Origin of the sequence: Kitasatospora sp. NPDC087271 (assembly GCF_044744605.1) — a bacterium.
GTDB lineage: Bacteria > Actinomycetota > Actinomycetes > Streptomycetales > Streptomycetaceae > Kitasatospora.
In genome coordinates, this window is the sequence record NZ_JBIUYQ010000030.1 from 1 (window position 1) to 56,334 (window position 56,334).

48 protein-coding genes and 1 pseudogene (1 of these 49 only partly in view) are annotated in these 56,334 nt (G+C 74.7%); 27 read left to right on the top strand and 22 right to left on the bottom strand.

Annotated elements, in window-relative coordinates:
* From ACIO9K_RS32995 to ACIO9K_RS33010, 4 genes and pseudogenes are all read left to right on the top strand, one after another.
* A pseudogene (locus ACIO9K_RS32995) lies at window positions 1-240 on the top strand (electron transfer flavoprotein subunit beta); the annotation flags it as partial.
* Between the two features lie 45 nt (window positions 241-285).
* Entirely contained in the window at window positions 286-1,248 is a 963-nt protein-coding gene (locus ACIO9K_RS33000; RefSeq protein ID WP_400335308.1) for an electron transfer flavoprotein subunit alpha/FixB family protein, read from the top strand.
* Between the two features lie 180 nt (window positions 1,249-1,428).
* The gene (locus tag ACIO9K_RS33005) at window positions 1,429-2,847 is read left to right on the top strand and encodes an acyl-CoA synthetase (RefSeq protein WP_400335311.1); all 1,419 of its coding nucleotides are present in this window, start codon (window positions 1,429-1,431) and stop codon (window positions 2,845-2,847) included.
* A 311-nt stretch (window positions 2,848-3,158) separates the two neighbouring features.
* Complete coding sequence (locus tag ACIO9K_RS33010) at window positions 3,159-4,082, top strand: C40 family peptidase (protein WP_400335313.1); 924 nt, start codon at window positions 3,159-3,161, stop codon at window positions 4,080-4,082.
* A 105-nt stretch (window positions 4,083-4,187) separates the two neighbouring features.
* On the opposite strand, the gene ACIO9K_RS33015 is transcribed toward ACIO9K_RS33010, so the two are convergent.
* Window positions 4,188-5,090, bottom strand: coding sequence for a PfkB family carbohydrate kinase (locus ACIO9K_RS33015; protein WP_400335316.1), 903 nt, complete (start codon window positions 5,088-5,090; stop codon window positions 4,188-4,190).
* Between the two features lie 465 nt (window positions 5,091-5,555).
* Here ACIO9K_RS33015 and ACIO9K_RS33020 point away from each other — a divergent pair, with 465 nt between their 5' ends.
* Together ACIO9K_RS33020 and ACIO9K_RS33025 are read left to right on the top strand one after the other, a co-directional pair.
* On the top strand, window positions 5,556-6,623 hold the full coding sequence (locus ACIO9K_RS33020) for an NUDIX domain-containing protein (protein ID WP_363588746.1): 1,068 nt from the start codon (window positions 5,556-5,558) through the stop codon (window positions 6,621-6,623).
* Between the two features lie 164 nt (window positions 6,624-6,787).
* Window positions 6,788-7,627 carry a DUF4184 family protein gene (locus tag ACIO9K_RS33025; protein WP_400335319.1) on the top strand — a complete coding sequence of 280 codons (840 nt, stop codon included), beginning with the start codon at window positions 6,788-6,790 and terminating at the stop codon, window positions 7,625-7,627.
* Here ACIO9K_RS33025 and ACIO9K_RS33030 read toward each other — a convergent pair.
* Entirely contained in the window at window positions 7,603-8,967 is a 1,365-nt protein-coding gene (locus tag ACIO9K_RS33030) for a dipeptidase (protein WP_400335321.1), read from the bottom strand. The genes ACIO9K_RS33025 and ACIO9K_RS33030 overlap by 25 nt on opposite strands.
* Before the next feature lie 403 nt (window positions 8,968-9,370).
* Between ACIO9K_RS33030 and ACIO9K_RS33035 the strand changes: the two genes are divergently transcribed.
* Window positions 9,371-10,672: a geranylgeranyl reductase family protein gene (locus tag ACIO9K_RS33035; RefSeq protein WP_400335323.1), complete on the top strand. Its 1,302-nt coding sequence runs from the start codon at window positions 9,371-9,373 to the stop codon at window positions 10,670-10,672.
* Between the two features lie 154 nt (window positions 10,673-10,826).
* Here the strand turns inward: ACIO9K_RS33035 and ACIO9K_RS33040 are convergent, their stop codons facing one another.
* Both ACIO9K_RS33040 and ACIO9K_RS33045 read right to left on the bottom strand, forming a co-directional pair.
* Window positions 10,827-13,130: a glycosyl hydrolase family 18 protein gene (locus tag ACIO9K_RS33040; protein ID WP_400335325.1), complete on the bottom strand. Its 2,304-nt coding sequence runs from the start codon at window positions 13,128-13,130 to the stop codon at window positions 10,827-10,829.
* A gap of 210 nt (window positions 13,131-13,340) precedes the next feature.
* Complete coding sequence (locus tag ACIO9K_RS33045) at window positions 13,341-14,327, bottom strand: ArsR/SmtB family transcription factor (protein ID WP_400335327.1); 987 nt, start codon at window positions 14,325-14,327, stop codon at window positions 13,341-13,343.
* A gap of 305 nt (window positions 14,328-14,632) precedes the next feature.
* On the opposite strand from ACIO9K_RS33045, the gene ACIO9K_RS33050 reads away from it, so the two are divergent.
* Window positions 14,633-15,934, top strand: a complete 1,302-nt coding sequence (locus tag ACIO9K_RS33050) for an MFS transporter (RefSeq protein ID WP_400335329.1) — start codon at window positions 14,633-14,635, stop codon at window positions 15,932-15,934.
* Window positions 15,935-16,103: 169 nt separating this feature from the next.
* Window positions 16,104-16,877, top strand: coding sequence for an enoyl-CoA hydratase family protein (locus tag ACIO9K_RS33055; protein WP_063350153.1), 774 nt, complete (start codon window positions 16,104-16,106; stop codon window positions 16,875-16,877).
* A gap of 99 nt (window positions 16,878-16,976) precedes the next feature.
* Here the strand turns inward: ACIO9K_RS33055 and ACIO9K_RS33060 are convergent, their stop codons facing one another.
* On the bottom strand, window positions 16,977-17,738 hold the full coding sequence (locus ACIO9K_RS33060; protein ID WP_400335331.1) for a maleylpyruvate isomerase family mycothiol-dependent enzyme: 762 nt from the start codon (window positions 17,736-17,738) through the stop codon (window positions 16,977-16,979).
* Between the two features lie 168 nt (window positions 17,739-17,906).
* On the opposite strand from ACIO9K_RS33060, the gene ACIO9K_RS33065 reads away from it, so the two are divergent.
* Entirely contained in the window at window positions 17,907-18,662 is a 756-nt protein-coding gene (locus ACIO9K_RS33065) for a DapH/DapD/GlmU-related protein (protein WP_363588732.1), read from the top strand.
* Between the two features lie 51 nt (window positions 18,663-18,713).
* Here the strand turns inward: ACIO9K_RS33065 and ACIO9K_RS33070 are convergent, their stop codons facing one another.
* Window positions 18,714-20,144, bottom strand: a complete 1,431-nt coding sequence (locus ACIO9K_RS33070; protein WP_400335334.1) for a PucR family transcriptional regulator — start codon at window positions 20,142-20,144, stop codon at window positions 18,714-18,716.
* A 150-nt stretch (window positions 20,145-20,294) separates the two neighbouring features.
* On the opposite strand from ACIO9K_RS33070, the gene ACIO9K_RS33075 reads away from it, so the two are divergent.
* Window positions 20,295-21,245 (top strand): esterase/lipase family protein, encoded by a 951-nt coding sequence (locus ACIO9K_RS33075; RefSeq protein WP_400335336.1) that lies wholly within the window; start codon window positions 20,295-20,297, stop codon window positions 21,243-21,245.
* Between the two features lie 96 nt (window positions 21,246-21,341).
* On the opposite strand, the gene ACIO9K_RS33080 is transcribed toward ACIO9K_RS33075, so the two are convergent.
* Both ACIO9K_RS33080 and ACIO9K_RS33085 read right to left on the bottom strand, forming a co-directional pair.
* Window positions 21,342-21,923, bottom strand: a complete 582-nt coding sequence (locus ACIO9K_RS33080; protein WP_400335338.1) for a HutD family protein — start codon at window positions 21,921-21,923, stop codon at window positions 21,342-21,344.
* A gap of 108 nt (window positions 21,924-22,031) precedes the next feature.
* Entirely contained in the window at window positions 22,032-23,303 is a 1,272-nt protein-coding gene (locus ACIO9K_RS33085) for an MFS transporter (protein WP_400335340.1), read from the bottom strand.
* Between the two features lie 17 nt (window positions 23,304-23,320).
* Between ACIO9K_RS33085 and ACIO9K_RS33090 the strand changes: the two genes are divergently transcribed.
* A complete protein-coding gene (locus ACIO9K_RS33090; RefSeq protein WP_371521142.1) occupies window positions 23,321-24,598 on the top strand; it encodes an ROK family protein in 1,278 nt (425 codons plus the stop codon).
* Window positions 24,599-24,739: 141 nt separating this feature from the next.
* Window positions 24,740-25,939, top strand: a complete 1,200-nt coding sequence (locus ACIO9K_RS33095) for a PLP-dependent cysteine synthase family protein (protein WP_400335342.1) — start codon at window positions 24,740-24,742, stop codon at window positions 25,937-25,939.
* A 51-nt stretch (window positions 25,940-25,990) separates the two neighbouring features.
* Here ACIO9K_RS33095 and ACIO9K_RS33100 read toward each other — a convergent pair whose 3' ends face one another.
* From ACIO9K_RS33100 to ACIO9K_RS33120, 5 genes are all read right to left on the bottom strand, one after another.
* Window positions 25,991-28,444: a right-handed parallel beta-helix repeat-containing protein gene (locus ACIO9K_RS33100; protein WP_400335344.1), complete on the bottom strand. Its 2,454-nt coding sequence runs from the start codon at window positions 28,442-28,444 to the stop codon at window positions 25,991-25,993.
* Between the two features lie 243 nt (window positions 28,445-28,687).
* Window positions 28,688-29,566 (bottom strand): MOSC domain-containing protein, encoded by an 879-nt coding sequence (locus ACIO9K_RS33105; protein WP_400335346.1) that lies wholly within the window; start codon window positions 29,564-29,566, stop codon window positions 28,688-28,690.
* Window positions 29,567-29,765: 199 nt separating this feature from the next.
* Window positions 29,766-30,557 (bottom strand): DUF6643 family protein, encoded by a 792-nt coding sequence (locus tag ACIO9K_RS33110; protein WP_400335348.1) that lies wholly within the window; start codon window positions 30,555-30,557, stop codon window positions 29,766-29,768.
* 345 nt (window positions 30,558-30,902) lie between these two features.
* Window positions 30,903-31,352: a large conductance mechanosensitive channel protein MscL gene (gene mscL, locus ACIO9K_RS33115; RefSeq protein ID WP_363586878.1), complete on the bottom strand. Its 450-nt coding sequence runs from the start codon at window positions 31,350-31,352 to the stop codon at window positions 30,903-30,905.
* Between the two features lie 206 nt (window positions 31,353-31,558).
* On the bottom strand, window positions 31,559-32,689 hold the full coding sequence (locus ACIO9K_RS33120; RefSeq protein WP_363586877.1) for a glycosyltransferase family 4 protein: 1,131 nt from the start codon (window positions 32,687-32,689) through the stop codon (window positions 31,559-31,561).
* Between the two features lie 323 nt (window positions 32,690-33,012).
* On the opposite strand from ACIO9K_RS33120, the gene ACIO9K_RS33125 reads away from it, so the two are divergent.
* Complete coding sequence (locus ACIO9K_RS33125) at window positions 33,013-34,263, top strand: glycosyltransferase family 4 protein (protein WP_400335350.1); 1,251 nt, start codon at window positions 33,013-33,015, stop codon at window positions 34,261-34,263.
* A 168-nt stretch (window positions 34,264-34,431) separates the two neighbouring features.
* A complete protein-coding gene (locus tag ACIO9K_RS33130; protein WP_363586875.1) occupies window positions 34,432-35,106 on the top strand; it encodes a thiol:disulfide interchange protein DsbA/DsbL in 675 nt (224 codons plus the stop codon).
* Between the two features lie 54 nt (window positions 35,107-35,160).
* Here ACIO9K_RS33130 and ACIO9K_RS33135 read toward each other — a convergent pair whose 3' ends face one another.
* Together ACIO9K_RS33135 and ACIO9K_RS33140 are read right to left on the bottom strand one after the other, a co-directional pair.
* Window positions 35,161-35,907, bottom strand: a complete 747-nt coding sequence (locus ACIO9K_RS33135; protein WP_400335353.1) for an SAM-dependent methyltransferase — start codon at window positions 35,905-35,907, stop codon at window positions 35,161-35,163.
* A 57-nt stretch (window positions 35,908-35,964) separates the two neighbouring features.
* Entirely contained in the window at window positions 35,965-37,113 is a 1,149-nt protein-coding gene (locus ACIO9K_RS33140) for a glycosyltransferase (protein WP_363624801.1), read from the bottom strand.
* A 57-nt stretch (window positions 37,114-37,170) separates the two neighbouring features.
* Here ACIO9K_RS33140 and ACIO9K_RS33145 point away from each other — a divergent pair, with 57 nt between their 5' ends.
* Entirely contained in the window at window positions 37,171-37,956 is a 786-nt protein-coding gene (locus ACIO9K_RS33145) for a glutamate racemase (RefSeq protein ID WP_400335355.1), read from the top strand.
* A gap of 340 nt (window positions 37,957-38,296) precedes the next feature.
* Here ACIO9K_RS33145 and ACIO9K_RS33150 read toward each other — a convergent pair whose 3' ends face one another.
* The gene (locus tag ACIO9K_RS33150) at window positions 38,297-39,322 is read right to left on the bottom strand and encodes a polysaccharide deacetylase family protein (RefSeq protein WP_363624803.1); all 1,026 of its coding nucleotides are present in this window, start codon (window positions 39,320-39,322) and stop codon (window positions 38,297-38,299) included.
* Window positions 39,323-39,695: 373 nt separating this feature from the next.
* Between ACIO9K_RS33150 and ACIO9K_RS33155 the strand changes: the two genes are divergently transcribed.
* From ACIO9K_RS33155 to ACIO9K_RS33165, 3 genes are all read left to right on the top strand, one after another.
* Window positions 39,696-39,968: a hypothetical protein gene (locus ACIO9K_RS33155; protein WP_350884215.1), complete on the top strand. Its 273-nt coding sequence runs from the start codon at window positions 39,696-39,698 to the stop codon at window positions 39,966-39,968.
* Between the two features lie 323 nt (window positions 39,969-40,291).
* On the top strand, window positions 40,292-40,801 hold the full coding sequence (locus tag ACIO9K_RS33160) for a sugar transferase (protein WP_400335358.1): 510 nt from the start codon (window positions 40,292-40,294) through the stop codon (window positions 40,799-40,801).
* Between the two features lie 73 nt (window positions 40,802-40,874).
* Window positions 40,875-41,363 carry an NUDIX domain-containing protein gene (locus tag ACIO9K_RS33165; RefSeq protein ID WP_363624807.1) on the top strand — a complete coding sequence of 163 codons (489 nt, stop codon included), beginning with the start codon at window positions 40,875-40,877 and terminating at the stop codon, window positions 41,361-41,363.
* A 119-nt stretch (window positions 41,364-41,482) separates the two neighbouring features.
* Here ACIO9K_RS33165 and ACIO9K_RS33170 read toward each other — a convergent pair whose 3' ends face one another.
* Window positions 41,483-41,890, bottom strand: a complete 408-nt coding sequence (locus ACIO9K_RS33170) for a PTS fructose transporter subunit IIA (protein ID WP_363586889.1) — start codon at window positions 41,888-41,890, stop codon at window positions 41,483-41,485.
* A 467-nt stretch (window positions 41,891-42,357) separates the two neighbouring features.
* On the opposite strand from ACIO9K_RS33170, the gene ACIO9K_RS33175 reads away from it, so the two are divergent.
* From ACIO9K_RS33175 to ACIO9K_RS33185, 3 genes are all read left to right on the top strand, one after another.
* On the top strand, window positions 42,358-42,597 hold the full coding sequence (locus ACIO9K_RS33175; RefSeq protein WP_350884291.1) for a DUF397 domain-containing protein: 240 nt from the start codon (window positions 42,358-42,360) through the stop codon (window positions 42,595-42,597).
* 718 nt (window positions 42,598-43,315) lie between these two features.
* Entirely contained in the window at window positions 43,316-43,810 is a 495-nt protein-coding gene (locus ACIO9K_RS33180; protein WP_063350170.1) for a hypothetical protein, read from the top strand.
* A 318-nt stretch (window positions 43,811-44,128) separates the two neighbouring features.
* Entirely contained in the window at window positions 44,129-45,400 is a 1,272-nt protein-coding gene (locus tag ACIO9K_RS33185; protein WP_363624809.1) for an acyl-CoA dehydrogenase family protein, read from the top strand.
* 36 nt (window positions 45,401-45,436) lie between these two features.
* Here ACIO9K_RS33185 and ACIO9K_RS33190 read toward each other — a convergent pair whose 3' ends face one another.
* Window positions 45,437-46,654: a phosphotransferase gene (locus tag ACIO9K_RS33190; protein ID WP_363586867.1), complete on the bottom strand. Its 1,218-nt coding sequence runs from the start codon at window positions 46,652-46,654 to the stop codon at window positions 45,437-45,439.
* A gap of 473 nt (window positions 46,655-47,127) precedes the next feature.
* Between ACIO9K_RS33190 and ACIO9K_RS33195 the strand changes: the two genes are divergently transcribed.
* Window positions 47,128-48,609 (top strand): hypothetical protein, encoded by a 1,482-nt coding sequence (locus ACIO9K_RS33195; protein WP_363624811.1) that lies wholly within the window; start codon window positions 47,128-47,130, stop codon window positions 48,607-48,609.
* A 105-nt stretch (window positions 48,610-48,714) separates the two neighbouring features.
* Here ACIO9K_RS33195 and ACIO9K_RS33200 read toward each other — a convergent pair whose 3' ends face one another.
* A complete protein-coding gene (locus ACIO9K_RS33200; protein WP_363586865.1) occupies window positions 48,715-49,245 on the bottom strand; it encodes a hypothetical protein in 531 nt (176 codons plus the stop codon).
* 286 nt (window positions 49,246-49,531) lie between these two features.
* Between ACIO9K_RS33200 and ACIO9K_RS33205 the strand changes: the two genes are divergently transcribed.
* Window positions 49,532-51,043, top strand: a complete 1,512-nt coding sequence (locus tag ACIO9K_RS33205; RefSeq protein ID WP_363624812.1) for a HEAT repeat domain-containing protein — start codon at window positions 49,532-49,534, stop codon at window positions 51,041-51,043.
* A 125-nt stretch (window positions 51,044-51,168) separates the two neighbouring features.
* On the opposite strand, the gene ACIO9K_RS33210 is transcribed toward ACIO9K_RS33205, so the two are convergent.
* From ACIO9K_RS33210 to ACIO9K_RS33220, 3 genes are all read right to left on the bottom strand, one after another.
* A complete protein-coding gene (locus ACIO9K_RS33210) occupies window positions 51,169-52,011 on the bottom strand; it encodes an undecaprenyl-diphosphate phosphatase (protein ID WP_063351584.1) in 843 nt (280 codons plus the stop codon).
* A gap of 274 nt (window positions 52,012-52,285) precedes the next feature.
* Window positions 52,286-52,999: a class I SAM-dependent methyltransferase gene (locus tag ACIO9K_RS33215; RefSeq protein WP_363624814.1), complete on the bottom strand. Its 714-nt coding sequence runs from the start codon at window positions 52,997-52,999 to the stop codon at window positions 52,286-52,288.
* A 131-nt stretch (window positions 53,000-53,130) separates the two neighbouring features.
* Complete coding sequence (locus ACIO9K_RS33220; RefSeq protein WP_363624816.1) at window positions 53,131-53,667, bottom strand: PadR family transcriptional regulator; 537 nt, start codon at window positions 53,665-53,667, stop codon at window positions 53,131-53,133.
* 130 nt (window positions 53,668-53,797) lie between these two features.
* Here ACIO9K_RS33220 and ACIO9K_RS33225 point away from each other — a divergent pair, with 130 nt between their 5' ends.
* The 3 genes from ACIO9K_RS33225 to rox all read left to right on the top strand — a co-directional run.
* Window positions 53,798-54,562 carry an alpha/beta hydrolase gene (locus ACIO9K_RS33225; RefSeq protein WP_363624845.1) on the top strand — a complete coding sequence of 255 codons (765 nt, stop codon included), beginning with the start codon at window positions 53,798-53,800 and terminating at the stop codon, window positions 54,560-54,562.
* A gap of 29 nt (window positions 54,563-54,591) precedes the next feature.
* Window positions 54,592-55,533, top strand: coding sequence for an aminoglycoside phosphotransferase family protein (locus ACIO9K_RS33230; protein WP_363624818.1), 942 nt, complete (start codon window positions 54,592-54,594; stop codon window positions 55,531-55,533).
* Between the two features lie 220 nt (window positions 55,534-55,753).
* Window positions 55,754-56,334, top strand: partial view of a rifampin monooxygenase gene (gene rox / locus ACIO9K_RS33235; RefSeq protein ID WP_400335363.1) — the beginning only. Its footprint extends 847 nt past the window's final position; the window shows 581 of its 1,428 coding nt (coding positions 1-581); it begins with the start codon at window positions 55,754-55,756; the stop codon falls past the right edge of the window.

Below are 56,334 nucleotides of genomic sequence, written 5' to 3' on the forward strand. Positions count from 1 at the left end.
TCGGGTGAGGCCCGGTACCCGTCGTTCAAGGGGATCATGGCGGCGAAGAAGAAGCCGGTCCAGTCGCTGGACCTGGACGATCTGGGCATCGGGGCCGACGAGGTCGGTCTGGCGGGTGCGTGGACGGCGGTGGAGTCGGTGGCGGCGCGTCCGGCGCGGACCGCGGGCACGGTCGTCAAGGACGAGGGTGAGGGCGGTAGGCAGCTCGCCGGCTTCCTCGCCGACCAGAAGTTCATCTAGTCCCCCCCGTTCGCGCATCCAACGATCGATCAGGAGCAACGAATCATGGCTGAGATCCTGGTTCTGGTGGACCACGCCGACGGTGTGGTCCGCAAGCCGGCCCTCGAACTGCTGACCCTGGCCCGCCGGATCGGCGAGCCGTCCGCGGTCGTGCTGGGCGCCGGTGCCGCCGCCGCCGACCTCGCGGCCAAGGCCGCCGAGTACGGCGCGGCCAAGGTGTACGTCGCCGACGGCGCGGAGTTCACCGACCAGCTGGTCGTCCCGAAGGTGGACGCCCTCACCCAGATCGCCAAGGCCAACGACGCCGCCGCCGTCCTGGTCACCTCCTCCGGTGAGGGCAAGGAGGTCGCCGCCCGCGTCGCGCTGCGGCTGGGTTCCGGCATCATCACCGACGCCATCGACCTGGAGGCCGGTGACGGCGGCCCGGTCGCCACCCAGTCGGTGTTCGCCGCGTCCTTCCAGGTGAAGTCGAAGGTGACGAAGGGCGTGCCGGTCATCACCGTCAAGCCGAACGCGGTGGCCCCCGAGGCCGTTGCGGGCGCGGGCGCGGTGGAGAACGTGGCGGTGGAGTTCACCGGCAACGCGGCCAAGGTCACCTCGCGCACCCCGCGGGTGTCGACCGGTCGTCCGGAGCTGACCGAGGCCGCGATCGTGGTCTCGGGCGGCCGTGGCGTCGGCGAGGCGGCCGGCTTCGGCGTCGTCGAGGAGCTCGCGGACGTGCTGGGCGCGGCCGTCGGCGCCTCGCGTGCCGCCGTCGACGCGGGCTGGTACCCGCACAGCAACCAGGTCGGCCAGACCGGCAAGCAGGTCTCGCCGCAGCTGTACATCGCGGCCGGCATCTCCGGCGCCATCCAGCACCGGGCGGGCATGCAGACCTCGAAGACCATCGTGGCCGTCAACAAGGACCCGGAGGCCCCGATCTTCGAGCTGGTCGACTACGGCGTGGTCGGCGACCTGTTCGCCGTGCTGCCGCAGCTGACCGCCGAGGTGAAGGCCCGCAAGGGCTGATCCGCGCACACGGCAGTGGGAGGGCGTGGCACCGGGTACCCGGTGCCACGCCCTCCGGCGTTTCCGGCACAGGTCGGTACAAGCCAGGTGGGCGGCGGCTGGTGACCGCTGCCCACGGACGGTCCGGGTGCGGCCCGTAGAGTCGGCGCGACAGCGTGAGACGAGGGCGAGGACGGAAGCATGGCACTGCTGACCGCACTTCAGGGCGACTACGGGGACGCGGCGGACGCGCTGCGGATCGACGGGCGGGCGCTGTCCCGCGAGGAGCTGCTGGGCGCGGCGACCGCCGTCGCCGACCGGGTGGCCGGTGCGCCCGCGCTCGCCGTGCTCGCCCGGCCCGCCGTCGAGACGGTCGTCGCCGTGGTCGGCGGCCTGCTGGCGGGCGTGCCCGTGGTGCCGCTGCCGCCCGACTCCGGACCCAAGGAGCGAGAGCACATCCTGCGCGACTCGGGTGCGGTGCTGCTCGCGCACGCCGTGGGCGACGCCGTGCCGGGTGAGGTGGAGGGGTTGCCGGTCGACCCGGCGGACCGCGCCGCCACCACGTTCGCCGAGCCCGCGCCGGACGCCACCGGCTTCGTCCTCTACACCTCCGGCACCACCGGGGCGCCCAAGGGAGCCGTGATCCGGCGCCAGGCGATCGCCGCCGACCTGGACGCGCTCGCCGCGGCCTGGCAGTGGACCGCCGAGGACACCCTCGTCCACGGCCTGCCGCTGTTCCACGTCCACGGACTGATCCTCGGCGTCCTCGGCGCCCTGCGGACCGGCAGCCGGCTCGTGCACACCGGGCGGCCCACCCCGGAGGGGTACGCGGCCGCGAGCGGCAGCCTGTACTTCGGGGTGCCGACCGTCTGGTCCCGGGTGGCGGCCGACCCCGGGGCCGCGGGTCGGCTGGCCTCGGCCCGGCTGCTGGTCTCCGGCAGCGCGCCGCTGCCGGTACCGGTGTTCGAGAAGCTGGCTGCGCTCACCGGGCACGCCCCGATCGAGCGCTACGGGATGACCGAGTCGCTGATCACCGTCAGCACCCGGGCGGACGGCGAGCGCCGGCCCGGCAGCGTCGGCCTGCCGCTGGACGGGGTGCGCACCCGGCTGGTCGGCGAGGACGGCGCGCCGGTGCCCTCCGACGGGGAGAGCGTCGGAGAGTTGCAGGTCGCCGGGCCGACCCTGTTCAGCGGGTACCTCAACCGGCCCGACGCGGATGCCGAGGCCTGGACGGCTGACGGCTGGTTCCGCACCGGGGACGTCGCCGTGATCGGTGAGGACGGCTTCCACCGGATCGTCGGTCGCGCCTCCGTCGACCTGATCAAGAGCGGCGGCTACCGGATCGGCGCCGGCGAGGTGGAGGCCGCGCTGCGCGACCACCCCGCGGTCGCCGACGCGGCGGTGGTCGGTGCGCCGGATGAGGACCTCGGGCAGGCCGTCGTCGCGTACGTCATCCCGGACGGCGCCGTGACGGGGGAACAGCTGACGGCCTTCGTGGCGGAGCGGCTGTCCGCGCACAAGCGGCCGCGCCGGGTCGTGCTGGTGCCCGAACTGCCCAGGAACGCGCTGGGAAAGGTGCTGAAGAAGCAGCTGCTGGCGGAGTCGGACCAGCAGGGGTGAGGGGGCGTCGGGCGAGCGGCCCGATGACTGGCCTTCACCCTGATGCCCCGTCGGTGCTCACCGGCCGTGAACCCTTCCATTGGCTCACTCCACTGCGCGCCGTGAGCGGACGCGTGCCTACCGTGACACGCAGGCAGAACTGAATCCCTGGGCGGCATGCCGCGGCTCCCGGTCGCACGACCGGAGGCCGTGGCATGCCGGGCGGGGTCTGCCGAGCCGTACGTGCCGTCTCACCGGGACGTACGTGTCCGTAGCCGATTCCGCAGCCGCCCCCGTGGCGGCAGTTCGCAGCAGTGAGGGAAGACAGCAGGATGACCACCGTCAACACCGGCGCGCCGGGTGCCGCCGACGAACCGACCGGGCAGCACGCTGCCGCCACCGTCGACCAGCGGGCGGCCGCCGTCCGCCCCGCCCGCCCCGTCCGTCCCTCGCGGGCCGCGCGGGTGCGCCGGGGGATAGGCATGGCGGCCGTGATCGTGGCCGGTGCGGGTGTGATCGGCGTCGGCCCCGGCGTCAGCCCCGCCGCCGCCGAGTCGGCACCGGCGCACGCCGGGTGGGACGGCTCGCGGTACTGGTTCAAGAACAGTCAGGGGCAGTGGCGCTGGACCACGCACTACGACGTGTACGTGGCGCGGACGGGGGGCGGATCCTCCTCCGCGGCGAAGGCCCCGTCGACGGGTACGAAGTCGAGCGGGGGGATCAAGCAGGGCTGGGACGGGTCGCGGTACTGGTTCAAGAACAGCAAGGGGGAGTGGCGCTGGACCACGCACTACGACGTGTACGTGGCGCGGACGGGGGACGGGTCCCCGTCGTCGTCCGGCTCGTCCGGATCGTCCTCGTCGGGCCCGGCCGCCGGCGCGGTGGCGGGGGACCAGGGCGTCGAGTCCGCCGTGCAGTTCGCGCTGAGCCAACTGGGCAAGCCGTTCCGGACCGCGGGCAACGGGCCGGACGGGTACGACTGCTCGGGCCTCGTGCAGCAGGCCTTCCGACGCGGCGGGGTGAACCTGCCGCGGGTGGCCAACGACCAGTACGCGGCGACCACGCCCATCAGCGCCGGCCAGCTGCGCCGGGGCGACCTGCTGTTCTGGTCCCCCAACGGCACCAAACGGGGCATCCAGCACGTGGCGATCTACCTGGGCAACAACCAGTACGTCGAGGCGGCGCGGCCGGGCACGCTGATCCGGATCTCGGGGATCAGCAGCGGCTACTACCCGTCGTACATGGGGCGGCCGTAGGCCGAGTGCTGCTAGGCACGTGAGCCGGGGCGTTCGGGAGTTGTGGCCCGGGCGCCCCCAGTGGGGGTGAGCCCGGCCCGCCCGGGCCCGCCGGGAAACGGCTGGTCAGAGGTCGGTCGGGCGGGGGAGGGCGCCACGGGCGCCCAGGGCGGTGACGGCGAAGGCGCCGGCGGCCACGGCGGTGGCGGCCGCGGCGAGGAGGGAGGCGCCGCGGGCGAGTCCGGCGGCGAGGGCGCCGCAGAAGACGTCGCCGGCACCGGTGGTGTCGACGACCTGGACGGCGGGGGCGGGCAGTCGGGCCGACCGTCCCTCGGCGGCGACCAGCGCGCCCTCGCCGCCGAGGGTGAGTACGACGCCGTCGGCGCGGCGGGCGAGGGCCCGGGCGGCCTCCTCGACGGTGGGGGCACCGGTCAGCTGGCGGGCCTCGACGGCGTTGGCGACGACCAGGGGGCGGCGCCCGGTCGGACCGGTGTCGGGGAGCGAGCCGGCCGGGGCGGCGTTGTGCACCCAGTGGGTGCCGTCGGCCGGCAGGGCGGCGGCGGTCGCTCGGATGCACTCCTCGGGGACCTCGCCGCTGGTGAGGAGCACGTCGACGGGGAGCAGGTGCAGGCGGGCGAGTGCGGCGGTGACCTCGGCGGCGGTCAGGTGGGCGTTGGCGCCGGGGACGACGACGATGCTGTTCTCGCCGGCGGGGTCGACCATGACGATCGCCTGCCCGGTCGGCGCGTCGGGGTGGGTGAGCACGGAGCCCGTCTCGACTTCCGCGCCGCGCAGGTCGGTGAGCGCGGCTTCGCCGTCGGCGTCGTGCCCGACCTTCGCGACCAGGTGGACGGCGGCGCCCATGCGCGCGGCCGCCACCGCCTGGTTCGCGCCCTTGCCGCCGAACCCCTGGGTGGCGGCGGTGGCGAGGACGGTCTCGCCGGGGGCGGGGAGGACGGGGCAGCGGAGGATGCGGTCGGTGTTGATCGAGCCGATGACGATGACGCGGCCGACTGGGAGCAGCTTCATCGTTCCTCTGTACGTGCTGGGGTGCGCGCGGCGCAAGCAGGCGCCGGGGGGCGCGCGAGGGGCGCGGGGAAGAATATGTCGACCGGTCTACTGAATTATGCAGACCGGTCTAGATATTGCCGGGGGAAATCTGTCGGTCGGTCTACATAGTCGGGTGGAGGGGGTGATGAGAGGTGATCTGGGGTGATGATGGCGCACAGGAAGTCGGGCGGGCCGACTTCCTGTGCGCGCAGGGTGTGAGCAGGGTGCAACTTTGATGTAGACCGGTCTACATATTTCTCCCGGAAGGCGGCTGGCCTGGGCACATGCCCCTGTCAAGGGGCGGAGTGGGGCGCAACGGCGGGCGCGGTGGGGAGGTATGGGGAGCGGCGTGGCGCGGGTACCACCACGGGTGGCGCTGGTTCGGCCGACGGGGGCGCTGCCCGGTGCGAACGGCATCGGGGCAAGTCGAGGGCAGGGGACGTTGTGATCGTCTGGGTCAATGGCACATTCGGGGCGGGCAAGACGAGTGCCTGCCGCGAGCTGGTGGAACTGCTGCCCGGGAGCGTGCTCTTCGATCCCGAGCTGGTGGGCTTCGGCCTGCGCCGGATGCTCCCGGCCGACCGGCTGGCGACGGTGTCCGACTTCCAGGACCTGGCGGCCTGGCGCCGGCTCGTCCCCGAGACGGCGGCCGCGCTGCTCAGTGAGGTCGCGGGCCCGCTGGTGGTCCCGATGACCCTGCTCAGGGAGGACTACCGGGACGAGATCTTCGGCGACCTCGCCTCCCACGGCATAGCGGTGCACCACTTCGTCCTGGACCCAGAAGAAACGATCCTGCGTCACCGCATCGCCCACCGCGACGAGTGCCCGGGAGATCCGGAGGCCAGCGAGCGGGTCCGCACGTGGTGCTTCGAGCACGTGGCCCGCTACCGGGCCGCCCGGCGCTGGCTGGTCGAGGACGCCCGGATGCTCGACACCAGCGAGCTCACCCCCCGCGAGACCGCCCACCGGATCGCCGAACTGGTCCGCGTCGGCGCCGCCCGCTGCCCGATCGTCCAGACCCCCGACCCGACCGGGGACACCGTGGCCTCCGCCGTCCTGTTCTTCGACGAACAGGACCGCGTCCTGCTGGTCGACCCCGTCTACAAACCCGACTGGGACTTCCCCGGAGGCGTGGTCGAACGCGGCGAGGCCCCCACCGACGCGGCCCTGCGCGAGACCGCCGAGGAACTGGGCCTGCGGCTCGACCCGACCGGGCTGCGCCTGCTCGCCGTCGACTGGGAGCCGCGCACCGGCCCGCGCCGCGGCGGCCTGCGCCTGATGTACGACGGCGGCCAACTGGACGCCGCCTCCCGCCAGAACCTGCTGCTCCAGGCCGAGGAACTGCGCGACTGGCGCTTCGTCACCCTGGACGAGGCCGCCGACCTGCTGCCCCCGAGCCGCTACCGCCGCCTCGCCGCCGCCCTGGACGCCCGCCGCAGCGGCGAGTTGCGCTACCTGGAGGCGGGCCGCCGGGTCGCGCTCGGCCTGGCCAGCACGGCGGACGCGGCGTAGCCGCCTGGGGTGCCTGACGAGCCCGGGTGCCGGGCCGTCCAGAGGCGGTGGCCGCTGTCCAGAGGCGCTGGCCGTTGGCCCAGGTCGTTGGCTGTTGGCCCAGGTCGTTGGCCGTTGGCCCAGGCCGTTGGCCGATGGCTCGGCAGGGGCGGGAGGATGGGGGCATGCCGTTCACACTGAGCCACCCCGCCGCCGTCCTGCCCCTGCTGCGCGCCGCCGGGGAGCGCGGGCCGCTGGTCGCCTCGGCGCTGGTCGCCGGATCGATGGCGCCCGACGTCCCGTTCTTCGCCGAGTCGCTGCTGCCCGGGGCGTACGGCCACGGCGGTCTGACGCACCGCTGGTGGGCCGTGCCGACGCTGGACGTGGCGATCGCGGGCGCGCTGGTAGCCGGCTGGCACGGTCTGCTGCGCGCGCCGCTGGTGGCGCTGCTGCCCGACCGGTGGGCGGGCGCGGCCGAGGCACTGACGGTCCGGCGGCCCGCCGGAGCCGGGGCGGGTGCGGGGGCGGCGTGGTTCGCGGCGTCGGCGGCGATTGGTGCGGCCACCCACGTCGGCTGGGACGCGTTCACCCACGAAGGCCGGCTGGGTGTCCGGTTGCTGCCGGTGCTGGACCGGGAGGTGGCCGCGGTTCCGCTCTACTCGGCGCTGCAGTACGGCAGTTCCGCGCTGGCCCTGGCCGCGATGGCGGGCTGGGCGGTGCGGGCGGCGCGGGGCGTGGAGCCGGTCCGCCCGGCCGTGGCACTCGCTCCCCGGGCGCGCCGCGCCGCCGTCGCGGCCCTGGGCGCGGCGACGGCGGTCGGGGTGCTGCACCGGCTGGTCCCGCTGCGGCGGAACCTGATTCCGGAGTTCTGCTTCGGCGCCGGGGCCGGGCTCGCGGTGGGGGCGGTCGGTTACGCGGTGGTGGCGGGTGCCGCCCGCAGGTTTCGGGGCGGGCGGCCGGTGCCGGAGACCGCCGACGGCGGCCCCCGGACCAACGTGCGTCAGGCCGAGCGCAGTTCGGCGTAGCGGCGGAGGAACAGGGCCTCGGAGAGGGCCATCCGCTCCAGCTCCTGCGGGTCGACGCTCTCGTTGACCGCGTGGATCTGGGTGGTCGGCTCCTCGACGCCGATCAGCACGATCTCGGCCTTCGGGTAGAGCGAGCGCAGCGTGTTGCAGAGCGGGATCGAGCCGCCCTCGCCGGAGGCGACCATCTCGGTGCCGAAGGCCTCGGCCATGGCCTCGCCCATCGCCTCGTACGCCGGGCCGGTGGTGTCGGCGTTGAACGGGGCGCCGGTGCCCTGGCGTTCGACGGTCAGACGGGCGCCGAGCGGGACCTGCGCCTCCAGGTGGGCGACCAGCGCGTCCTGGGCGGCGGTCGGGTCGCTGCCCGGCGGGACGCGCAGGCTGACCAGGGCCTTGGCGGCGGCCTGGACGGAGGAGGTGGCGCCGATCACCGGTGGGGCGTCGATGCCGAGGACGGTGATCGCGGGGCGGGCCCACAGGCGGTCGGCGATGGTGCCGGTGCCGGTCAGGGCGACGCCGTCGAGCACCTTGGCGTCGGAGCGGAACTGATCCTCCGGGTACTGGACACCGCTCCAGGTCTGGCCGCCGGTCAGTCCGGCCACCGCGACGTCGCCGTGCTCGTCGTGCAGCGAGGCGAGCATCCGGACCAGCGACTGCAGCGCGTCCGGGGCGGCGCCGCCGAAGGCGCCGGAGTGCAGGTTGCCGGCCAGGGTGGTGACCGCGACCTCGACGACCGTCATACCGCGCAGCGAGGCGGTCACGGTGGGCAGGCCGGGGGCGAAGTTGCCGGTGTCGCCGATGATGATGGCGTCGGCGGCGAGCAGTTCGGGGTGGGCCTCGGCGTAGCGCTCCAGGCCGCCGGTGCCCTGCTCCTCCGAGCCCTCGACGATGATCTTCAGACCGACCGGGTAGCCGTCGCCGTACACCTGCCGCAGGGCTCGCAGGGCGGTCAGGTGCATCAGGATGTTGCCCTTGCAGTCGGCGGCGCCGCGCCCGTACCAGCGGCCGTCACGCTCGGTCAGCTCGAAGGCGGGGCTGAGCCAGGCGCTCTCGTCGAGCGGGGGCTGGACGTCGTAGTGCGAGTAGAGCAGCACGGTCGGCGCGCCCTGGGGGCCGGGCAGTTCGGCGTAGACGGACTGGGTGCCGTCCGGGGTGTCCAGCAGCTGGACGTTGGTCAGGCCCTCGGCGGCGAAGGCGTCGGCGACCCAGCGGGCGGCCTTCTCGCACTCCTCGACCGGGAACTGGCGCGGGTCGGCGACCGAGGGGAAGGCGACCAGTTCGGCGAGGTCGGTGCGGGCACGGTCCATCAGGGACCGGACGGCGTCGGCCAGCGGCTGTGACATCGGGGCTCCGAGGGGAAGGCTTCGCCCGAGGGGTGGTGCGGGCGGAGGGGGCGGTTTGGGTACCGCCGATCATAGGCGGACTCGAACAGTCCGATCGGGTGGTTCTGCCCGGCGATCCCGCCCGGCGCACCGTCTGGTGGACCGGCCCGATGGATCGGCCCGGGTTCGATCTGAGTTCGGTCCGGGTTCGATCCGGGTTCGGTCTGGCGTTCGGGGCGGCGCGGCCAGCGGCGGGCTCGGCGGACGCATAGGATTGCTCGACGTGACTGACTCCGGAAGCTCCGATTCCCGCAGCCCACTCGACACCGAGGTCTCGCCGCTCGACGCCGAGGTACCCGGACGGCCGTCAGGCCGGTCGTCAGGTCAGCCGTCAGGAGAGGCGTCCGAGGGGGCGCCCGAGACGGTGTCCGAGACCGGGACGGTGCCCGAGGCCGGGACCGAGACGGTGTTCGAAGCCGCGACCGAGGCTGGGGCCGAGACCGAAGCCGAAGCCGAGACCGCGCCGAGGGTCGGTCGGTCGGCGCCCGAGCCGCTCGACGGCGTCTGGGACGTCGTGGTGGTCGGCGCCGGACCGGCCGGAGCCTCGGCCGCGCACGCCGCCGCCGTCCAGGGCCGGCGGGTGCTGCTCCTCGACAAGGCCGAGCACCCCCGTTACAAGACCTGTGGCGGCGGCATCATCGGCCCGTCCCGGGACAGCCTGCCGCCCGACTTCCGGCTGCCGTTGCAGGACCGCGTGCACGCCGTCACCTTCGCCTACGACGGGCGGTTCACCCGGACGCGTCGGTCCCGGCGGATGCTGTTCGGCCTGGTCAACCGGGACGAGTTCGACCTGCGCCTGGTGCAGGCGGCCAAGCAGGCCGGGGCGGTGCTGGTCACCGGAGTGACCGTCACCGGCGTCGAGCAGCGTGGCGGCGAGCACCGGACGGCGCTGGTGACGGCCGCCGACGGGCGCACCTTCGAGGCGCGCGCGGTGGTCGGCGCGGACGGCAGCGCGAGTCGGATCGCCCGGCACGTCGGCGTCACCTTCGACCAGATCGACCTCGGCCTGGAGGCGGAGATCCCCGTCCCGCCGCAGGTCGCCGCGGACTGGTCGGGCCGGATCCACCTCGACTGGGGCCCGCTGCCGGGCAGTTACGGCTGGGTGTTCCCGAAGACCGAGTCGAGCAGTCTGACCGTCGGCGTCATTTCGGCGCGCGGCGACGGCGAGCGGACCAAGCAGTATCTCGCCGACTACATCCGGCGGTTGGGGCTGTCCGGCTTCACCCCGAGCGTGGAGTCCGGGCACCTGACCCGCTGCCGGGCCGAGGACTCGCCGCTCTCCCGCGGCCGGGTGCTGGTCGCCGGGGACGCGGCCGGACTGCTGGAGCCGTGGACCCGGGAGGGCATCTCCTACGCGCTGCGCTCGGGCCGGCTGGCCGGCGAGTGGGCGGTGAAGGTCGCGGAGGCGGGCAAGGCGGCGGACGTGCGGCGCGAGGCGCTGAACTACGCGTTCGCCATCAAGGCCGGGCTGGGCGTGGAGATGCGCGCCGGCAAGCAGCTGCTGGGCGCCTTCGAGCGGCGCCCGTACCTGTTCCACGCGGCGGTCTGCCTGGTGGCGCCGGCCTGGCGGGCCTTCGCCCGGACCACCCAGGGGCACACCTCCTTCGCGCAGGTGCTCCGGCAGTACCGGGCGGCCAGGAAGCTGGCGGCGATGGCGTCCCGGTGACGGGAGGCGCATTCGGCCCTGGAGGCCCGTCAGGCCCGTCAGGTACGTGAGGCACCTGAGGCGCTTGAGGCACCTGAGGTGCGGGCCGGCGCTCCGTCGTTCTCGGAGCGCCGGCCCTTGCTGCCCTACCGGCCCAACGGGCCATGCCCTCCGGCTATTTGAGCCCGGAGTCGAGTGCGTTGATGAGCGTGCCGGAGGGGGTGTCGCCGGACATCTCCCAGATCATGCCGCCGAGCAGGTTCTTCGACTTGAGGTAGGCCGTCTTCTGGGCGATCGACCAGGCGTCGTCGAAGGTCCACCACTGGCCGCCGGCTCCGGTGTAGCCGTACGTCGCAACGGACTTGGGGTCGTGGTACACGGTCAGGTTGGGGACGCCGGTGATGAGGTTGTTGTAGCCGCGGGTGCCGGCCTCCTCGCTGAACTGGCCCGGGGCCGCGCCGTTCGCGGACTGCCACACGCCGGAGGCGCCGCCGTCCGCCACGCCCTGCCAGCCGCGCCCGTAGAACGGGAAGCCGATGGTGAGCTTGCGCGGGTTGACCCCGGCGCCGAGGTAGGTCTGGACCGCCGCGTCCACGCTGAAGTGGAAGTTGTACGGGTCGTTCGGGTCGGCGTAGAGGTTGGCCTGGGGGCCGGTGCGGTTGGGCTCCCAGGAGTTGTCGCTGCCGGAGCCGTGGAAGTCGTAGCCCTGGACGTTGGCGATGTCCAGCGAGCTGAAGATCTTCGTGAGGTCCCAGCCCGCGGCGACCTTCGCCGGGTCGGCCGGGGTGAAGGCGGTGAGCAGCTTGTGGGAGCCGCCCAACGCGTCGAGCTGCTTGCGGAATTCGGCCAGCAGCAGGGTCAGGTTGCCCTTGTCGTTGGCGCTCCAGTGGTTGCCCGCGTGGCCGTCGGCGGAGCCGGGCCACTCCCAGTCGAGGTCGATGCCGTCGAAGATCCCGGCCGCCACACCGTCGCCGCCGGCGCCGTTGTAGACCGGCAGGTTGCCCTTGATCCACACGTCGAGGCAGGACTTGACGAACTTCTGGCGGGACGCGTCGGTGGCGGCGACGTCCGAGAAGTACTTGGAGTACGTCCAGCCGCCGAGTGAGACGACCACCTTCAGGTTCGGGTACTTGGCCTTCAACTTCTTCAACTGGTTGAGGTTGCCGCGGAGTTTGCCCCAGCCGTCGTCGGCCACGCCGTCCACCGACTGGTCGGCGCTCATCGGGCGGGCGTAGTCGGCGTCGGCGTCACCGGCGCCGGTGCCCTGGTCCGGGTCCTGCGGGTTGGCGGTGGTGCCCTTGGTGACGCCCGCCAGGCAGGTCAGGTTGACCGGATCGATGTTCTCGAAGGCGTAGTTGACGACGTCGAGCTTGGCCGCGCTGCCGGAGGTGTCGAGGTTCTTGACGAAGTACTGGCGGCCGTAGATGCCCCACTGGACGAAGTAGCCGACCCGGGCGTACTTTCCGGCGCCGACCAGGTCCGAGGTGGTGGCGGTGAGCGGGGCGGAGGCGGGAGAGGCGTTGTCGGCGGGGTCGCGGGCCTTCACGGTGAACGTGTAGGTGGTGGACGGGGACAGGCCGCCGACCGTCGCGGTGAGGGTGCTGCCGCTGACCGTCGCCACCAGCGTGCCGCCCTGGTAGACGTCGTACGCGGCGACCCGGACGTTGTCGGTCGCGGCGTTCCACGCGAGCGTGACGTCCGACGAACTGATCGCCGTGGTCCGGAGGTCGGTCGGCGCGGTGGGCGGGACCGGGTCGGTCGACGGGTCGAAGGTGGCGGCGGTGACGGGCGCGCTGAGCGGTCCGGTGTTGCCGCGGCTGTCCTTGGCCCGGACGGACAGCGTGTAGGTGGTGGCCGGGGTGAGCCCGGTGAGCAGGACGCTGGTGGTGGTGCTGGAGCCGACCACGACGGCGCCGTTGAGCACGTCGTAGGAGGCGACCGGGAAGTCCCCGCCGGTGGCGACCTGCCAGGTCAGGGCGAGCGTGTGCGCGGTGGACTCGGTGACCGCCGGGGTGCCCGGCGCGGACGGCGGGACGTCGGCGGCGCCGTCGCACTTGTCGCCGTTGATGCGGCAGTTGGTGGGGGTGGCGACCGGGCCGTTGCCGACGAACCAGAAGCTGTACGGCTCGGTGGTGCTGTGGGCGTTGACGGTGGCGTTGTAGAACGCGTTGGTCGCGGTGACGTGTCGGCCGTTGACGGTGGCGGTGCCGTTGTAGCTGTTGCCGATGGTGACGCCGGCCGGCAGGTCGAACTCCAGGGTCCAGCCGGTCACGGCGGTGGCGTTGTCGTTGTGGACGATGTAGGTGCCCTGCCACCAGGAGCCGTTGTCGGCGGTGGTGAAGGAGGCGGTGAGTTTTCCGGCGGCGTTCGCCGGGGCGGCCAGCGCGGTGAGCGCGGCGAGGGGCAGGAGCAGGACGGAGAGCAGTGCCAGCAGTCTGCTGCGCACGCGCGGGCGCCTGGCCCGGGATCGAGCGGACATGGTTCTCCCTGTGGCTGTGGGGGTTGGACAGGGTGACGTAGAACCGCGGTGCTTGGTGCGTGTGCGATGGGTGCCCGCGCCGTGGGGAGGCGGGGCATGGGCACTGTAGGAGGACTGGACCAATGCGTCAACAGGTCTGTACCACTTGGGAGTTGAGTGATCAGTCGCGGTGGTGCGGGCCGGTCGGGGGGATGGCGGGGGCGAACTCCGTCACCTGTTCGCCCCCGTCAGCTCGTCCCCGAGCGGGCTGCGCAGGTACAGCACCGAGCGGCCGTGCCGGGCCCGGGTGACCAGGCCGGTGGCGGCGAGGACGGACAGGTGCTGGCTGACCGCGCCGGGGGTGACGCCCAGCCGGTAGGCGAGGTCGGTGGTGGAGGCGGGTTCGGTGAGCAGGGCCAGCGGCCGGGCCTTCGGCGCGCCGACCAGCGCCTCCAGAGCGCGCGGCGGCACCGGCGTCCCCGGGCCGGCCATGCCCGCCTGGCCGCGCGCCGGGTAACTGATCTGCGGCGCACGCTCGTTGCTGATCATCGTGATCGCGCCGCGGGCGAAGAAGGTCGGGATGAGGACGAGGCCGCGGCCGTCCACGGCGGTCTCCGCGTCCCAGTCCGTCCACCGGCGGTTGATCGACAGGACGCCGTCCTCCCAGTGCAGCCGGTGGTCCAGGTCGGCGAAGAGCGCCGCCGCGCCGTGCCGGGAGAGCAACCGGGCCCGGTAGACCAGGTCGGCGTCCAGGACCGCACGGGCCTGCGGCCACCAGGACGGCGCGAGGCAGACCTCCCAGTACTCCTCCAGCGCGTCGGCGATCCGCTGCAACAGCCGTGCCGGGTCGGCCAGTCCGGCGGCGAGCGCGGCGGGCAGGGGCCGCCCGTGCGGCAGGAAGACCTGCTCCAGTTCGGGGCGCAGTCGCTCCGGCGGCAGCGCGCGGACGGTGGCCAGCTCGGTGCGGAAGTCGGCGGCGGGCGAGGCCGGGCGGGGCGTCAGGAAGTCGGGGATCCAGCGGTTCCCGGCGATGAGTGACAGCAGCAGCGTGGAGTCCAGCCGTTCGAAGGCGGGCCGGAGCCGTTCGAAGGCCGGGGTCTGGAGCTGGTAGACGCCGGGGTGGGTCCACATGCGCAGGCTGAGCGAGGCCTCCTGGATCGGGGAGACGGCGAACCAGGTGGTGGCGAGGTCGGCCAGGCCGAGCGTGAAGCGGTGCACGGGGGCGGTCTCCTGCGACGCGGCGCATGGGCGCCGGGGCTGGGGCGCGTGGGGCGCGTGGTTTTAGCCAGAGCCTAAAGGAGTACCGGACCCGGGCCGCCAGGCGGTGTGATCAGCACATGACCACCACCTTGCCGGCGGAGACGTCCGGACCCGGCCCCGCCATGCCCGGAGGCGCCGCCATCACGGCAACCACCGCAAGCACCGCAACGATCGCAAGCATCGCAACCACCGCAAGCATCGCAACCACCGCAAGTACCGCAACGACCGGAAGCACCGCAACGACCGCGGACCCCGGAGACGTCGTGGACCCCGGAGACCCCGCAGGCCCGCAGGCCGGCGGCGGGCTCGTCAGCGCCGTGCGACGGCGGCTGCACCCCGACCCGATGGTCCGGCGGCTGGCCGGGCTCACCCTGGTCAACACGATGGGCAGCGGCCTGTCCCTGTCCGTCGCGGTGCTGTTCTTCACCCGGGTGCTCGGTCTGAGCGCCGGCCAGCTGGGGCTCGGGCTGACCGCCGCCGGCCTGTGCGGGGTCGTCGCGAGCGTGCCGGCCGGGCGGGCCGCCGACCGTTGGGGCGCCCGGCCGGTGCTGGTCGTGCTGGTCGCGGCGCAGGCGGTCGGCACCGCCGGGTACACGCTCGTGCACAGCTATCCGGCCTTCGTGGTGCTGGCCTGCGGGGTCTCGGCCGCCGACCGCGGGTCCGCAGCCGTACGGAACGCGCTCTACGCCGAGGTGCTGCCGCCCGACCGCCGGGTGGCGGGCCGGGCCTACCTGCGGGTGGTGACCAACGTGGGCCTCTGCCTGGGGACGGCCGTCGGCGCGATCGCGCTCCAGGTGGACACCAGGCCGGCCTATCTGACGGCGATTCTGGCCGACGCCGCCTCCTTCGTGGTCGTCGCCGTGCTGTTCCACCGTCTCCCCGTCCTCGCGCATGCGGCCCCGGTCGCGCCGCCCGTGGGACCGGAGGCCGACGGTGCCGGGCGGGGCAAGCGGCGCAATCCGGCGCTGCGGGACGGCCCGTTCCTGGTCGTGACGGTGCTGAACGCGGTCCTCGCCCTGCAGTTCGCCGTCCTGGAGGTCGGCGTGCCGCTGTGGATCATCCATGACACCGAGGCGCCCCGGATCACCGTCGCGGGCACCCTGATCGTCAACACCCTGCTGGTGATCGCCCTCCAGGTGCGGGCCACCCGGGGGACGGAGGACCGGTCGACGGCCGCCCGGCTCTGCGGCCGCGGGGGGCTGCTGCTCGCCGCCTCGTGCCTGGTCATCGGCCTCGCGCACGGCCTGCCCGCGATCGTCGCCGCCGTGGTGGTGCTCGGCGGCATCGCGCTGCAGTCGCTGGGCGAGGTGTTCGGCCAGGCCGGCGGCTGGGCGCTCAGCTACGACCTCGCGGGAGAGCGTGACCACGGCGCCTATCAGGGCGTGTACAACGCGGGTTCGGCGGCGGCGATGATGGCCGGTCCGGCGTTGGTCAGCACCGCCGTGATCGGGTTCGGTCTGGCCGGTTGGGTCGTCCTGGGCGCGGTGCTGGCGGCGGCGGGCCTGGCGATGGGCCCCGCCGTCCGGTGGGCCGGGCGACGGGGAGGGTACGCCGGGGGCCGGTGACGCGGCCGCTCCGGGACGGGCGCGAGGGCCTCGATCCCGATCGGCACCTCGGGCAGGATTGGCTCTGGCCGAGGGGCGGGTGGGCGTGCCAGAGTCGTCCGGGCGCGGCCCGGGCACCCGGGCGGCACCGCAGTCCGACCCACCCTCAGCCGGAAGGCAGGCCCCGCCGATGACCAGCGCAGAGCCCCTCGTCCGCGTCACCACCGCCGACGCCGTCACCACGATCACCCTCGACTCGCCGCACAACCGCAACGCACTCTCCACCCGGCTGATGGCCGAACTGCACGCCGGTCTGGCGGTCGCCGCGGCCGACCCGGAGGTCCGGGCCGTAGTGCTCGGGCACACCGGCAAGGTGTTCTGCGCGGGTGCGGACCTGTCCGAGGCGACCGGCGCGGACCCGACGGTCGGCCCGCGCGGCCTGGTCGAGCTGCAGCGGGCGATCGTCGACTGCACCAAGCCGGTGATCGCCGTGATCGACGGGCACGCCCGGGCCGGCGGCCTCGGCCTGATCGGCGCGGCGGACCTCGCCCTCGCCGGGCCGGCCGCGACCTTCGCGTTCACCGAGGTCCGGCTCGGCCTCGCGCCCGCCGTGATCTCGCTGCCGCTGCGCCCCAAGCTGGACCCGCGCGCCGCCTCCCGCTACTACCTCACCGGCGAGGTCTTCGACGCCGCCGAGGCCGCCCGGATCGGCCTGATCACCCGCGCCACCGAGTCCGCCGAGGACACCGGGGTCGCGTTGAAGGGCCTGCTGGACGCGCTGCGCCAGGGCTCCCCGCAGGGGCTGGCGGAGTCCAAGCGGCTGGCCAACGCCGAGGTGGTGCGGTCCTTCGAGCGGGACGCGGAGGGGCTGGTGGAGCTGTCGGCGCGGCTGTTCGGGTCGGCGGAGGCGCAGGAGGGGATGCGGGCGTTCCTGGAGAAGCGGCCCGCGCGCTGGGTGCGCTGACCCCGGGCCGCTCCACCCCTGGCCACTGCGCACCCCGGGCCACTCCACCCCTGGCCGCTCCCAGCGCGCGGCGCGCCGCGAGCTACGTGCGGCGCGGCCTCAGCCGATGACCGCGCTGGTCCGCCAGAGTTCGAGCAGCGCCTCGTCGCCGTCGAGTTCGACCTGCGCGGGCCCGACCGGGAGCCGGTTCCACAGCAGCAGGTACAGGTCGTGGGCGGGGCCGGTGAGGGTGAGGTCGGCCGGTTCGGCGGCGCCGCCCGTGCCGACGGCCGGCGGCTCCTGGGTGATGGTCAGCTGCCAGGAGCCGGGGCCGTCGGTGGTCCGGACCCCGATGGTGCGGGTCCGTTCGCTGCGCAGCCGGGAGCGGCTGCTGGCCACGAAGCCGCTCAGCAGTTCGTCGATGCCGTCGAGGGCGAGGGCGGTGTCCACCCGGGGGCCCTCGGTGCCGGCCGCCGCGTCGGCGTCGGCGCGGTGGACGGCGGTCTCGTGCGCCTGGCGGCGGGCCCAGAACCCGAGCGGGCTGGGCGACGGCAGGAAGGTCCAGCACTCGACGTCGGCCGGGGCCCGGGTGAGCGTGTCCACCAGGGCGGCGTGGCCTTCGCGGAACCAGTCCAGCAGTGCCGCGTCGGACGGCGCCGGCCCGGTCACGGCCCGGCTGCCGTCCTCGTCGAGGGGCGCGCGCAGGCCTTGGGAGGGGTAGGCGGCGGCCCAGCGGTGGACGTTCCCGACGTGCCTCAGCAGGTCGTTCAGGCTCCAGTCCGGGCAGGTCGGTACGGGGGCGGCGAGGTCGGTCCGGGCGGCCGCCTCGGCGAGCAGGCTGCCCTCGCGGCGCAGGGCGTCAATGTGTTCGGTGATCTCCATGGGAGGGAGTGTGGCACCGGAGCCCGCCGTCGGTCGCGGTTTTCGGACCCGCCCGGGCGGAGGGCCAGGCCTGGCCGTGGGAGGCCGCAGGCCAGGGCGGGTGCGGGACCGGTGTGATGTTGACCGCCCGGCCGCCGGTCGGACCCTACGGGCCGGTAACGTGAGCTCATGCCGATAACCCGTTCGCTGCTCTCCGCGGTCCGAGCCGGTGGCCGCCGTGCCGCCGGCCGCCTCGTCCACCGGGGCTGGCGCTGGGTACAGCGGACCGGCGCGGTCACCCGGCAGAGCCCGGGCCCGTACCGGTTCGGCGAGTTGGGCGACGGTACGACACTGGCGTTCCCGCTCGGCGCGGTCTTCAACGAGCAGTGGATCACCATCGGGCCGTTCTCGATCATCGGCGAGCGGGTCACCATCAGCGCCGGTTTCCTGCCCGGCCTCGACCTCGGGCCCGAGCCGATCGTGCGGATCGGCGGCGGCTGCGTGATCGGCCGGGACAGCCACATCGTGGGCCACCAGTCGATCGTCCTCGGCGACGACGTGTGGACCGGGCCCGGCGTCTACATCTCCGACCAGGCACACGAGTACCGGTCCACCGACCTGCCGATCGGCAAGCAGTGGCCGCGCAACGAACCGGTGGAGATCGGCGCCGGGAGCTGGATCGGCACCGGCGCGGTGATCCTGCCGGGGGCCCGGATCGGCCGCAACGTGGTGGTCGCGGCGGGCGCGGTGGTGCGCGGCGAGGTGCCCGACCACAGCGTGGTGGCCGGAGCGCCGGCCAAGGTGGTCCGCCGGTGGACGGCCGAGGAGGGCTGGCAGCCGCCGCTGCGCCACGACGCGCCCCAGCCGGTGCCGGACGGCGTGACGGCGGAGCAACTGCGGGCCCTGGTGGGGTGGGACCTGCGGTTGCCGGGGGAGCGGGACTGATGCACCCGCGCCGCCGTCCCGGTGGCGCGGGTGTCGTCGGCCGGACACGCCCTAGCGGACTGCGGGGGCCTGTTCGGCGGCGCGGGCGGCGATGGCGGCGGTGATCCGCAGGACGTCGGCGGGGCGGGCGGGGTCGAGGCCGGTGAGGGCGGCGATCCGGCGCAGCCGGTAGTCGACGGTGTTCGGGTGCAGGTGCAGGGCGCCCGCGGTGTGTCGCCGGTTGAGCCCGCCGGCCAGGTGGGTGCGCAGGGTGGTGAGCAACTCGCCGCCGTCGGCCAGCGGTTCGAGCAGTGCGGCGAGCCGGGAGCGGGCCTGGCTGGGGCGGGTGAGCTGGTATTCGAGCAGGACGTCGTCGAGCCGGTACAGGCCGGGTGGACGGTCGAACGCGCGGGCCACGTCCAGGACTTCGTACGCGAGCGCGGCCGCGCTCGGCACTTCGCCAGGTGCGGCGGCCGCCGCTGCGGCCAGGACGGGGACGCCCCCGGCCCGGGCGGCCGCGGCGACGGTGGCGGCCAGGTGCTGCCACGGGAGCTCGGCGGGCGTGCCGGGTCGCCCGGGCGCTCGCTCCGGCCGGGCCTGCGGGGGCGAGCCGAGCGGGACGAGCGCGAGGCCGCCCGAGGGGGTGAGCGCGGTGATCGCCGACTGCCGCGTCCGGTGGTCGAGTTCGGCGACGAGCCGGCGGAGCTTGCGGCGGCCGGCGATGCCCGGGTCGACGCCGGGGGCGTGCTCGTCGGGGTGGTCGGCGACGGACAGGCACAGGACGGCGTACCGGGGCGGTAGCCGGAGTCCGGCCCGGGCGGCGGCCTCGTCCGCCGGGGCGCCGGCGAGCAGCGCGGTGAGCAGCGACTGCCGGGCGGCTGCGTGCCGGTCGCCGGCCGGGCGGCGTTCGTCGAGGTAGCCGGCGCCGGCGGCGGTGGTGGCCTGGCGGAGCTGGTCGAGCAGCAGCCGGTTGAGGACGAGCAGGTCGGCGGCGTCGCCGTCGCGGGCGTGCCGGGTGACGAACTCCCAGCAGACCTCCAGCCCGAGGTGGTGGGCGAGCAGGACGGCGTCCAGCGGCAGGCCCTCCTCGGCGCGGCGGGCGGCGGCCTCCCGGACGGCGGCGAACTCCTCGTCGGGGGAGGGGAGTCCGGTGCGGACGGCGTGGGCCAGGGCGCGGATCCGGCGCTCGGTGTCGCGGGTGAGTTCGCCGGTGAGCTGTTCGCGGGGCAGGCGGTGGTACACGGGCACGCGGTCCAGCAGCGCGGCGACCACGCTCTCGGCCAACTCGCGTACACCGCCCAGGAGTCGCTGGTCGGCGGGCCGGCCGCCGATCACCGGGACGCGCCAGCCGGGCGTCCGGTCGGCGGTGTGGTCGGGCGCGTGGACGGGTGTGCGGTCGGGCATGCGGCCGGGGGTGGCGGTGGGCGCGGAGTGCGGCTCGGAGCGGGGTGTGGCGTCGGGTGAGCGGCCGGGCGAGGCGGCGGGTGCGTTGTGACCGGTCACAGAGAACACCGTCCAGGTCTGGGGAACGCCCAAGGGCCGGGCCGGAGGGGCGACCGCATGATGGAGCCACTCGGGTTACCTGTTGGTAACAAACTTCCGCCGTGGAGGCAACAGTTGAGAACCCCACTTCTCCGCTTCTCCGCAACTCCCGTGCGCCACAGGCTCGGCGGGGCCATCGGCGCTACCGTCCTGGCGGGCGCGCTGCTGGCCGGCGCGTCGGCCGCCCCGGCGAGCGCCGCGACGTCCCCCTCCGTCGTGCCCGCCGCCGCCCGCTCCATCACCCCCGCCGCCGTCTCCGCCGAACTGCCGCCCGACGGTGACTCGGTGGCCTCGCCGCCCGGCGCCAACGACTGGAACTGCCGCCCGAGCGCCGCGCACCCCGATCCGGTGGTCCTCGTGCACGGCACCTTCGCCAACCGCTACGAGAACTGGCTCGCCCTCTCCCCGCTGCTGAAGGGCCTCGGGTACTGCGTCTTCGCGCTCGACTACGGCACCATCCCGGGCGTCACCTCCAGCGGCAGCGGCCTGCTGCTGCCGATCGGCGGCCTGGGCCCGGTGCCCGAGTCGGCCGCCCAACTCGGGCGGTTCGTCGACCTGGTGCTGAAGGCGACCGGCGCGGCCAAGGTCGACATCGTCGGGCACTCGCAGGGCGGCATGCTGCCGAACTACTACCTGAAGTTCCTCGGCGGCGCCGCGAAGGTCGGCCGGCTGGTCGGCCTGGCGCCGTCCAACCACGGCACGACGCTCGACGGGATCACCAAGCTCGTGCCGTACTTCCCCGGCGTCGCGGACCTGATCTACACCGTCTGCCAGGCCTGCCGCGACCAGGCGGTGGGCTCCGACTTCAACCGCACGATGGCCTCCCGCCCGGACACCGTGCCGGGCGTGACCTACACGGTGATCTCGACCGTGTACGACGAGGTCGTCACCCCGTGGCGGACCCAGTTCCTGACCGGCCCGGCCGTCGACAACGAGGTGCTGCAGAACCACTGCCCGATCACGCTCGCCGAGCACGTGGCGATCGCGTTCTCGCCGACGGCGCTGCACCTGGTGACCAACGCCTTGGATCCGGCGCACGCCACACCCGTGTTCTGCGGTTGAGCCACACCCGTCGGAACGCCGCGGCCCGGGAGGGAGACCTCCCGGGCCGCGGCGTTCCGGTGTCCGGGCGCTCACGCGCGCCCCGCTTCCCCGGCGTCAGCGCGACGGGCGGAGCGTGACCACGGCGGTGACGCCGCCGGTCCGGACCCGCACCTCGCGCGGGCCGGCCCCCTCCAGCAGGGCGGCGTCGTAGCGCTCCAGCACCGCGTCGCCGTCGACGGCGGTCGAACCGGTGAGGCAGACCAGCAGGACGGTCGCCCCCGGCGGGACGTCCACGGCGGCCGGTGCGGTCAGCACGCCCACGGCGGCGTCGATCCGGCCGCGACGGGTCATCACGTTGAAGTCGACCACCGGGCCGGCTGACAGTCGACAGTCCGTCACGGCGTCACCGGAGAAGGCGAAGGGGCGGAAGGGTTCGTCGACCAGGTGCTCGGCGCCGTCGACGGTGAGCGTCATGCCGGGGCCCTCGACCAGGGTGATCACCCGGTCGACGCCGGGGAACGGCGAGAACGGCCCGGCCGACGCGACGTCCGCGAGGCTGACCCGCCAGTCGAAGGCGTCCAGCCCGGCCCCGGCCGGGAAACCGGCGACCTCCCTGGTCACCCCGCCCCCGTTGAGCCACGCCGTGGCCGGGCGCTCGTCCGCCCGCAGTACCTGGATCCGTCCGCTGCTCGTCATGGCCCGCATCCTGCCACCACGTCCGCGCGCGGCCGCGTCGGGAGCCGCCCGGGGCCGTCGGCGGTGGGGTCGGTCGGACCGGCCGTGCCGACGACCCGGGCGCTCCCGTCAGCGCCGACGGACGGCCAGCGGCAGGAGCGCCCCCGCCGTGGCCGCCACCGCGACGGTGGTCAGGGCCATCGGCAGCCCCGCCGCGTCGGCGAGGAAGCCGATCACCACCGGGCCGATCAGCATGCCGCCGTACCCGAGCGTCGAGGCGAACGCGACGCCCTGCGGGCCGCCCGCCGCACCGGTCCGGGCGATCGCGAGGGGGAAGAGGTTGGCGAGGCCGAGGCCGGCCAGGACGAACCCGCAGACGGCCAGCGGCACCACCGGGGCGAGGGCGGCGACCAGCATGCCGGCCGCCGCGGTCAGGCCGCCGAGCAGCATCAGCCGGGTCTGGCCGAGCCGGATGGACAGCCAGGTGCCGCCGACCCGTCCGCTGGTCATGGCGAAGGCGTACGCGGCGTACCCGGCGGCGGCCGTCCCGGGGCTGGCGTGGACGTCGTCGGTGAGGTGGAGGGTGGTCCAGTCGGCGATCGCGCCCTCGCCGTACGCGGTGCACAGCGCGGTGAGGCCGAGCAGCAGGACGAGCAGCCGCAGGTGCGGGGCGGCGCGGCCGGCCGTGGTGCGGGTGCCGTGGTCGCTCGTGGTGTCGCCGGTGGTGCCGCCGTCGTCCGTGCGGCCGGGCGCGACCAGCGGCGCGGCCGGGCTGTGCAGCAGGACGACGCCCGCGGCGGCGGTGACGGCGAGGCCGAGCAGACCGCCGAGCGCGAGCGCCCAGGCGGTGCTCAGCGCACCGGCGAGGAGCCCGCCGAGGCCCGCGCCGAGCAGACCGCCGAGGCTGTACCCGGCGTGGAAGCTCGGCATGACGGGCCGTCGCAGTTGCGCCACCAGGTCGACGGCGGCGCTGTTCATCGCGACGTTGGCGCCGCCGTACCCGGCGCCGAAGAGCAGCAGTACGCCGCCGAGCGCGGCGACCGAGTGGGCGTGTGCGGGCAGCGGGACGGCGAGGCTGAGCAGGGCGAGCGAGCCGACGGTTACCGGGCGCGAGCCGTACCGCAGGCACAGCCGTCCGACGAGCGGCATGGTGAGGACGGCGCCGATCGACAGGCAGAGCAGGGCCAGCCCGAGGGCGCTGTGCGAGGCGTTGACCTGGCTGCGGATGTCCGGGATGCGGACCACCCAGGCGGCGAAGAGGAAGCCGTCGACGGCGAAGAACGCGGTGAGCGCGAGCCGTGCCGAGCCCCAGGGGCTGTCCGTTCCGGGGGGTGTGCTGCGAGACTGGGGGGAGGTCTGGTCGGGTCGAGGACGCGGGCGGATTTTGTTTCGAAGCGGCACAAAGTCACAATAGGGGCGTGCAGCTCTCACCTTCAAGTCCGCGACCAGGTTCCGGAACCGACCTCGAAGCGCAGCGCGACGCCCACCGCCGCGCGGCCCCCGATCGCGGTCGGACGCTGCTCGGCCCCGCGCTCTCGCTCATCCACACCGGACAGACGCCCACCCGCTCGGCGCTCACCCGCGCGCTGGACGTCACCCGGGCCACCGCCGGGGCCGTCACGGCCGAACTGGAGGCGCTCGGGCTGATCACCGTCGACTCGCGCCCGGCCGGCGGCGGACGCGGACGCCCCTCGCACCGGCTGGCGATCGACCCGCAAGGCCCGGTCGTGGTCGCCGGGCAGATCCACGCCGACGGGCTGAGCGTCACCCTGGCCGGCCTCGGCGGGCTGCTCGACCCGCCCGTCCACCTGCCGCTGCCCGCCGCCACCGACCCGGTCCGGATGCTGCGCGCCGTCGCCGAGGCGGGCGCCGAACTCGCCCGCGCGACCAGCCGGCGCTGCCTCGCCGCCGCGCTCGCCCTGCCCAACCCGGTCACCGAACCCGACGGCGCCGCGCTCGCCGCCCTGCACTTCGCCTGGCCCAGCGGCACCCCGGTCGCCGACCTGTACGACGTCGAGGTGGGCCGTGCCGACCACGGCCCCGGCGCCCGTCGGCCGCTGCCCACCGCCCTCGCCAACGACGCCAACCTCGCCGCGCTCGCCGAGTACCGGCACGGTGCCGGGCGCGGCGCCCGGCACCTGCTCCTCGTCACCTCCGGCCATCGCGGCGTCGGCGGCGCGCTGGTGATCGACGGCCACCTGCACACCGGCAGCGCCGGGCTGGCCCTGGAGGTCGGCCACCTCACCGTCGACCCGCAGGGTCGGCTCTGCCCGTGCGGCAACCGGGGCTGCCTGAACTCCGAGACCGACCCCGACGCCCTGTTCGCCGCCGCCGGGCTCACCCCCGAACCGGGGCGCCCGTTGCTCGACCAGGCGCGCGAGCTGTGCCGGGCGGCCGCCACCGACGAACGCGCGCGGGCCGCCGTGGAACACGTCATCGACCGGCTCGGGCTCGGACTCGCGGGCGTCGCCAACATCCTCAACCCGGACCGGGTGGTCCTCAGCGGGCTCCACCTCGACCTGCTGGAGGCCGCGCCCGAGCGGCTGCGCGCGGTGGTCGCCGAGCGCAGCCTGTGGGGGCGCAGCGGACGGGTGCCGATCGTCGGCGCGGAGCTGGCGCACGGTGCACTCGCGGGTGCGGCGGAGCTGGGCTGGGGGCCGTACCTGGCGGACCCGCAGTCGGTGACGGCGGGCTGATTCCGGGGCCGGGCGTCGGGCTGGGGGCGACGGGTCGGACCAGGGCGATAAGCGGAAGCTGGGACTGCGAAAACGGTCACTTATCGTGATTCTCCTACACTCGTAGTGAGCAGTGGGGGGTCGTAACGAGGGAGAGTGGCCATGAGCACCCAACCCGGCGGGACCCAGTCCGGCGGAGCGGGCGGCATCGAGCCGACCGTCGGCGTCGAGCCGACCGTCGGCGTCGAGCCGACCGTCGGCGTCGAGCCGACCGTCGACGTCGACCGGACCGACCCGCAGTACCGCGCCTGGCTCAAGGAGGCGGTGCGCAAGGTCCAGGCCGACGCCAACCGCTCCGCCGACACCCACCTGCTGCGCTTCCCGCTGCCGGGTGAGTGGGGGATCGACCTCTACCTCAAGGACGAGTCCACCCACCCGACCGGCTCGCTCAAGCACCGCCTGGCCCGCTCGCTCTTCCTCCACGGGCTCTGCAACGGCTGGATCCGCCCCGGCAAGCCGGTGATCGAGGCCTCCAGCGGCTCCACGGCCGTCTCGGAGGCGTACTTCGCGCAGCTCGTCGGGGTGCCGTTCATCGCGGTCATGGCCAAGAGCACCAGCCAGGCCAAGATCGACCTGATCGAGTTCCACGGCGGCGAGTGCCACCTGGTCGACCGCTCGGACGAGGTGTACGAGGCCTCCGCCCGGCTCGCCGAGAGCACCGGCGGGCACTACATGGACCAGTTCACCTACGCCGAGCGGGCCACCGACTGGCGCGGCAACAACAACATCGCCGAGTCGGTCTTCGCCCAGCTGCGCCTGGAGCCGCACCCCGAGCCGGCCTGGATCGTCGCCACCGCCGGGACGGGCGGCACCTCGGCGACCATCGCCCGGTACGTGCACTACATGCAGTACGACACCCGGATCTGCGTCGCCGACCCGGAGAACTCCTGTTTCTTCGACGGCTGGGTGCACCACGACCCGGACGCCGTCTGCGAGCGGGGCTCGCGGATCGAGGGCATCGGACGGCCCCGGATGGAGCCGAGCTTCGTCCCGGGGGCGATCGACCGGATGATGAAGGTGCCGGACGCCGCCTCCGTCGCCGCCGTGCGGGTGCTGGAGCAGGTGCTCGGGAAGAAGGCGGGGGCGTCCACCGGGACGGGACTGTGGAGCGCGCTGAAGATCGTCGCCGAGATGCGGGCGGCGGGGCGGCGGGGCAGCGTGGTCGGTCTGATCTGCGACCCGGGCGACCGCTACCTGGACAAGTACTACTCGGACGACTGGCTGGCCGGCGAGCGGATCGACATCGCGCCGTACCGGGCCGTGCTGGAGTCCTTCCTCGCCGGCGGCGCCTGGACGGGCTGACGCCGAGGTCGTCGCCCGCCCGCCCGACGCCACGGCGCCGAGTCCCCGGCGTCAGGGCAGCGGTGCGCCCGGCAGGTCGGCCGGGACGAGGAGTTGGAGCTCCTCCGTCGACGGGTCCGCGAGGTGGGCGACCCGCATCGCGTGCCGCTCGACCATGGTCTCGAAGACCTGCCGCGCGGTGCGCCCGTTGCCGAAGTTGGGGCCGCGCTCCAGCCGGGCGAAGTGGTCCAGCAGCACGCCCTCGGTCGCCTCGGCGAGCGCGTACTCGTGCTCGGCGCACTGGGCCCGGGCGATCTCCAGCAGCTCGTCCGCCGTGTAGTCGGGAAAGGTGATGGTGCGTGAGAAGCGGGATGAGACGCCGGGGTTGGCGGAGAGGAAGCGCTCCATCTCCAGGGTGTAGCCGGCCACGATGACGACCACTTCGTCCCGGTGGTCCTCCATCAGCTTGACCAGGGTGTCGATGGCCTCCCGCCCGAAGTCGCGCGCGCCGTCCTCGGGGGCGAGCGCGTACGCCTCGTCGATGAAGAGCACCCCGCCGCGCGCGCGGTCGAAGGCGGCGGCGGTGCGGATCGCGGTGGAGCCGATGTGCTCGCCGACCAGGTCGACCCGGGCCACCTCGACCAGGTGTCCGCGCTGGAGCACCCCGAGCGAGGCGAGGATCTCGCCGTAGAGCCGGGCGACGGTGGTCTTGCCGGTGCCGGGGGCGCCGGTGAACACCAGGTGCCGGCGCAGCGAGGGCGCCTTGAGCCCGGCCTGGCGGCGGCGCTTGCCGACGGAGATCAGGTCGATGAGCGTGCGCACCTCCTGCTTGACGGTGGCCAGCCCGACCAGTGCGTCCAGTTCGGCGAGCGCCTCGTCGGCGGGCCGGCAGTCCGGGATCGGGGCGATCGCCGAGGTGGCGGCAGCCGCGGCGGACGTCGCGACGGCGGTGCCGGCCACCCCGCCCACGCCGGCCCTCCCGGCCAACGGGGCGGTGGCGGAGGCCAGTTGGGCGGTCCGCGGGCCCGGTACTTCGGCCGCGCCGGCCGCCGGTCCGACGTCGTCCGAGGTGCAGCCCTCGGCGACCGGCCCGGGCTCGGAGAACTCGAAGCCGGCCCGCTCGTTCTGTTCGGCCCGGCAGCGGGTCAGCTGGGTGCGGCAGCCGTCGATGATGTGGAAGCCGAAGCCCTTGCCGTGCGAGACCCGGCAGTCCTCGAAGGTGCCCCGCCCCTGCGCCGAGACGTACACGCCGGCGTCGGTGCTGGCCCGGACGGTGCAGTCGCGCAGCACCGGGTCGGCGCCCTTGGTGACGATCACCCCGGTGGCCACGTCGGAGATCTCGCAGCCGGTGAGCAGGCCGCCGCTGCCGTGGTCGCGGAACCACAGGCCGGTGCCGGCCTCCTGGACCCGGCAGCCGGTGAGGGTCACCGCCGCGCCGCCGCTGACCGAAACCGCCGAGCTGCGGATCCGGCTGAAGGAGCAGTCCGCGGCGATCGCGGCGGAGTCCCGGTCGAGGACGAACAGCGCGTCCGGCAGGTCGTACAGCGAGCAGTCGGTGAGGGTGAGCCGGGCACCGTCGCTGACCCACAGCGCCGGGTACTCGCCGGTGGAGCCGTGGATCTGGCAGGACTCGGCGACGGCCTCGGTGCCCTGGTCCCAGACCGAGAGCGCCCCGCGCCCGAAGTCCCGGACGGTGCTGTGGTCGAGGCTGAGCCGGGAGCGGCCGCGCAGGTCGGCGCCGTTCTCCGGCAGGTCGTGCACCCGGCAGCCGGTGAGGACGAGTTCGGCCTCGCCGTCCAGGGTCAGCCCGTTGCCGGTGACCCGGTGGATCTCGCAGTCGACGAGCCGCCCGCGGGCCTGCGACTCGGCCTGGACGCCGCTGCCGCGGATCTCGTAGATCTCGCAGCCGGTCAGTTCGGCGGCGCTGCCAGGGTCGGAGAGCAGGACGCCGGCGCCGGCGGCGTGGTGGACCCGGCAGCGGTCGAGGGCGGCGGTGGCGCCGCCGAGGACGGCGAGTCCGGCCTGCCCGGCGGCGGCGACCTCGCAGTCCTCCAGGGCGGCGGCGGTGCCGGGGCCGCGCAGGCGCAGCCCGAGTCCGGCCGGGTTGGCCACGACGCAGCCGCGCAGGGTGGGCCGGGCGCCGTCGGTGATCTCGATGCCGGTGGCGGAGCGGGTCTCGATCCGGCAGCCGCTGAGCGCGGGCGCGGTCTGCGGCCCGGTGATCAGGACGGCCGGGGTGGAGCTGTCGCCGCCTTCGACGACGAGGTCGCGGACGGTGGCGTCGGCGGTGACGGTCAGCGCCACTCCGGACGGCGGGTCGATCCGGACGGTGCCCGGGCCCTGGGCCGGGACGATCGTCACGGGCTTGTCCAGCAGCACGTTCTCCCGGAACGTCCCCGGCCGGACGGTCACGGTGTCGCCCGGTTCGGCGGCCGCGAGGGCCTCCGCGAGGGTGTCGTACTCGCCTGCGCGGCGGCGCCAGCGGGATGCGCTGTCCTGGGTGACCCGGACCCTGTGCTCTGCCATGACGGTCTGTCGTCCCCACCTTCGTCGAGCCGGCGTTCAACGGGCCGTACGCGCGGGCCGCCCGCCCACCGTAGCGCGCCTCCACGGGTGGTCCGGTCGGCCGCGGTCGCGCGGGCACCGGGGGCTCGCGCCTTGGCCACAGGTTCCGACCACATGTTCAACGAGCGCGCACACCCGTGGTTCCGAGCCGGGGTGGCGCCGCGGGGGCGGCCGGGGGAGCCGGTGAACCGGCGCGCCGCCGGTTCACCCCCGCGCGTCGGCGGGCCACTGCGCCCCGTCCTCCAGCACCTCGACCCGGTCGCCGACGCGCAGCGTGCCGAGCACGTCGCCGGTGGTGCCGGCCGGCCGTTCCGGGATCAGGTTCTGCCCGAACGCGGCCTTCTTCAGCAGCCGGTGGTGCCGGGCCAGGGTGCGCAGCGGTTCGGGGCCGCGCCGCTCGCCGCTCTCCTGGTCGGTGGTGGTGATGACGCAGCGGCCGCAGGGCTTGACCACCTTGAAGGTGAGGTCGCCGATCCGGATCCGGCGCCAGCCGTCCTCGGCCCACGGCTCGGCGCCGCCCACCACGGCGTTGGGGCGGAAGCGCTCCATCGGCAGCGGCTCGTGGCCGTCGGGGTGCTCGGCGGCGATCAGCTCGTTGAGCCGCTCCAGCGAGGCGGTGGTGGTGAGCAGCAGGGGGAAGCCGTCGGCCATCGAGACGGTGGTGCCGGGCTCGGCGTAGTCGGGGTCGGCCGGCCGGGCGTGCGGGTCGTCCAGGTGGACCAGGCGGTAGTCGCCGAGGTGTTCGGCGATCCACCGGTGCACCTCCTTGGCGGCCTCGGCGGCGCGGAAGCGGGTGCCCCAGACCTCGACCTCGGCGAGCGGGTCGCCGGCCGCGACGGCGGGCGCGGGGACCTCGATCCGGGAGCCGCCGGGGGCGGTGAGGGAGAGCGCGCCGTCGGGCAGCAGGTCGGGCCTGATCTGGCCGAGGGCGGCGTTCTCGCGCTGGCTGACGAAGCGTCCGGTGGCGTCGGCGAGCATCCAGCGGCGGTCTCCGGCCAGGCCCCAGGGTTCGACGGCGGCGGTGTCCGGGCTCAGGCGGTACATGGACTTGACGGGGTAGACGTGGAGTCCGGTGAGCTGCATCCCCCCATCCTGCCAGCCGGTTCCCGGCGGTCCGCAGGAGCCCCGTACGCGCACGGACCGCCCGGGACGCCGTGGGGGGCGTTCCGGGCGGTCCGTGGATGACCCGTTTCTCCGTACGCCCGGCGCGGGGAGCGCGCCGGGTGGTGCTCAGGTGGTGCGGGTGCGGGCCGGGTGGGGTCCGGCCCTGGAGGTCAGTGGCTCAGTAGCCCTGGCCCTGCTGCTGGTAGCCGCCCTGCTGGCCCCCCGCGTTGTAGGCGTTGTTGCCGGGCTCGCCGTACGGGCCCGGGCGCTGCGGCTGCATCGGGCGGACCGGCGCCATGGCCGGGCGCAGTTGGGCGCCGCCGAAGCCCTGGTCGCCGCCCTGGCCCTGGAAGCCGGGGCCGGCCGGGCCGGGGCCGCCGAAGCTCTGCGGACCGGCCTGCGGCTGGCCGCCCGGCTGCCCGGGGCCGAACGCGCCCGGACCGCCGATCGGCTGCGCGCCGAAGGACTGCTGGCCGCCCTGGCCGCCGATGAAGGTGTTCTGGCCGCCGAAGCTCTGGCCGCCGGTCGGCTGGTAGCCGCCGCTGGCGGTCTGCGCGAAGGCCGGTGCGGCGGGCTGCGGCCGCTGGTACTGCTGGGGGGCGCCGTAGCCGGGGACGGGCGGCTGGGGCGCGGAGGCGTACGCCGGCGCCGGCTGCGCGGGGATGTACGCCGTGGCGGGACCGGCGGAGGGGCCGCTGCTCGGGCCGGGGCCCAGGGCGAGGCGGGCGGGCGGCAGCGCGGGGAGGTTGCTGCCGGCGCTCTCGTACCCGTTGCCGTACCGGTTCTCGTAGGACGGGCCGGCGCTGGCCCCGTAACCGGACGACATGGCCGGCGGCAGGGCCGCCGGCACGTTGATGGGTGCGATCTGGGGGACGCCGCGCTCAGCCACGAGGCTGTCGTAGATCGGCGTGCCGGAGGAGAAGGACGGAGAGGGGTAGCCGACTCCGTCGTAGGAGCGGGGCGAGGTCATGGGGCATACGGTAAGCCCACAACGCGCCTGCTGAGGAGAGCGGGAGGGGGAGCAGTTCGACTGTTTACACAGTCTTCGCTCGCACAAAGGTTTCGAAAGTAGGAAGAACGGACATACCGGCGTTCAGTTCCGGACAACCTTGGCGTGCCGTCAGTGATCGAACAGTACCCGGACGGCGGCGCGGCGAACCCTTGCGGTGACCGGGCGGTGGACGGTTCGGGGCCCGCCGGAGAAACTTTTGCGGACAGGGCGTGCGCCGGCGCATTCGAGCCCCCGCCGACGGTCCGACGAGGGCTCGTGAATGTTTCGGGAATAAAGTCCCCGTCAGCGGCCTCGGGCCCGTGGTCAGCTCGCCTGCAACGCCTGCGCCTGCGCCGGGAGGCCCGGCCGGCCCGAGACCTCCGAGGTGCAGAAGGAGCAGCGGGTCGCCGCGGCCGGAATCGGGCTCAGGCACTCCGGGCAGTCGACCTTCACGACCGGCGCCGGCTTGGCAGACTCGAAGCGCGCCTGCAGCTTGCCGACCGGCAGCACCACGGCGAAGTAGATCACCGCGGCGACCAGCACGAACCCGATCAGCGCGTTGACGAAGACCCCGTACGGGAACCGGGCGCCGGCCACCTCGAAGGTCTTCTGGGTGAAGTCGCCGACGGCGCCGGTGGCGACCCCGATGAGCGGGGTGAGGAAGGCGGTGACGAACCCGGTGACCACGGCGGTGAAGGCCGCGCCGATCACGATGCCGACTGCGAGGTCCACCACGTTGCCGCGCAGCAGGAAGCTGCGGAATCCCTTGAACACCGGGTGACTCCAAATCCGTACGGGGAAGGGGGAGATGAGGCAGCGTGACGGGCGCCCCGGCCGGACATCCTGCCGACCGGGCCGGGCCGAGGTCCAACCGCGTTCACCCGATCCGCGTAACGGGCCGCAGGACGCGCCGGCCGGTTCCGGGCGGAGCCCGGGCGCTCCGCGTACGGGTCGATCCGGCCGCCGCCGGGCCGGAGGGGTCAGAGCGGCCGCACCCGCAGCGCGCGCTCGTAGAACTCGACCATGTGCGCGGACACCTGGGACAGCGTGAACGAGGCCAGGAACCGCGCCCGCGCGGCCTTCGCCCGCACCCGCGCCGCCGCCCGGTCGTCCAGCGTGTCGACGACCGCCGCCGCCAGTTCGGCCGGCCGCTCCGGTGCCACCAGCCGGGCGTAGTCCTCCGAGCCGACCGTCTCGCGCAACGCCGGCACGTCCGCGCAGACCAGCGGCACCCCGACGCCCATCGCCTCGATCGCCGTGCCGCCCTGGCCCGCCCAGCGGGACGGCACGGCGAGCACGTCGGCAGCGGCCATCAGATCGGCCACGTCCTCGCGCGGCCCGAGCAGGCGGACGCTCCCGGCGGACTCGGCGAGCGCCCGCAGCCGTGCGCTCTCCGGGCCCGCCGCGCCGGCGAGCAGCAGGACGGCCCCCGGCTGCGCGCGCCGGACCGCCGGCCAGGCCGCCAACAGCACGTCCAGGCCCTTCCGGTGGTGCTGGCCGGCGGCGGCCAGCACCACCGGCACGTCCTGCGCCAGCTCCAGGGCACCGCGCACGGCGGCCCGCCGCTCCGGGGTGGCCGTGCCCAGCAGCTCCGGGTCGAGCCCGCGCGGCACCACGTCGATCCGCCGCCGGGGGATGCGCAGCCGCCGCGCCATCGTGCCGGCCACGTGCCGGGTGAGCGCGTGGAAGCGGCGGGCGCCCTGGGCGGTGGCCGCGTCCAGGGCCTGCGCGGTGCGCATCCGCCAGGGGCTCGCCCCGTGCGCCGCCGACTGCTCCGGTCCGTACGCCGGGTCGAGCAGGCTGGAAACCACCGGGGTGCGGGCGGCCAGGGCGGCGGCCCGGCCGAGCACGTCCGAGGCGTGGCGGGCGGTGTGGACGAGATCGGGCCGGCGTTCGCGGATCAGCCGGCGCAGCGCGGCGGCGGTGGCGGCCCCGGTCGGTCGGCCGACGCCGAACACGGCGGCGCCCGCCGCGGTCAGCTCCGGCTGCCAGCCGCCGGGGGAGTCGTAGAGGTAGGCGACGTCCAACGTGACGCCGGCGCGCACCAGTTGGGGAGCCATCGAGACCAGGGCGCGCTCCGCCCCGCCGGCCCGGTTCACGCTGTCGACCACCAGAAGCACCTGCACCGGCCACCCCCGCCCGCTGCGGGCGCGTCCGTTCTCCCGTGCCGGACGCCCCCTGACTGGTGATCAGCATCGCAGGTGGCCGTCAGGCCCGCCAGCCGTACGGCGGCCGGGGTCGGACGCCGGGGTGCGGCGAGGCGAGGCGGGGTGAGGCAGGGCGAGAGGGGGCGGAACAGGGCGCACGACGGGAGCAACCGGCGCACGGCCGCAGTCGACCAGCGCACATCAGGTGTATTCACGCGGGCGCACGGGCCACCACCAGGTTGCGCGAAGGGGCTGTACGGCGCGGGGCGCTGTGCCAAGGTCGGTCCATGCCCGACCATACGTCGGCCGACCCGGCCGGAACCCGTCCCCGCGTCCTGCACCTGATCAGTGATCCACGCCGCGGCGGCGCCCAGAACTTCGCCCGTGACCTCCACCGGGAACTGCGCCGCCGGGGCCAGGCCTCCGCGCTGTGCGCCCTCGCCCCGCACCCGGCCGCCGGGCCCGCCCTCCCCGGGCCCCGCGCCGCGGACCGCACCGGAGTTCGCGCCGGCGCCGGTCCGGGCGCCCGCCCCGACGGGCTCGACCGGCAGCCCGACCCGCACCCCGGCGCCTGCGCCGACGAGGAGGACTTACGCGCCGCCGTCCTCGGCTCCGGCCGCCTGCGCCCCGGCACCCTGCGGGCGCTGCGCGCGGCCGCCCGCGGCGCCGACGTGGTCCTCGCCCACGGCTCCGACACCCTGGCGGCCTGCGCCCTCGCCCTGGCCGGCACCCGCACCCCCTTCGTCTACGTCTCCGTCGGCCACCCCCGCTACTGGACGGCGAACCGGTTGCGCCGGGTGCGCGGCGGCGCGCTGATGCACCGCGCGGCCGCCGTCACCACGCTCACCGACGAGGCCCGCGCCGTCCTGGAGGGGCAGTTCCGGCTGCCCGACGGCAAGGTCCACGTGATCTCCAACTCCCGGGCCGCCGAGAGCTATCCGCCCGCCGACGGCCGGGCCGACCGGCGCGCCGCCCGGCACGCGCTCGGCCTGCCCGCCGACGTCCTGCTGGTCGCCTGGATCGGCGCGATCGCCCCGGAGAAGCGGCTCGACCTCGCCCTCGACGTCCTGGACCGGCTGCCGGACGTTCGGCTGGCCATCGCCGGGGACGGCCCGCTGCGCGAGGCGCTGGCCCGCCACCCGGCCGCCGCCCGCGCTCACTTCCTCGGCGCCCTGCCCGACCCGGCGCCGCTCTACCGGGCCGCCGACGCGCTGCTGCTCACCAGCGACAGCGAGGGCGTGCCCGGCGCGCTGATCGAGGCCGCGCTGGCCGGCGTGCCCGCCGTCGCCACCGACGTCGGGTGGGTGCGCGAGGTGGTCCGGGACGGTGCCACCGGCGCGCTCGTCGCCCCCGGGGACCCGCTCGCCCTCGCCGAGGCGCTGGCCAAGGTGCTGGCGTGCAACCGTGCGGGCCTCGGCGCGGCCGCCCGGGCGCACGCGTTGGAGCACTTCGAGCTCGGCGCCGTGGTGGACGCCTGGCAGGGGCTGGTCGCCGAGGTGTGGGCGGGGGGTGGCCCGGGGGTGCGCACCGGTCCGTGACAGACCCGCGGCGGCGGGCCGGGCCGGGCGTCGGGCTGGGCCGGGCGTCGAGTCGCGCGCCGGGCCGGGCGTCGGGCTGGGCGCCGGGCTGGGCCGATCGGGCGAATCCGGGCCAGTGCGCCCGGCCGAACTCGACGGTAACGAACCGCCGCCAGCACACTGCCCGGTGTGAACTCGAAGTCGCTGCTGCGGTCCACCGTCCTGTTCGCCATCGCCGCCGGGATCGCCGTATCCCCCCTCCAGGCCGGCGCGGTGAGTCACCAACCCCCCTCCGAGGGATCCCAGTTCGTCAAGCTCGACCATCCGCAGCCGGTGCGCGAGAGCGTCCGCACGGAGGCGGCCGAGTTCTTCTGGTACGACTGCGTCCACTCCCAGCAGCTCGAACAGCCCTTGCAGGCCTGGGCCGAGAAGCACCGCGCGGACGTCGCCCTGCGGCGCGTCCCGGCGATCTGGCCGGGCAGCCCGGACGAGGGCGCCCAGCGCGGCCACGCGCGCCTGTACTACACGCTGGAGCGCCTGGGCCTGGTCGAGCGCCTGCAGAGCAGCGTCTTCCGCTCGGTGCACACCGACCAGACCGACCTCACCACCGAGGCCACCGCCACCGACTGGGCGGTGCGCCACGGCGTGGACGCGCAGCTCTTCCGCCGGACGTACCGCTCCGACGAGGTGGCGCGGTCGGTCGACGAGGCCGCCGTCGAGTTCGTCCGCTACGGCGTCAACGAGCTGCCGACGGTGGTCGTCCAGGGCGAGTACCGGACTTCGCCGAGCAAGGCCGGCGGCGTCGAGGCGATGCCCGAGGTGCTGGACTACCTGGTCCAGCAGGAGCAGTTGCGCGGGCACTGAGCCCGCCGCGGGCCGGGACCGAACAGCCCTCCGGCGGCCCGCCCCGCCGGGCGGTCAGTCCCGGCGCAGCAGGTACGTCACGAAGCCGAGCGTCCCCCGGTAGCCGTGCAGCCACTCCCGCCGGTGCCGGTCCGCGGCCTCCCGGGCGGCCGCCGCGTCGGGGTCGTCCGGGTGCTCCAGCGCCCACTCGGCCAGCGCGCCCGTCCACGCGAACTCGTAGTCGTCCCACTCCTGCCGGCTGCTCACGTACCCGGACACCGGTGTCCAACCGTCCGCCAGCACCCGGTCGGTGGTGGTCGCCAGGTCCGCGTAGTCGTCCCGGGCCGCGCCCAGCCCGTCCAGGGCCGCCCGGGACGGCTCCCGCTCCCAGAAGCCCTCGCCGACCAGCACCCGCCCGCCCGGGGCCAGGTGCTCGCGGGCCGCCGCCAGCGTCGGCAGCAGCCCGCCGAAGGCGTGGGTGGCACCCACGCACAGCACCAGGTCGAAGGGCTCGACCGAGCTGAACTGCCGTGCGTCCACGTGGTGCAGGCCGATCCGGCGCACCACGCCGAGCGCGGTCGCCGCCTCCCTGGCCCGGGTCAGCGCCGCCGCGTCCAGATCCACCCCCACCGCCCGCCAGCGCGGACGCGCCGCCAGCGCCCGGACCAGCCACGCCCCCTCGCCGCAGCCGAGGTCCAGCGCCCGGCCGTCCGCCGCCCCGGCGGTCGCGCGCTCCAGCAGCAGGGCCACCGACTCGTCCGTCAGCGGCGCCGCGATCGGGTGGTGGGCATGGGCGAGACGGGAGATCCTCTGACGGTCCATCCGAGCAGTATGGAGCCGACCGGACTGCCGCGCCCGCGAATTCGGGCCCCGGCACGCTCAGGCCCGTGAGTACGTCCGGCCCTTCCACGCCGCGCCCCGGCCCCGCCAGTGCTGCACCGCCGAGTCCACCGTCATCAGCAGGTACAGCCCCGCCGTGAAGGGCAGCAGCAGCACGGCCGGCGCCGGCTGCCGGTAGTACCGCACCATCGGCAGGTAGGTGCCCGCCATCAGCGCCCAGGCCGCCCCGCCCGCCACCGCCACCGCCGGCGCCCCCGCGACCAGCCCGGCCGCCACGGCCACCGGCGGCACCAGGTACACCAGCCCCAGCCCCAGCACCGTCCCGAGCAGCAGCAGCGGCGAATGCCGCAACTGGGCGTAGGCGCTGCGCGACACCATCCGCCACAACTGCTCCAGCCGCGGGTACGGCCGGACGCTGTCCACCGCCCCGGCCAGCCCCAGCCAGGTCCGCCCGCCCGAGGACTTCACCGCCCGCGCCAGCGACACGTCGTCGATCACCGCGCCCCGGATCGCGGCCACCCCGCCGGCCCGCTCCAGCGCCTCCCGCCGCACCAGCGAGCAGCCGCCCGCCGCGGCCGCCGTCCGCCCACCGGGCCGGTTGCTCCGGCGGAACGGGTACAGCTGCGCGAAGAAGTAGACGAAGGCCGGCACGATCAGCCGTTCCCAGCCGGTCTCCACCCGCAGCCGGGCCATCTGCGACACCAGGTCCAGCCCGTTGCTCTCCGCCGCGGCCACCAGCTCCGCCAGCGAGTCCGGCCCGTGCGCGATGTCCGCGTCCGTCAGCAGCAGGTACTCGACGTCCGGACCGGCCAGCTCCACCCCGTGCCGCAGCGCCCACAACTTGCCCGTCCACCCCGGGGGCAGCGGGGGAGGAGTCGTGACGGTCAGCTCCAGCCCGTCCATCGTCCGCAGCTCCGCCGCCACCGCGCCCGTGCCGTCCGAACTGTGGTCGTCCACCAGGATCACCCGGGCCCGCCCCGGGTACTTCTGCCCCAGCAGCGTCGGCAGGCTCACCGGCAGCACCTGCGCCTCGTCCCGGGCCGGCACCACCACCACCGCCCGCGGCCAGCGCACCGGCGGACGGCGCGGCGGAAGCCGTACGTCGGTGCGCCAGAACAGCCCGTGGCAGCACGCCAACCAGAGCCAGACCAGCAGGGAGAACGCGGCGATCCACAACAGGACGGTCACTCCCGCAGTTTGCCGCAGAACCGGCCGGATCGGGCGGATCGACTAAAGTCTTGCCCCGTGAAGATCGCACTGATGGACTCCGGAATCGGCCTGCTGGCCGCCGCCGCCGCCCTTCGGAAGCTGCGCCCGGACGTCGATCTGGTGCTCTCCTCCGACCCGGCCTCGATGCCCTGGGGGCCGCGCACCCCCGAGGAGGTCACCGACCTCGCCCGAGGCTGCTCGCTCGCCGCCGCGGAGCTCGAACCGGACGCGCTGGTCATCGCCTGCAACACCGCCTCCGTGCACGCGCTCGCCACCCTCCGGGCCGAACTCGAACCCGGGCTGCCCGTCGTCGGCACCGTCCCGGCGATCAAGCCCGCCGCCGCCCTCGGCGGCTCCGTCGCCATCTGGGCCACCCCGGCCACCACCGGCAGCGCGTACCAGCGCGGCCTGATCCGCGACTTCGGCGGCACCGCGGACGTGACCGAGGTCGCCTGCCCCGGCCTCGCCGACGCCATCGAACACGGCGACGACGCCGGCATCACCGACGCCATCGCCGACGCCGCCGCCCGCACCCCCGCCGGCACCGCGGCGATCGTCCTCGGCTGCACGCACTACGAACTGGTCGACGACCGCATCCGTGCCGCCGTCGCCCCCACCGCCTCCCCGGCGCTCACCCTGCACGGCTCCGCCGACGCCGTCGCCGCCCAGGCCCTGCGCCGCGTCACCGACCCCACCCGTACCGGCGCCGGCACCATCACCGTGCTCCACGCCGGCGCCCCCGCCGCCCTCCCCCCGGCCGCACTCCTCTACCCCCAGGGGCGCACCCTCGCCGCCCTGATGTGCAGCACGCTGCCGGCGTGACCGCCACCCTCACCGCCGGCGGGCCAAGTTTCGCCCGCCGGCGGTCCGCCCTTCAGCCCCGGGCGGAAGGCCACCGCGGCTGATCCCCATCCGGGGCAGCCGCGGGCAGGTTCTCTGTCAGGAGTTGAGGGGCAAATCTTCGCCCTCCAACTTCCGGGGGTTGGTCGAGGAGCCCCTCTGTGCCCGTGGGGCAGGGCTTTGCCCCACGGGCGGGTAATTGGCCGCTGAGGCAGGGCCAAATTTCGCCCCCAGAGGTCCCGTTCCGGTCCCCGGCGGGGCTCATTTTTGCCCCCGAATGTCTTTGAGTGCCCCTGCGTCCCCCCTTGCGTGCCCCGGCCGGTCAGGCGACGGCTTGGCGGCGCCAGCGGCGGTAGGCGGGTTCGAGGCCGGAGAGGATGGTGTCGAAGCGGCGGGTGCTGGTGGTGGAGTCGACCTGGAGGCGGCTGATCTGGAGCGGGTGGGAGGGGATGCGGGGGCCGAGCCGGTGGTCGGAGAGGAAGCCGAGGCGGTAGCCGAGTTCCTGGAGGACGGTTTCGGCACGCGGGTCGTGCCCGCCGTCCGGGTAGGCGAAGGCGGTGGGGGGTTCGCCGAGCCAGCGGGTGAGGGCTTCGTGGGCGCCGGTGATCTCGGCGCGGACGGTGGCGTCGTCGCAGCGGCCGAGGCAGGGGTGCCCCTGGGTGTGGTTGCCGATGGCGACGCCGCCGTCGCGCAGGGCGAGCAGGTCGGCGGGGGTGAGCTGCTCCTGGCGGGGTGGGCGACGGTCGGCGCTCACCCGGAGCTCGTGCAGGCTGCGCCGCCGGTCGGGGTCGGGCATCGCCTTGAGCCGGGGGAGCAGCTGGGAGGGGTGCCCGCAGTCGAGCGAGCGGGCACGGCCGCCGTGCCGGGCGAGGAAGTCGGCCTCGTGCCACCAGAAGGGGCGTTCGGTGCCGATGAGCTCGGAGATGACGAAGGCGGTGGCGGGGATGCCGCGGGCGTCGAGGGCGGGCAGGGCGTGGGTGAGGACGCTGCGGTCGGCGTCGTCGAAGGTGACCAGGACGCTGCGGGGCGGCAGTGGCCGCTGTTCGGTGACGGCTTGGAGGACGGCGGTGAGCGAGACCGGGGTGGCGAGTCTTCGGAGCCGGTCGAGCTGGGCGCCGAAGGACCGGTGGTCGGTGACGCCGTGGTAGGCGAGGACGGCGAGGCGTTGTGCGGCGCGGGCGCGGAACAGGGGTTGGACGGGGGCGAACCGCAACCATTCGCCCCGCGCGTCTGCCCGGCCCCGGTCGGCGGTCGGGTGGCGGCGGGTGGCCGTCGGCAGCGGGCGCACGAACGGGACGGGCCTGGTGGGGGCCATGGAGATCGACGTGGTGGACTGGGACTGCGGCACGGTTCCCCCTCGGTCGCCGAGCGGCGTGGCGGTACCGCCGGAGGACGGAGCCCGGCCTCCGACCCCAGGAGGCGGCGGCTCCGCCTCCTGGGTATTCCGGTCCGCGGTGGGGGGCTCGCACCCTTCCCGCGAACGGCTCCTGGATCGCTCAATGCCATTGAGACCGCTGCACCGAGCGGATGGTTGTACCGGGGGGACGAGGATTTTTCGTGGACTGATGTGAACTGATGTGGACTGATTGTGGAGCCGGAATGCACGACCGGGGCCGGGCCGCGGGGGGCTCGGGCGAGGTCGGCGGGCCGGTCGCACCGGGTGGTCGAACGTTCACTCCCCGCGGGCTGCCTCCGGCGTTCGCCGGGGGTACCTTGGGCTCATGGCAGATGCGGACCGTGATCCCTTCCACCTGCACGGCGCGACCAGGATGGCCCGTGCGTGGAGTGGTGGTGCCCTGGTCACCCACCAGCTTCCGCTGGCGATGGTGGGTTTGGCCTGCCTCGCGCTGGGCATTGTGGTGGCGGTGATCGTTCCGGACAGTGACGGTCCGGCCTGGGCGATGGCGGTGGCGGGCTGTCTGGCCGCGGGAGTGCTGCTGCTCGGCCGGATCGCGTTCGGGCTGCTGCGGTACCGCCGCCGCGCCGCGCTCTGACCGCCTCGGCGGCCGGCCGGCCTTCGGTGGACGGCTGTACTTCGATTGCCCTCGGCATTCCAAGCGGCAGGTCGAGCAGCAGATCGAGCAATATTGGTCAGATCGACCGAATTTCGGCCTGTCGGACAATCCTCTGCCCACTTCTTTCACCATTCCCGGGCGACGGCTCCGAGGCGCCCCTACTGTGAATGCGTTCTTGCGGCTCGACGGTGCCGTGGAGGGGAAGAGATGGGCGGCAGCGCCACGTCCGATCCGGGCGGAGATCCGGGCGGAGGACCCGGCGGGAAGCCGGACGGCGCACCGCGCACCACCGTGCCCGCCGGATGAGGCGCGGCGGGGACCTCGCCCTCGCCGCCCTGGCGGGGATCGTCGCGCTCCCGTTGGCCCTGGTGATCGCCGCCCTGCTGCGCTGCACGGCGCGCGGCCCGGTGCTCCTGCGGCTGACCCGGGCCGGACGGCACGGCCGGGAGTTCCAGGTCCTCCGCTTCCGGACCAGCCGGGGAGGGCGGCTCGGCGCCCTGCTCCGCAGGACCGGCCTGGACGAGTTGCCCCGGCTGTGGAACGTCGCCCGCGGCGAGATGGGAGTGATCGGCCCCCGGCCCGTCCGCCCCGACCAGGCGGTCCGCTACTCCCGCCGCGAGCGCGGCCGGCTCGACGTCCGGCCCGGACTGACCGGCTGGGCCCAACTCCAGGCCCGCCACCCGCTCGCCCGGCCGGACTGGGCCGAACTCGACCTCTGGTACGTGGAGCACCGCTCGCTCCGGCTCGACCTGCGGATCCTCGGGCTGACCGTGCTGGCCCTGCTGCGCCCGGAGGGCGGCCTCGCGCGATGAGCCTGCGCGCCGCGGGCCGCCCGTCGGTGGCGTCGGCCCGGAGCTCCGCCGGACAGGGCCTAGGCTGCGGCGCATGGCCATTCCCCCGTTCCTCGCCGATCTCCGAGCCCTGGTGGGCACCCGCCCGCTCTGGCTGACCGCCGTCGTCGCCGTCGTCCTGGACGACCGCGGCCGGGTACTGCTGGCCCGACGGGCCGACGACGGGAGGTGGGCGCCGGTCGGCGGCATCCTCGACCCCGGAGAGCAGCCCGCCGACGGCGTGGTGCGCGAGTGCCTGGAGGAGAGCGGGGTGGTGGCGGTGCCCGAACTGCTCGCCTCGGTCACCGTCTCGCCACAGGTCACCTACCCGAACGGCGACGTGACGCAGTACCTGGTGCTGACCTTCCGGTGCCGGGCGGTCGGCGGCGAGGCGAGGGTGAACGACGACGAGTCGCTGGAGGTCGGCTGGTACCCGCTGGACGGGCTGCCGCCGATGATCGAGGTCGAGCACGAGCGGCTGCGCCACGCGCTGGAGTACGAGGGGTCGACGGTCTTCGTGTGGGAGGGCAAGGAGCGCCCCTGACCGGCGCACGGCGGACGGCCCGCATCCCCGCCTCCCCACCCCGGGCGGGCCGGGAGCCCGGGCCCTTAGCCGATGGTGGCGGCCCGGTCACCCCAGGTGGGGGGAGTTCGCGAGGCCGCTCAGCCCTTGCGCTGCCGGTAGGCCTCCTCGGCGGCGTCCAGGACGGCGGCGAGGTCGCCGCCCGCGGTGGCGGTGGCGGTGGCCGCCACCGCGCCCTCGACGAACGGCGCGTTCGCGAAGCGGACCGGGAACGGGAGGCCGTGCTCGTCGGCGTCGGACAGCAGGGCGCGCACGGTGGTGACGGCGCTGCCCAGGTCGGCGAGCACCACGACCCCGTGGCCCTGGTCGACCCGGCGGGTGGCGGCGGCCACCAGGACCGCGCTGATGCCGGGACCGCCCTGGTCCCCGCCGGTCGCGGCGATCGGGGCGGGGGAGTCGGATCCGGTCAGTGAGAGCGCGAGGGTGCGCACCGCGATGGCCAGTTCCTGGCTGTGCGACACCAGGACGATCCCGACCCGGCCGTGCACGGGGGGCCGGCCGGAGGCGGGCCGGGGCAGCGTGGCGGGCGCGGGTGGCGTGCGGGGCGCAGGGGGGTGGGCCGAGGGGGCGTCGGAGATGGGGATGACATCGGCGCGGGTGCCGTCCCGGCGGCTCATCGGCTGCTCCCTCTGGGCGGTGGTGGGCGGTGCTGGGCGAGGTGGTGCGGGCCGCATCCGGTGCGCATCGGGTTCCGCGGGGCCGGGGCGGGGCCGGGACGGGCCGTCGAGGGCCCGCGTACGGCCGGCGGGGGGTGGTCCCCCGCGTTGCCAAGCACTCTGGCAGCTCCGGTGGTCCCCGTCGGGCGGGACACGCGTTGAGCGGGCCTCCGGCGGCGTCCGGGCCCGGCTGGTGGAGTCCTCGTCAACCCGCTGACCGGGGCGGGCGGGTGTGGTTAGGCTGGCCCGGAAAGCCGTCGGGAGGAGACCGGGTAGTGGCAGTCAACAGCGGGATCGACGTGGAGGCGGGCGGCGCGGAGCCGCAGCTGGCGCCGAGCGGGAAGCCGAAGGTGGACTTCACCGGGGCGAAGTGGCTGTGCAGCAGCCAGGGCGTCGGGGATGTCCAGATCGCGTTCGTGGACGGGTACATCGGGATGCGGGACGGCCGTCAGGAGGACGGTCCGGTCCTGGTGTTCACGCCGGGGGAGTGGCGGGCCTTCGTGCTCGGCGCCCGGGACGGCGAGTTCGACCTCACCTGAGCCCGAGCGACCGTCGCACGACCGCGGAGCGGGCCCCGTCGGAACGGGGCCCGCTCCGCGGTCGATTTCGGCCCCGAACATCACAACTGATGATCTATTGAACGTGCCCCGTCAGAATTTCTGTTGACTGTTAGACAAACGCAGCTCAGAGTATGAGCACAGGCAGACGCCGTGCCCACCGCCCCCACGCGGCCAGACACGGCGCCTGCTGTGCGACCCGGCAGTGTTGCCAGGCCATCCTCCCAGTCATCCCCTGCGCACCGGGGTGCGTCGGCCGGTCCCGGCCCACGAGGGGCCGGCAGTCGCCGGGAGGCTGGCGTCGACGCCGAGAGCGACTCGGCGGCGACACCGTTTGCTCGGGACCCGCACGCCCCCACGCGGCGGCGTCCCGAGCAAGATCCGCGGGAGCGACGGGCCGGGGCCCCGCGGATCTGGCTTGTGGTGATGGAACTGTTGGCTTGTGTGCTGTGCTGTGTGCGACGACGAAGCTGGGTGCTCGGCAGTTCGGCACGACAATGTGCACAGTGAGGGAAACGCGTGTAGGGCCGCGTTGCGACATGCCGTCCCCCCGGAGGGTGAAACCCAGAACGGCTGTCGTGCTGAACCGAACGTAGCCCGGACGGTTGCTCAGAGTCAACATTGGTCTCTGAGCGTCGATCTCCCGACGGTGCCCCACCCACCTCGCGAGCGTGGTGTGCCGGGCACGTACGATGTTCCCATGTCTTTTCTCCGCCGTCGCTCCGGACAGCCCGCCGGCCCGGACTTCGACGTGCTCGCGATGGACCCGGGTGACTGGCCCGGCGACTTCGGTGCGGCCATGATGACCGGCCCGGACGGCTCCTGCCAGGGGATCTTCCTGCGCTACGACCTGTTCGGCGGCAGAGGCCCGGCGATGTTCATCGGCAACCTCCCCGAGGGCTCGCCCGCCCGGGAGACCGGCGACAGCGTGCCCTTCGAGGTGCGGCAGCTGCTCGCGGCGCTGGAGAACGACGAGCCGGTCGACTTCGTCTCGGCCGAGGACTTCCCGGTGATGCTCGGGGACGACCTGCTGATCGTGAAGAAGGTCAAGGTCAGCGAGGAGCGGGTGTTCTGCGCCCAGTTCGGGCGCAGCGACGGCGTCCAGGTCACCATCGCGTCCTGGGACCGACCGATTTCGGACGACCTGTATCAGCTGTTGAAGCCGCTCCCGGCCGACATGTTCCAGCAGGGCTGACCGGCCTCGACCAGGGCTCGGACGTCGCTTGACGGTTTCGATCACGGGTTCGTACAGTCGCGAACATGTCGTGCCGTCTCCCGCTGCTGACCCGGCGCAGCTATCTGGACCTGCGGCGCACCGCCAGCGCGGTGTGTCCGGGCCGCTGAGGGGGAATTCGTCCCCGAGGCGGCGGGCGGCCGGCCGTTCGTGGCCGGCGCCGAATCCGGGGGCGGGCCGTGAACCGACCTCCGAGGCCGCCCGTCCGGTACCGCGCGCCCGTCCGGCGTGCCGCCCGCATCTGCCGCGCCCACGCTGCCGCCCGGAGGCCCCAGCACCATGACGACCACCGCCGCTGACCGTTCGCCCGCGGACCGCCCGTCCGACACCGCGGCCGCCGCCGCCGCGGGAGCGTCGGATTCCGGCCACCCCGCGCCCGATCCCGCGCCCGACCGCTCGGCCGTCGTCGCCGCCCTCGCCGGACTGCCCCGGGTGGTCGACCTGCTCTCCGCCCGCGCCGAGGAGCACGACCGCGACGCCACCTTCCCGTACCAGGGCATCGAGGCGGTGCACGAGGCCGGACTGCTCACCCTGACCGTCTCCCAGCGGTACGGCGGACCGGGCGGCACGCTCGCCGACACCGTCCGGGTGCTGGCCCAACTCGGGCGCGGGGACGCCTCGGTGGCCGTGGTCACCGCCTTCACGCTGCTCCAGCACGCCGAGCAGGCCCGCCGGGCGGCCTGGCCGACGGCGGGCTACCGGCGGCTGCTCACCGAGTCCCGGCGCGGGCCCGCCCTGGTCAACACGCTGCGCGCGGAGCCCGGCGGCCGGCCCGGAGCGCTGCCGGACACGGTGGCCCGGCGGGACGGCGAGGGCTGGTCGCTGACGGGCCGGAAGACGTACTGCACCGGCGCCGAGGCGCTGGCCTGGATGGCGGTGACCGCGCGGACCGACGAGGCGGAGCCGAGGGTCGGGACGTTCCTGGTCCGCGGCGAGAGCGAGGGCCTGGAGATCGACCCGACCTGGGACCAGGTCGGCCTGCGGGCCAGCGCCAGCCACGACGTGGTGCTGGAGCAGGTCCGGGTGCCGGCCGAGCTCGCGCTCGGCCTCACCGCTCCCAAGGGCGGCGCGGCGGACGCGGCCGGGGCCGCCGAACTCTCCCTCGCCTGGCACGATCTGGCGCTCTCCGCGGTGGCGATCGGGGTGGCTCGCGCCGCCCAGTCCTGGCTGATCCGCTTCCTCAACCAGCGCACTCCGGCCAATCTGACCGAGCCGCTCGGCACCCTGCCCCGCTACCGCTGCGCCCTCGGCGAGATCGAGGCCCAGCTGATCGGCGCCGAGGAACTGGTCGAGGGGCTGGCCCCCCGGGTGGACCGGGGAGAGCCGGACGCGGTCGCGCGGACCGGCCCGGCCCACCTGCTGGCCACCCGGGCCGCGACGGCGGCGGTCCAGCAGGCCGTCTCGCTCACCGGCAACCCCGGTCTGAGCCGGCGTCACCCGCTGGAGCGCTACCTGCGGGACGTGCTGAGCAGCCGGGTGCACCTCGCCCCGGACGAGGCCGTCCTGGAGGCCGCCGGCCGGGCCGCCCTGGAGCGCGGCGGCCGGCCGTAGCGGATTCCGGGCCCCGGGGGCTCGGGGCCCGGAATCTCAGCGGGTGCCGACCGCGGCCCGGACGGCCCGGCGGGCGAGCGCGGCGTCGTCGTAGAGCCGGCGGATCATGATCCGCTGCTCCTCGCCGGCGCCCGGCACGTCGTACAGCCGGATCTCCCGCATCAGCACCAGCACCAGGTTGACCAGGAACGCGTCCCGGGCCAGCGTGCCGCCGCTCTGGGCGAGTTGGCTGATCTGGCGGCGCGCCGCGGTGTCGCCGGACAGCACGCTCCACAGCACCGCCAGGTCGTAGCCGGGCAGGTACCAGCCGGCCTGCTCCCAGTCGACCAGCACCGGGCCGGACGGCGCCAGCAGCATGTTGCTGAGCAGGGCGTCGCCGTGGCAGAGCTGGAGCGGGGTGTGGCCGAGGCCGTGCAGCAGGCCGCGCAGGTCGCCGGCGTCCCGGTCGGTGAGCTGGCCCACCGAGTGGTAACGGGCGATCTCCATCGGGTAGTCCATGCGTGGCTGGAACACGTCGGTCGGCGGCCGCCACAGGTTGAGCGTCCGGACGGCGGTCAGCAGCGCCCGCACCTCGCCCGGGGTGGGCGCGTTGACCGGGTGGCGCTCCCGCGCCGCCGGGCGCCCGGGAACGCGCTCCATGACGAGCACGCAGCGGTCGTGGTCGGCGGCGACCAGCCGGGGCAGCCGCACCGGCGGGCGGTGCCGGACGAATGCCCGGTAGACCGCGACCTCGTGGTGGAAGTCGGCCACCAACTGCTCGAAGTACCCACTCCGCACCGCCTGCGGCGCCAGGCACTTGGCGACCACCGGGGCCCGCCCGATGGTGCCCGCCACCAGGATGTGGCGGCTGCCCTCGCGCAGCACCTGGCGCGGGGTGAACGCGGGACATATCCGCGCGACACTCGCCAGCGCGGCCCGCACCGCCGGGGTCTGCAGCGCCGACGGGTCGATCCGCTCGGGGCCGGCGCCGACCTGGCCGGGCCGGTGCGGCGGGCGCAGCACCCGGCCGTCGGCCTGGCGGGCGAGCGGGAGCCGGCCGCCGACGGGCGGGGCCGCTTCGGGGCCGCGGAGCCCCAGCGCCGTACGGCCGGACGGGACCCGGGCGTCCGTGGACCGGCCGTCGGTGCCGTGCGGAGCCACCGGGCGGCTCGACGGGGGCACCTGCTTCGGCCCGGGGCGCCCGGCGGCTGCGGTGGGGGGGCGCAGCGCGGTGCGGGTCGCGGTCGGCGAGGGGGTCGTCGCTGAGGAGTACATGGGGTGAGGGTGGTCCCTTTCTGTCCGTCGGCAGGTGCGCCCCGCGGTGCGGGGAGGGCCGGTGCCGCGTGCTTCCTGGCGTGACGGCGGCCCTGACTCGGTGCGGTGGGTGGTGCGCGGGCGCCGGGCACGGACGCGGGGTCGTGAGACCCGGACGACGGCGGTGCTCCGGCCGTCCGCACCCTGGGGAGTACGGTCGGCCGGACTGCCGTGGCCGTGCCCGGCGCCCCCGCGCCACCCGGCCGCGCCACCCCCTCGGGTGAGGACCGGGAGCGTCCCGTGCCACGGTCGGGGGACTGCCCCGACGCCGGTGGGACGCCGCCCGACCCGGGGGCGAGGTGGCGCACCCCTACAACACACCCGCGGCGCACTGGCTTAGTAGTCTGGCGGGCCCTGGCGAACGGTGGCGAATGCTCGCCTGGCACTTGCCGGAGCCTCTAGCCTCGAATCAGCCGAGGAACCTGGGGGCTTCGTTGAGCAGGGAACCCAACACCCGACTCGCTGACTTGTTCGTCCTGACCGGTTGGTCGAAGGGCGAACTCGCGCGGCTGGTCAACCGTCGGGGTGCCGCGATGGGACAGCAGCAGCTGTCCACCGACACGTCGAGGGTACGGCGCTGGATCGAGCAGGGGGAGATCCCCCGGGATCCGGTGCCGAGGGTGCTGGCGGCCGTGTTCACGGAGCGGCTCGGCCGTGTCGTCACCACTGAGGACCTCGGTCTGGAACGACACCGGCCCACCAGGTCCGGAGCGGCGCAGCCCGCAGCAGTGCCATGGTCGCCGGATCGAACGGCCGCGGTCCTCACCGAGTTCACGGGAATGGACCTCATGCTGAACCGACGTGGATTGGTGGGCGCGGGTGCCGCGCTCACGGCCGGAACGGTCATCGCCGATTCGTTGAAGGGCTGGCTCGGGGGGGACGCGGTCGCGTACGCGGCCTCGGTCCCCGGGCCGCGCCAGGTGATCACCCAGGGCGGGGCGCGCCCCGCGGTGGACGTGTACGACGCGGGCCCGGTCGGGCTCGACGAGGTGGAGTCGCTGGAGCGCTCGGTCCAGGTGTTCCGCGCCTGGGACGCGGCGCGCGGCGGCGGGCTCCAGCGCAAGGCGGTGGTCGGTCAACTGAACGAGGTGGGAGGCCTGCTGACGCACCGGCACGCTCCGGCGGTGGAGCAGCGGCTGTGGCTGGTCGCGGCCAACCTGGCGGTGCTGGCGGGCTGGATGTCGCACGACGTGGGCCTGGAGCCCACCGCCCAGCGGTACTTCATGATCGCGGCGGAGTCGGCCAAGGAGGCCGGCGACCGGCCGCGGGCCGGCGAGGCGATCTCCCGGGCCGCACGGCAGATGGTCCACCTGGGCCGGGCCGACGACGCGATCGACCTGATGTCGGCGGCCAAGGCGGCCGGCGGCCGGGTGCTGCCGAGAACGCGCGCGATGCTGAACACCGTCGAGGCCTGGGCGCACGCCTCGATCGGGCACTCCCAGGACACCTGGCGGCTGCTCGGCGAGGCCGAGGACCTGTTCGCCGAGGGCGCGCCGGAGCCGCCGCCGTCCTGGATGCAGGTGTTCGACGAGGCCGAACTGCGCGGCATGCAGGCGCTGGTGCTGCGCACGCTGGCGGAGCACGACCCCTCGGCGGCGGCGCAGGCGCAGCGGCACGCGGAGCGGGTGATCACCCTGCGGGAGGGCACCGGGCAGCTGCGCTCGGCGCTGTTCGACCGGATCACCCTGGCCTCGGTGCACTGGCTGAGCGGCGAGCCGGACGCGGCGGAGTTCCAGGCCAAGATGGTGATGAACCTGATCGGCCAGAACTCCTCGCACCGGACCTGGGACCGGTTGCGCGAGATGTACCGGTTGACCGCGCGCTACCGGGGCCTGCCGGTGGTGGACGAGCTGCGGGCCGAGCTGGGGCGGGAGTTGCGGGCGGCGGACGCGAAGAAGCGGCCGAAGCGGTCCTGAGGCCCGGAGGCCCGTAGGCCCGGAGGCCCGGAGGCCTGAGCCTTGGGTGTCCTGAGCCTTGGGGGTCCCGAGGCCCGGAGGTTCTGAGGCCCCGGCGGGCCCCGGTCAGTTCGGGGGTGCCGGCCGCAGCAGCATGCGCAGGGCGGTGACGGTGCCGTCCGTGCCGAGGACGGGCTCGCCCGCGCACTCGACGCTGGCGTGCGGGGCGCCGTCGCGGCGGATCCGCAGGGTGCCGGCGGAGGTGCGGCCGTGGACCAGGGCGTCGGTCATCATCCGGCGCAGCACGGGCCGGTCGGCCTCGGGGAGGCGGTCGGGCAGCCGGTCGAGGCTGAGCGGGCCGTTGCCCGGGTCGCAGCCGAGGAGCTGGTAGGTGTCCGCGTTCCAGTGGACGCGGTCGGTGAGGAGGTCCCATTCGGCTGAGCCGATGAGGTGGTCGCGGACGCCGCCGGCGTCGGGTCCGTCGCCGAGGTCGGGGTTCTTGGACGGCTCCTGCGCCGTGCCGTCCACTCTGCCGTCCGTTCCGCTGTCGGCGTCGCCGCTCGGCTCGCCGCGCGCGCCGTCGTCCGTCGCGCTCGCCGGGGCGCCGTCCACCGTGGCGGTGTCCGGCGGGCGGGCGGCGCCTGTGGGCATCTTCATGGCGGGTCCATCGCTCGGGGGTGGCCCGCCGCGTGCGGGCCGTCGGTGGTGAGAAGACTGTGGCACAGCGCCCTCGCCCCTGCGGGCGATTTGGACATAACGCAGGCAAAATTCCCCTGGCATATGCCACTGTGGCAGCAGCCGTCGTCGCCCTGTGTGCGGAAGGGGGCGCGAGGCGGTAACCTTCGGTGATTCCGGCGCCCGGGCGCCCACCGCAGTACCGACCAGAGACCCCGGCGACGGAAATCCCGTTGCCACTACGACCGCCGCAACGGATGCTGACCTCATGTTCGAGCCAGTGATAGCACCCAGTGCCAGCCTCCTCGGCCTCCTGCAGCGAGGCCGCGGTGACGGGCAGCTCCACGCGCTGGCCGCCGACCGTACCGAGGCCATCGCCGCGCTGGAGGAGTGCGTCACCAGGGATCCGCGAGCCGACTGGCAGGTCGAGAGCCGCTCCCTCTACTACGCCCGCCTCTACATGGAGCTGGAAGCGCCCCTCGACGGCATCGAGGACCACCTCCACTCCGCCGAGGACCTCGTCAGCGACGACGAGAACCGCACCGGCCTCGCCCTCTCCGTCCTGGGCCACCTCGCCGCGTACGGCCGGCGCGACGCGCTGCTGATGCTGCGCGAGTACACCGCCACCGGTGCCAACTGGGCCTGGGCCCTCGACGAGCTCGCCCTGCGCGACGACGACCGCGGCCTGCTGCTGCTCGGCACCGCCGTCCTGGACCGCTTCGCCCCGGGCCCCGAGGGCGACGCCGAGCTGCGCGAGTTCATCCGCAACGCCTACGAGCCCCGGCCCTGGCGGCTGTGGGCGGCCTACCACCCGAGAGTGGCGGCGGCCAGCGAGCAGTCACCCTTCGACCTCTGGCAGCGCCAGCTCAACCGCGGCGGCGTCACCCCGGGCTGGTCCACCGCCGACGTCCTGGCCTGGGCCGACCAGGGGAGCCTGGGCGCCCTCGGGGCCGGCGCCTTCCTGGGCGGAGCCGACAGCCGGCCCGAGCCCGCGCCCGACGCCGCCGATCCGGCCGCGCCCGACGCCGTGGACCGCCGGGCCGCCGCCGCCGCCCGCTGCCTGACCGCCGTCGTCCGGCCCGAGGACCGCCCCGCCGTGCTGGAAGCCGCCCGCGGCGGCCTGCCCGGCGCCCGCCGGGCGGCACTGCGCTACCTGGTCGACCAGCGGGACCCGGCCGCCGTCGAGCTGATCGAGGCCGCCGCCGTCGACGTCGACGACCGGATCGTGCGCGCGGCCCTGGAACTGGTCGGCCGGATGCGCGGCCCCGAGGTCCTGGCGCAGGCCCGCCGCTGGGCCGACCCGGCCACCGGGGGCGCGGACAGCGCGCTCGGCGAGGCCGCCGTCAAACTGCTCGCCGACGCCGGGGAGCCGGCCGACGCGCCGTTCGTCGTCGACGGCCTGCGCCGCTGGGTATCCGTCCGCGGGGTCAGCGGTACCGGGCTCGGCTCGCTGGTCGACGGTGCGGGGCGGCTGGTCGCCGCCGACGCCGTCCCCGTGCTGCGCCACATCTACGGGGAGGCCGCCTCCTCCGAACTGCGCGGTCGTGCCGCCCGGGCGCTCGCCGTGACCGATGTGCACTTCCCCGAGGGCCCCGCTGTCGAGTGCCTCTGGGACTGCGAGGAGTCCACGCGGGAGCTCGCCGCGCGCCATGTCGCCACCACGGGTGACGCGCGCGTGCTGGAGCGCCTGCGCCGGCTCGCCGCCGATCCGGCCGAGGAGGCCGAGGTCCACGCCGCCGTCCGCGGCCGGCTGACCGCCGCCCGGGAGTTCGGGCGGTAGGTCCCGGTAGTCCGGTGGCTGCCTCCCCGCTTCTGGCGAACGACGGGCCGGGACACCCCCTCGGGTGTCCCGGCCCACTGCTGTTCCGGGGGCGTGCTGGAACGCGGTCCTGGTGGAACGCGGTTCTACTTCACGACGCCCGCGTCCGGGGCCAGCACGCCGCCGGCCACCAGTCCGATGATCAGGACGCCGAGCAGCACCCGGTAGACCACGAACGGCAGAAAGCTGTGGTGCGAGATGTACTTGAGGAACCAGGCGATCGCCGCATAGCCGACCGCGAAGGCGATCGCGGTGGCCAGGATGGTCGGCCCCCACGCCGGTGCCGGGCCCTCGCCGATCTTGAACAGCTCCAGCGCCCCCGAGGCGAGCACCGCCGGGATCGCCAGCAGGAAGGAGTAGCGGGCCGCCGCCTCCCGGCTGTAGCCGAGCAGCAGGCCCGCGCTGATCGTGCCGCCGGAGCGGGACACCCCCGGGATCAGTGCGAGCGCCTGGGCGAGGCCGTAGACGCCCGCGTGCGGCAGGGTGAGGTCGGTGATCGGCCGGGCGTGCCGGACCGCGCGGGTGCGGTCGGCGAAGGCCAGCAGCAGGCCGAAGACGATCAGCGTGGTGCCGATGATCCGCAGATCGCGCAGGTGGGTCTCGATGGTGTCCTGGAACAGCTTGCCGAGGATGCCGATCGGCAGCGTGCCGATGATCACGAACCAGCCCATCCGGGCGTCCGGGTCCGAGCGCAGCGCCGGGCGGAACAGTGACAGCGTCCAGGTCCGCACGATCGAGACGATGTCCCGGCGGAAGTAGATCAGCACCGCGGTCTCGGTGCCGAGCTGGGTCACGGCGGTGAAGGCCGCACCCGGGTCGTCCCAGCCCAGCAGGGCGGAGAAGACCCGCAGGTGGGCACTGGAGGAGACGGGCAGGAACTCGGTGAGTCCCTGGATCAGGCCGAGGACGGCCCCGTGGAACCAGTCGATCACCAGAGACCCACCGGGGGTATCCGTTGGTCGTCGTACATGTGCGGTCCTCGCAGGTCGGAGCGGGCGTGCGGGCAGGCGGGCAGGCCGCGACCCGCACGGCCCTCGGGCCGCGCACGGGCGGGCGCGCGGCCGATGGTACGGGGTGAAGATGACTATTCTTTGTTCACCTTTTGACCCGGCTTTGCCCGCCGGCGCTTCCATGCCCCGCCGACTCGTCCGCCTGCCCTTCCACCTGCCCTTCCACCTGCCCTTTCGCCTGCCCTTCCGCCGCTCAGCCGGCGGGTCGGACGCGGACCCAGGTGCGGTCCTCCGTCAGGTAGCTCTCGACCGTCAGACCGGCGTCCGCCAGCGCCCGGTCGAACGCGGCGGTGGTGAGCGGCCGGGAGCGGAAGGTGTGCGTCCAGCGGCCGTCCGGGAACTCGTACTCGGCGTGGACGGAGTTCACGCCGTCCCCTACCGGCGTCGAGGAGACGATGCGCGACACGCCGTCGGTGCCGAGCCTGCCCTCGCGCGGCACGTTGAGGTGCCAGTCCTCGCCCTCCCGCTGCATCAGCACGCAGCCGTCCGCGGCGACGTGGCGGCGGCAGGTCTCCAGCAGGCCCTGGCGGACCGCCTCGTCGCCCGCGTGGATCAGGAAGGAGGCGAGCAGGACGACGTCGAAGCGCTCGCCGAGGTTCAGCCGCTCGATCGGGCTGCGCACGGTGCGGATGCCCGCGCCCACCCTGGCCAGCATCTCGGCGGACTCGTCCACCGCCGTCACGGTGAAGCCGCGGTCGGTCAGCGGGTGCGTCATCCGGCCGACGCCGCAGCCCAGTTCGAGGATGGTGGCGCCGGCCGGCACCGCGGCCTCGATCACGTCCGGGGCGTCGCCGACGGGGAGCCGGGCCCAGAGCTCGACGGCGCAGCCGTCCGGGGTGATCGCGCCCGGGCCCGTTCCGTCGTGCCCCTCGCGTCGTACGTTGCCGGTGTGCGTGTCGTTACCCATGGGCGTCATCGGAACACGGGCAGGGCGGGGAGGGAAGGCGCCGCAGCGGGTTTTCCGTCAGTCCGTCAGTCCGTCAGTCCGTCAGCCCGTGAGTCTCGTTGGCCCGTGAGTCTCGTTGGCCCGTGGGTCCGTCAGGCCGTCGGTACGTCCTCCAGTTCGGTCAGGGTCGAGTGCAGCCAGGCGAGTTCGGCCTCGCTGGTGGCGCGGGCGATCAGCAGCAGGCCGCGGCGGAACGGGTCGGCGAACTCCTCGGCGCCGACCGGGCGGTCGCCGTCGTAGAAGAAGCTCGCCGGCTCGGAGAGGAAGGCCAGGCGGCGGCGGAGCACGGCGGCCTGGGCGGAGGGGTCGGCGAGGTGGCGCAGGAAGGCGAGCAGGGTGAACCAGCGGTTCTCGTCGCTGATGTCCAGCGGCTCGGGCGCGCGCAGCTGGTCGAGCAGTGCGGTGCGGCCGGCCGCGGTGAGGTGGAGGGTGTGCCGGGGTGCGGCGGCGCTGCCGGGCTCGGTCTCGCGGACCAGCAGGCCGTCGGCCTCCAGGCGCTTGATCGCCGGGTAGAGCGTGCCGTCGCTGATCGGGCGGACGTGCCCGGTGAGTGCGGCGAGGTGGCGGCGCAGCTGGTAGCCGTGCAGCGGGCGGTCGTAGAGGAATCCGAGGATCGCGAGCTTCAGCATGGGGCCACTCTCGCAGATTCGTCCCTCGAAGCCTCGGTATATCGGTTCCGTGATACCTCGATGCCGAGGTATGGTCTGGGCGTTCCCAGCCCCTGATGTCCCAGCCCCCGCTGGAGGAGGAGTCCCCGTGCTGCGCCACGCCCCCGTCACCCCGAACGGCGACCGGATCCGATGGGTCGAGCTGCCTGGAGTCGAGCCCGCCCGGCTCTACCTGCACGGCCTCGGCGCCAGCTCGCCCGCCTACTTCGCGGCCGCTGCCGCCCACCCGGGGCTCGCCGGGCGCCGCTCGCTGCTGCTCGACCTGCTCGGCTTCGGCCTCAGCGACCGACCCGCCGACTTCGGATACACCCTGGAGGGGCACGCCGACGCCGTCGCCGAGGCCCTGGCGGAGGCCGGGCTCGCCGGAGTCGAGGTGATCGGCCACAGCATGGGCGGCGCGATCGCCGTCGTCCTCGCCCACCGGCATCCGGCGTTGGTCTCCCGGCTCGTCCTGGTCGACGCCAACCTGGACCCGGTCACCCCCGGCCGCGGCCCCGGCAGCAGCGGTATCGCGAGCTTCACCGAGGAGGAGTTCCTGGCCGGCGGCCGGGACGAGGTCGCCACGTGGGTCGGCCCGTCCTGGTGGTCCACGATGCGCCTCGCCGGGCCCGAGGCGCTGTACCGCAGTGCCGTGCACCTGGCCCGGGCGACGGTGCCGACGATGCGCGAACTGCTGCTCGGCCTCGACCTCCCGCGCACCTTCCTGTACCCGGAGGCGGGCGGCGAGCCGCGCGGCGCCGACCAACTCCGGGAGGCGGGCGTCCGGTTGGCGGCCGTCCCGGACTGCGGGCACAACATCATGCTCGACAACCTCGACGGCTTCGTTTCGGCGGCCGGCCTCGAACCTCGACCGTAGGCTGGGGGAGCCGGAGAGGAGCCCGCACAATGCCCTTTGAAGTCCCGCCTGTTGAGGTCCCGCCCGGGCTGGCCGCGTCGCTGGAGCAGTCCCTCGGCCCGGACGGTCGCGCCTGGGTGGCCCGACTCCCCGCTCTGGCAGACGAGTTGCTCGACCACTGGGAGCTGCGCCTGGACGGCCCGCCCGCGCACGGCATTCACGCGCTGGTGCTGCCCGTGCGGCGCGCCGACGGCACGCCCGCGGCGCTCAAGCTCCAGCCGGTGGACGAGGAGACGGAGGGCGAGCCGGTCGCCCTCCGGGCCTGGGACGGGCGAGGGGCCGTTCGACTCCTCGACCACGAACCGGCCTCGGGCTCGATGCTGCTGGAACGCCTCGACCCGGGGCGTTCGCTGCTGGATGTCGCGGACGACCGGGGGGCGCTGCACGTTATCGCAGGCCTGCTCAGGGAATTGACTGGACCTCAGGTCGAAGTCCCGGACCTGCGCCGGCTGGCGGACCTCGCCGACGGTCTGCTCGCGCGGGCCCCGGTAGCGGCCGCGGCCCTCGCCGACCCGGCCGAGCGGCGCTTGCTCGCCGACTGCGCCGCGGCCCTGCGCGAGGTCCGCACCGAGCCCGGCGACCGGCTGCTCCACTGGGACCTGCACTACGGCAACGTCCTCGCCCCGCCCGAAAGCGGCGGCCGCGCCCCCTGGCTCGCCATCGACCCCAAACCGCTCGTCGGGCACCCCGGCTTCGAACTCCTCCCGGCGCTGCGCAACCGCTGGGCCGACGTCCTGGCCACCGGCGACGTCGCCCGGGCGCTGCGGTGGCGGTTCGACGTCCTGGTGGAGGCACTGGAACTGGACCGCGAGGCGGCGCTCGCCTGGACGCTCGCCCGGGTGCTGCAGAACGCCGTATGGGCGGCGGAGGACGGGGAGTCGGCGCTCGACCCGGGGCAGCGGGCGGTGGCGGAACTGCTGTCGGGGCGTTGAGCGGAGCGCACGCAGCGAGCGGAAAACAGCGAGCGGAAAACAGCGACCGGCAAACAATGACCGGCAAACAATGACCGGCAAACAACGAAGGCAAGGAGGTCGTCGGCTCTCCTTGCCACTCTCAAGGTATAGCGCGCCGGGGGGCTTGCCGCAAGGCCCCGGTCGTGCCGCAGAATGACCGGCCGAAGCCGGGATCTGCGGGCATACCTGGGGGTTTGTGATGATTGACGTGATCGTGGTCGGTGCCGGGCCGACCGGGTTGATGCTGGCCGGCGAGTTGCGGTTGCACGGCGTGCAGGTGCTCGTGCTGGAGAAGGAGACGGTGCCGCCCCTGCCGGCCCGGGCGCGCGGACTGCACGCGCGCAGTCTTGAGGTGATGGACCAGCGCGGGCTGCTGGAGCGGTTCCTCCCGCTCGGCCGGAAGTTCGCGGTCGGCGGCTTCTTCGCCGGCATCGGCAAGGAGTGGCCGGAGCGGCTGGACACCACCCAGGCGTACGTCCTGGCCATCCCGCAGGCGGTCACCGAGAGGCTGCTGACCGAGCACGCCACCGAACTCGGCGCCGAGCTCCGGCGCGGCTGCGAACTGGTCGGGCTGAGCCAGGACGAGGACGGGGTGAGCGCCGAACTGGCCGATGGCACACGGCTGCGCTCGCGCTACCTCGTCGGCTGCGACGGAGGCCGCAGTACGGTGCGCAAGCTGCTCGGCGTCGGCTTCCCCGGCGAGCCCTCCAGGGTGGAGACGCTGCTGGGCGACATGGAGCTGGCCGAGGAGCCGGAGACGATCGCCGCCGTCATCGCGGA

Coding starts and splice junctions, on each gene's coding strand:
- ACIO9K_RS33000 (WP_400335308.1), top strand. CDS start 286: ATGGCTGAGATCCTGGTTCTGGTGGACCACGCCGACGGTGTGGTCCGC.
- ACIO9K_RS33005 (WP_400335311.1), top strand. CDS start 1,429: ATGGCACTGCTGACCGCACTTCAGGGCGACTACGGGGACGCGGCGGAC.
- ACIO9K_RS33010 (WP_400335313.1), top strand. CDS start 3,159: ATGACCACCGTCAACACCGGCGCGCCGGGTGCCGCCGACGAACCGACC.
- ACIO9K_RS33015 (WP_400335316.1), bottom strand. CDS start 5,090: ATGAAGCTGCTCCCAGTCGGCCGCGTCATCGTCATCGGCTCGATCAAC.
- ACIO9K_RS33025 (WP_400335319.1), top strand. CDS start 6,788: ATGCCGTTCACACTGAGCCACCCCGCCGCCGTCCTGCCCCTGCTGCGC.
- ACIO9K_RS33030 (WP_400335321.1), bottom strand. CDS start 8,967: ATGTCACAGCCGCTGGCCGACGCCGTCCGGTCCCTGATGGACCGTGCC.
- ACIO9K_RS33040 (WP_400335325.1), bottom strand. CDS start 13,130: ATGTCCGCTCGATCCCGGGCCAGGCGCCCGCGCGTGCGCAGCAGACTG.
- ACIO9K_RS33055 (WP_063350153.1), top strand. CDS start 16,104: ATGACCAGCGCAGAGCCCCTCGTCCGCGTCACCACCGCCGACGCCGTC.
- ACIO9K_RS33060 (WP_400335331.1), bottom strand. CDS start 17,738: ATGGAGATCACCGAACACATTGACGCCCTGCGCCGCGAGGGCAGCCTG.
- ACIO9K_RS33065 (WP_363588732.1), top strand. CDS start 17,907: ATGCCGATAACCCGTTCGCTGCTCTCCGCGGTCCGAGCCGGTGGCCGC.
- ACIO9K_RS33080 (WP_400335338.1), bottom strand. CDS start 21,923: ATGACGAGCAGCGGACGGATCCAGGTACTGCGGGCGGACGAGCGCCCG.
- ACIO9K_RS33095 (WP_400335342.1), top strand. CDS start 24,740: ATGAGCACCCAACCCGGCGGGACCCAGTCCGGCGGAGCGGGCGGCATC.
- ACIO9K_RS33100 (WP_400335344.1), bottom strand. CDS start 28,444: ATGGCAGAGCACAGGGTCCGGGTCACCCAGGACAGCGCATCCCGCTGG.
- ACIO9K_RS33105 (WP_400335346.1), bottom strand. CDS start 29,566: ATGCAGCTCACCGGACTCCACGTCTACCCCGTCAAGTCCATGTACCGC.
- ACIO9K_RS33110 (WP_400335348.1), bottom strand. CDS start 30,557: ATGACCTCGCCCCGCTCCTACGACGGAGTCGGCTACCCCTCTCCGTCC.
- ACIO9K_RS33125 (WP_400335350.1), top strand. CDS start 33,013: ATGCCCGACCATACGTCGGCCGACCCGGCCGGAACCCGTCCCCGCGTC.
- ACIO9K_RS33135 (WP_400335353.1), bottom strand. CDS start 35,907: ATGGACCGTCAGAGGATCTCCCGTCTCGCCCATGCCCACCACCCGATC.
- ACIO9K_RS33155 (WP_350884215.1), top strand. CDS start 39,696: ATGGCAGATGCGGACCGTGATCCCTTCCACCTGCACGGCGCGACCAGG.
- ACIO9K_RS33160 (WP_400335358.1), top strand. CDS start 40,292: ATGAGGCGCGGCGGGGACCTCGCCCTCGCCGCCCTGGCGGGGATCGTC.
- ACIO9K_RS33165 (WP_363624807.1), top strand. CDS start 40,875: ATGGCCATTCCCCCGTTCCTCGCCGATCTCCGAGCCCTGGTGGGCACC.
- ACIO9K_RS33180 (WP_063350170.1), top strand. CDS start 43,316: ATGTCTTTTCTCCGCCGTCGCTCCGGACAGCCCGCCGGCCCGGACTTC.
- ACIO9K_RS33185 (WP_363624809.1), top strand. CDS start 44,129: ATGACGACCACCGCCGCTGACCGTTCGCCCGCGGACCGCCCGTCCGAC.
- ACIO9K_RS33190 (WP_363586867.1), bottom strand. CDS start 46,654: ATGTACTCCTCAGCGACGACCCCCTCGCCGACCGCGACCCGCACCGCG.
- ACIO9K_RS33200 (WP_363586865.1), bottom strand. CDS start 49,245: ATGAAGATGCCCACAGGCGCCGCCCGCCCGCCGGACACCGCCACGGTG.
- ACIO9K_RS33205 (WP_363624812.1), top strand. CDS start 49,532: ATGTTCGAGCCAGTGATAGCACCCAGTGCCAGCCTCCTCGGCCTCCTG.
- ACIO9K_RS33215 (WP_363624814.1), bottom strand. CDS start 52,999: ATGGGTAACGACACGCACACCGGCAACGTACGACGCGAGGGGCACGAC.
- ACIO9K_RS33220 (WP_363624816.1), bottom strand. CDS start 53,667: ATGCTGAAGCTCGCGATCCTCGGATTCCTCTACGACCGCCCGCTGCAC.
- ACIO9K_RS33230 (WP_363624818.1), top strand. CDS start 54,592: ATGCCCTTTGAAGTCCCGCCTGTTGAGGTCCCGCCCGGGCTGGCCGCG.